At 70.0% G+C, this 56,963-nt stretch carries 50 protein-coding genes, 2 pseudogenes and 1 riboswitch (1 of these 53 running past the window's edge); of the genes and pseudogenes, 35 read left to right on the plus strand and 17 right to left on the minus strand.

Annotated features, from left to right (window positions below):
• Positions 1 to 74: 74 nt before the first annotated feature.
• Positions 75 to 1,271, minus strand: coding sequence for a bifunctional adenosylcobinamide kinase/adenosylcobinamide-phosphate guanylyltransferase (locus tag ABZX85_RS29255; RefSeq protein WP_355874753.1), 1,197 nt, complete (start codon positions 1,269 to 1,271; stop codon positions 75 to 77).
• A 204-nt stretch (positions 1,272 to 1,475) separates the two neighbouring features.
• Here ABZX85_RS29255 and ABZX85_RS29260 point away from each other — a divergent pair, with 204 nt between their 5' ends.
• Entirely contained in the window at positions 1,476 to 1,688 is a 213-nt protein-coding gene (locus ABZX85_RS29260; protein WP_355874756.1) for a hypothetical protein, read from the plus strand.
• Between the two features lie 59 nt (positions 1,689 to 1,747).
• Here the strand turns inward: ABZX85_RS29260 and ABZX85_RS29265 are convergent, their stop codons facing one another.
• Positions 1,748 to 2,485, minus strand: a complete 738-nt coding sequence (locus ABZX85_RS29265) for a methyltransferase domain-containing protein (RefSeq protein ID WP_355875317.1) — start codon at positions 2,483 to 2,485, stop codon at positions 1,748 to 1,750.
• A gap of 50 nt (positions 2,486 to 2,535) precedes the next feature.
• Positions 2,536 to 3,165 (minus strand): DUF3043 domain-containing protein, encoded by a 630-nt coding sequence (locus tag ABZX85_RS29270; protein WP_355875320.1) that lies wholly within the window; start codon positions 3,163 to 3,165, stop codon positions 2,536 to 2,538.
• A 217-nt stretch (positions 3,166 to 3,382) separates the two neighbouring features.
• On the opposite strand from ABZX85_RS29270, the gene ABZX85_RS29275 reads away from it, so the two are divergent.
• Together ABZX85_RS29275 and ABZX85_RS29280 are read left to right on the plus strand one after the other, a co-directional pair.
• Positions 3,383 to 4,180, plus strand: coding sequence for a PspA/IM30 family protein (locus tag ABZX85_RS29275; protein ID WP_355874759.1), 798 nt, complete (start codon positions 3,383 to 3,385; stop codon positions 4,178 to 4,180).
• Positions 4,181 to 4,202: 22 nt separating this feature from the next.
• The gene (locus ABZX85_RS29280; protein ID WP_355874762.1) at positions 4,203 to 4,481 is read left to right on the plus strand and encodes a hypothetical protein; all 279 of its coding nucleotides are present in this window, start codon (positions 4,203 to 4,205) and stop codon (positions 4,479 to 4,481) included.
• A gap of 1 nt (position 4,482) precedes the next feature.
• Here ABZX85_RS29280 and ABZX85_RS29285 read toward each other — a convergent pair whose 3' ends face one another.
• A complete protein-coding gene (locus tag ABZX85_RS29285; protein WP_355874765.1) occupies positions 4,483 to 4,920 on the minus strand; it encodes a VOC family protein in 438 nt (145 codons plus the stop codon).
• Between the two features lie 201 nt (positions 4,921 to 5,121).
• Between ABZX85_RS29285 and ABZX85_RS29290 the strand changes: the two genes are divergently transcribed.
• From ABZX85_RS29290 to ABZX85_RS29300, 3 genes are all read left to right on the plus strand, one after another.
• Positions 5,122 to 6,345 carry a sensor histidine kinase gene (locus tag ABZX85_RS29290; RefSeq protein ID WP_355874768.1) on the plus strand — a complete coding sequence of 408 codons (1,224 nt, stop codon included), beginning with the start codon at positions 5,122 to 5,124 and terminating at the stop codon, positions 6,343 to 6,345.
• Positions 6,342 to 7,022: a response regulator transcription factor gene (locus ABZX85_RS29295; protein ID WP_355874771.1), complete on the plus strand. Its 681-nt coding sequence runs from the start codon at positions 6,342 to 6,344 to the stop codon at positions 7,020 to 7,022. Before ABZX85_RS29290 ends, ABZX85_RS29295 begins: the two co-directional genes overlap by 4 nt.
• A gap of 136 nt (positions 7,023 to 7,158) precedes the next feature.
• Positions 7,159 to 10,245, plus strand: coding sequence for an efflux RND transporter permease subunit (locus tag ABZX85_RS29300; protein ID WP_355874773.1), 3,087 nt, complete (start codon positions 7,159 to 7,161; stop codon positions 10,243 to 10,245).
• A 57-nt stretch (positions 10,246 to 10,302) separates the two neighbouring features.
• Here ABZX85_RS29300 and ABZX85_RS29305 read toward each other — a convergent pair.
• Positions 10,303 to 10,588: pseudogene (locus tag ABZX85_RS29305) on the minus strand (hypothetical protein).
• A 101-nt stretch (positions 10,589 to 10,689) separates the two neighbouring features.
• On the opposite strand from ABZX85_RS29305, the gene ABZX85_RS29310 reads away from it, so the two are divergent.
• The 4 genes from ABZX85_RS29310 to ABZX85_RS29325 all read left to right on the plus strand — a co-directional run bounded on the left by ABZX85_RS29310 (position 10,690) and on the right by ABZX85_RS29325 (position 20,047).
• The gene (locus ABZX85_RS29310) at positions 10,690 to 12,951 is read left to right on the plus strand and encodes a protein kinase (RefSeq protein WP_355874776.1); all 2,262 of its coding nucleotides are present in this window, start codon (positions 10,690 to 10,692) and stop codon (positions 12,949 to 12,951) included.
• 244 nt (positions 12,952 to 13,195) lie between these two features.
• Positions 13,196 to 14,152 (plus strand): tectonin domain-containing protein, encoded by a 957-nt coding sequence (locus ABZX85_RS29315; RefSeq protein ID WP_355874779.1) that lies wholly within the window; start codon positions 13,196 to 13,198, stop codon positions 14,150 to 14,152.
• 385 nt (positions 14,153 to 14,537) lie between these two features.
• Positions 14,538 to 19,340 carry an RICIN domain-containing protein gene (locus ABZX85_RS29320; protein WP_355874782.1) on the plus strand — a complete coding sequence of 1,601 codons (4,803 nt, stop codon included), beginning with the start codon at positions 14,538 to 14,540 and terminating at the stop codon, positions 19,338 to 19,340.
• A complete protein-coding gene (locus tag ABZX85_RS29325) occupies positions 19,337 to 20,047 on the plus strand; it encodes a hypothetical protein (protein ID WP_355874785.1) in 711 nt (236 codons plus the stop codon). Before ABZX85_RS29320 ends, ABZX85_RS29325 begins: the two co-directional genes overlap by 4 nt.
• A 74-nt stretch (positions 20,048 to 20,121) precedes the next feature.
• On the opposite strand, the gene ABZX85_RS29330 is transcribed toward ABZX85_RS29325, so the two are convergent.
• From ABZX85_RS29330 to ABZX85_RS29340, 3 genes are read right to left on the minus strand one after another with little or no spacing between them, the layout of a single operon-like run.
• Positions 20,122 to 20,304 carry a DUF397 domain-containing protein gene (locus tag ABZX85_RS29330; protein WP_355874788.1) on the minus strand — a complete coding sequence of 61 codons (183 nt, stop codon included), beginning with the start codon at positions 20,302 to 20,304 and terminating at the stop codon, positions 20,122 to 20,124.
• 8 nt (positions 20,305 to 20,312) lie between these two features.
• Positions 20,313 to 20,510 carry a DUF397 domain-containing protein gene (locus ABZX85_RS29335; protein ID WP_355874790.1) on the minus strand — a complete coding sequence of 66 codons (198 nt, stop codon included), beginning with the start codon at positions 20,508 to 20,510 and terminating at the stop codon, positions 20,313 to 20,315.
• The gene (locus ABZX85_RS29340; RefSeq protein ID WP_355874793.1) at positions 20,489 to 21,334 is read right to left on the minus strand and encodes a DUF5753 domain-containing protein; all 846 of its coding nucleotides are present in this window, start codon (positions 21,332 to 21,334) and stop codon (positions 20,489 to 20,491) included. The genes ABZX85_RS29335 and ABZX85_RS29340 overlap by 22 nt, the downstream gene beginning before the upstream one ends.
• 154 nt (positions 21,335 to 21,488) lie before the next feature.
• Between ABZX85_RS29340 and ABZX85_RS29345 the strand changes: the two genes are divergently transcribed.
• Entirely contained in the window at positions 21,489 to 21,761 is a 273-nt protein-coding gene (locus ABZX85_RS29345) for a hypothetical protein (RefSeq protein ID WP_355874796.1), read from the plus strand.
• Positions 21,762 to 21,839: 78 nt separating this feature from the next.
• On the opposite strand, the gene nadA is transcribed toward ABZX85_RS29345, so the two are convergent.
• Positions 21,840 to 23,030 (minus strand): quinolinate synthase NadA, encoded by a 1,191-nt coding sequence (gene nadA, locus ABZX85_RS29350; RefSeq protein ID WP_355874799.1) that lies wholly within the window; start codon positions 23,028 to 23,030, stop codon positions 21,840 to 21,842.
• Between the two features lie 242 nt (positions 23,031 to 23,272).
• Between nadA and ABZX85_RS29355 the strand changes: the two genes are divergently transcribed.
• Entirely contained in the window at positions 23,273 to 23,629 is a 357-nt protein-coding gene (locus ABZX85_RS29355; protein WP_355874801.1) for an iron-sulfur cluster assembly accessory protein, read from the plus strand.
• A gap of 76 nt (positions 23,630 to 23,705) precedes the next feature.
• Here ABZX85_RS29355 and ABZX85_RS29360 read toward each other — a convergent pair whose 3' ends face one another.
• Together ABZX85_RS29360 and ABZX85_RS29365 are read right to left on the minus strand one after the other, a co-directional pair.
• Positions 23,706 to 25,664 carry a hypothetical protein gene (locus ABZX85_RS29360; protein ID WP_355874804.1) on the minus strand — a complete coding sequence of 653 codons (1,959 nt, stop codon included), beginning with the start codon at positions 25,662 to 25,664 and terminating at the stop codon, positions 23,706 to 23,708.
• A 131-nt stretch (positions 25,665 to 25,795) separates the two neighbouring features.
• The gene (locus ABZX85_RS29365; protein WP_355874807.1) at positions 25,796 to 26,008 is read right to left on the minus strand and encodes a hypothetical protein; all 213 of its coding nucleotides are present in this window, start codon (positions 26,006 to 26,008) and stop codon (positions 25,796 to 25,798) included.
• A gap of 131 nt (positions 26,009 to 26,139) precedes the next feature.
• Here ABZX85_RS29365 and ABZX85_RS29370 point away from each other — a divergent pair, with 131 nt between their 5' ends.
• Positions 26,140 to 27,114 carry a carbohydrate kinase family protein gene (locus ABZX85_RS29370; RefSeq protein WP_355874810.1) on the plus strand — a complete coding sequence of 325 codons (975 nt, stop codon included), beginning with the start codon at positions 26,140 to 26,142 and terminating at the stop codon, positions 27,112 to 27,114.
• A 228-nt stretch (positions 27,115 to 27,342) separates the two neighbouring features.
• Here the strand turns inward: ABZX85_RS29370 and ABZX85_RS29375 are convergent, their stop codons facing one another.
• Positions 27,343 to 28,665 carry an aminotransferase class V-fold PLP-dependent enzyme gene (locus tag ABZX85_RS29375; protein ID WP_355874811.1) on the minus strand — a complete coding sequence of 441 codons (1,323 nt, stop codon included), beginning with the start codon at positions 28,663 to 28,665 and terminating at the stop codon, positions 27,343 to 27,345.
• Between the two features lie 252 nt (positions 28,666 to 28,917).
• Between ABZX85_RS29375 and coxB the strand changes: the two genes are divergently transcribed.
• From coxB to ABZX85_RS29395, 4 genes are all read left to right on the plus strand, one after another.
• The gene (coxB, locus tag ABZX85_RS29380; protein ID WP_355874814.1) at positions 28,918 to 29,877 is read left to right on the plus strand and encodes a cytochrome c oxidase subunit II; all 960 of its coding nucleotides are present in this window, start codon (positions 28,918 to 28,920) and stop codon (positions 29,875 to 29,877) included.
• Entirely contained in the window at positions 29,874 to 31,604 is a 1,731-nt protein-coding gene (ctaD, locus tag ABZX85_RS29385) for a cytochrome c oxidase subunit I (RefSeq protein WP_355874817.1), read from the plus strand. The genes coxB and ctaD overlap by 4 nt, the downstream gene beginning before the upstream one ends.
• Entirely contained in the window at positions 31,601 to 31,999 is a 399-nt protein-coding gene (locus tag ABZX85_RS29390; protein ID WP_355874820.1) for a cytochrome c oxidase subunit 4, read from the plus strand. Before ctaD ends, ABZX85_RS29390 begins: the two co-directional genes overlap by 4 nt.
• 152 nt (positions 32,000 to 32,151) lie before the next feature.
• Positions 32,152 to 33,414 carry an Ig-like domain-containing protein gene (locus ABZX85_RS29395; protein ID WP_355874823.1) on the plus strand — a complete coding sequence of 421 codons (1,263 nt, stop codon included), beginning with the start codon at positions 32,152 to 32,154 and terminating at the stop codon, positions 33,412 to 33,414.
• 84 nt (positions 33,415 to 33,498) lie between these two features.
• Here ABZX85_RS29395 and ABZX85_RS29400 read toward each other — a convergent pair whose 3' ends face one another.
• Positions 33,499 to 33,900, minus strand: a complete 402-nt coding sequence (locus ABZX85_RS29400; protein WP_355874826.1) for a hypothetical protein — start codon at positions 33,898 to 33,900, stop codon at positions 33,499 to 33,501.
• A 165-nt stretch (positions 33,901 to 34,065) separates the two neighbouring features.
• Here ABZX85_RS29400 and ABZX85_RS29405 point away from each other — a divergent pair, with 165 nt between their 5' ends.
• The 6 genes from ABZX85_RS29405 to ABZX85_RS29430 all read left to right on the plus strand — a co-directional run bounded on the left by ABZX85_RS29405 (position 34,066) and on the right by ABZX85_RS29430 (position 41,163).
• Positions 34,066 to 34,686: a heme-copper oxidase subunit III gene (locus ABZX85_RS29405; RefSeq protein ID WP_355874829.1), complete on the plus strand. Its 621-nt coding sequence runs from the start codon at positions 34,066 to 34,068 to the stop codon at positions 34,684 to 34,686.
• An 80-nt stretch (positions 34,687 to 34,766) separates the two neighbouring features.
• Positions 34,767 to 35,579 (plus strand): c-type cytochrome, encoded by an 813-nt coding sequence (locus tag ABZX85_RS29410; protein ID WP_355874832.1) that lies wholly within the window; start codon positions 34,767 to 34,769, stop codon positions 35,577 to 35,579.
• On the plus strand, positions 35,576 to 36,634 hold the full coding sequence (locus ABZX85_RS29415) for a Rieske 2Fe-2S domain-containing protein (RefSeq protein WP_355874835.1): 1,059 nt from the start codon (positions 35,576 to 35,578) through the stop codon (positions 36,632 to 36,634). The genes ABZX85_RS29410 and ABZX85_RS29415 overlap by 4 nt, the downstream gene beginning before the upstream one ends.
• A complete protein-coding gene (locus ABZX85_RS29420; protein ID WP_355874837.1) occupies positions 36,631 to 38,271 on the plus strand; it encodes a cytochrome bc complex cytochrome b subunit in 1,641 nt (546 codons plus the stop codon). Before ABZX85_RS29415 ends, ABZX85_RS29420 begins: the two co-directional genes overlap by 4 nt.
• Positions 38,272 to 38,404: 133 nt before the next feature.
• Positions 38,405 to 39,469 (plus strand): anthranilate phosphoribosyltransferase, encoded by a 1,065-nt coding sequence (trpD, locus tag ABZX85_RS29425; RefSeq protein ID WP_355874840.1) that lies wholly within the window; start codon positions 38,405 to 38,407, stop codon positions 39,467 to 39,469.
• Positions 39,470 to 39,576: 107 nt separating this feature from the next.
• A riboswitch (SAM riboswitch) is annotated at positions 39,577 to 39,693 on the plus strand.
• A gap of 123 nt (positions 39,694 to 39,816) precedes the next feature.
• The gene (locus tag ABZX85_RS29430) at positions 39,817 to 41,163 is read left to right on the plus strand and encodes an aminotransferase class V-fold PLP-dependent enzyme (protein WP_355874843.1); all 1,347 of its coding nucleotides are present in this window, start codon (positions 39,817 to 39,819) and stop codon (positions 41,161 to 41,163) included.
• A gap of 7 nt (positions 41,164 to 41,170) precedes the next feature.
• Here the strand turns inward: ABZX85_RS29430 and ABZX85_RS29435 are convergent, their stop codons facing one another.
• Positions 41,171 to 41,452: an Lrp/AsnC ligand binding domain-containing protein gene (locus tag ABZX85_RS29435; protein ID WP_055722347.1), complete on the minus strand. Its 282-nt coding sequence runs from the start codon at positions 41,450 to 41,452 to the stop codon at positions 41,171 to 41,173.
• Entirely contained in the window at positions 41,449 to 42,129 is a 681-nt protein-coding gene (locus ABZX85_RS29440; RefSeq protein WP_355874846.1) for a rhomboid family intramembrane serine protease, read from the minus strand. Before ABZX85_RS29440 ends, ABZX85_RS29435 begins: the two co-directional genes overlap by 4 nt.
• A 156-nt stretch (positions 42,130 to 42,285) precedes the next feature.
• Here ABZX85_RS29440 and ABZX85_RS29445 point away from each other — a divergent pair, with 156 nt between their 5' ends.
• The 5 genes from ABZX85_RS29445 to ABZX85_RS29465 all read left to right on the plus strand — a co-directional run bounded on the left by ABZX85_RS29445 (position 42,286) and on the right by ABZX85_RS29465 (position 47,481).
• Positions 42,286 to 42,525: a hypothetical protein gene (locus ABZX85_RS29445; RefSeq protein WP_187750106.1), complete on the plus strand. Its 240-nt coding sequence runs from the start codon at positions 42,286 to 42,288 to the stop codon at positions 42,523 to 42,525.
• A gap of 37 nt (positions 42,526 to 42,562) precedes the next feature.
• A complete protein-coding gene (locus tag ABZX85_RS29450) occupies positions 42,563 to 43,903 on the plus strand; it encodes an NYN domain-containing protein (protein ID WP_355874849.1) in 1,341 nt (446 codons plus the stop codon).
• A 175-nt stretch (positions 43,904 to 44,078) separates the two neighbouring features.
• On the plus strand, positions 44,079 to 45,119 hold the full coding sequence (locus tag ABZX85_RS29455) for an NlpC/P60 family protein (RefSeq protein WP_355874852.1): 1,041 nt from the start codon (positions 44,079 to 44,081) through the stop codon (positions 45,117 to 45,119).
• A 195-nt stretch (positions 45,120 to 45,314) separates the two neighbouring features.
• Entirely contained in the window at positions 45,315 to 46,331 is a 1,017-nt protein-coding gene (locus tag ABZX85_RS29460) for an NlpC/P60 family protein (RefSeq protein ID WP_355874854.1), read from the plus strand.
• A gap of 13 nt (positions 46,332 to 46,344) precedes the next feature.
• Positions 46,345 to 47,481, plus strand: a complete 1,137-nt coding sequence (locus tag ABZX85_RS29465; protein WP_355874857.1) for a hypothetical protein — start codon at positions 46,345 to 46,347, stop codon at positions 47,479 to 47,481.
• A gap of 6 nt (positions 47,482 to 47,487) precedes the next feature.
• On the opposite strand, the pseudogene ABZX85_RS29470 reads toward ABZX85_RS29465, so the two are convergent.
• Positions 47,488 to 48,715, minus strand: a pseudogene (locus ABZX85_RS29470) (glycosyltransferase 87 family protein).
• 129 nt (positions 48,716 to 48,844) lie between these two features.
• Here ABZX85_RS29470 and ABZX85_RS29475 point away from each other — a divergent pair.
• Entirely contained in the window at positions 48,845 to 49,987 is a 1,143-nt protein-coding gene (locus ABZX85_RS29475) for a glycosyltransferase family 4 protein (protein ID WP_355874859.1), read from the plus strand.
• 83 nt (positions 49,988 to 50,070) lie between these two features.
• On the plus strand, positions 50,071 to 51,651 hold the full coding sequence (locus ABZX85_RS29480) for a GMC oxidoreductase (RefSeq protein ID WP_355875323.1): 1,581 nt from the start codon (positions 50,071 to 50,073) through the stop codon (positions 51,649 to 51,651).
• Positions 51,652 to 51,670: 19 nt separating this feature from the next.
• On the opposite strand, the gene ABZX85_RS29485 is transcribed toward ABZX85_RS29480, so the two are convergent.
• Positions 51,671 to 53,467, minus strand: a complete 1,797-nt coding sequence (locus ABZX85_RS29485; protein ID WP_355874861.1) for an AMP-dependent synthetase/ligase — start codon at positions 53,465 to 53,467, stop codon at positions 51,671 to 51,673.
• Positions 53,468 to 53,679: 212 nt separating this feature from the next.
• On the opposite strand from ABZX85_RS29485, the gene ABZX85_RS29490 reads away from it, so the two are divergent.
• The 5 genes from ABZX85_RS29490 to ABZX85_RS29510 all read left to right on the plus strand — a co-directional run.
• Complete coding sequence (locus ABZX85_RS29490; RefSeq protein ID WP_355874864.1) at positions 53,680 to 54,456, plus strand: metallophosphoesterase; 777 nt, start codon at positions 53,680 to 53,682, stop codon at positions 54,454 to 54,456.
• A gap of 83 nt (positions 54,457 to 54,539) precedes the next feature.
• Positions 54,540 to 54,980, plus strand: a complete 441-nt coding sequence (locus tag ABZX85_RS29495) for an SRPBCC family protein (protein ID WP_355874867.1) — start codon at positions 54,540 to 54,542, stop codon at positions 54,978 to 54,980.
• 61 nt (positions 54,981 to 55,041) lie between these two features.
• Positions 55,042 to 56,184: an ArsA-related P-loop ATPase gene (locus ABZX85_RS29500; protein ID WP_355874870.1), complete on the plus strand. Its 1,143-nt coding sequence runs from the start codon at positions 55,042 to 55,044 to the stop codon at positions 56,182 to 56,184.
• 52 nt (positions 56,185 to 56,236) lie between these two features.
• Complete coding sequence (locus tag ABZX85_RS29505) at positions 56,237 to 56,725, plus strand: DUF5304 domain-containing protein (protein WP_355874873.1); 489 nt, start codon at positions 56,237 to 56,239, stop codon at positions 56,723 to 56,725.
• Positions 56,726 to 56,779: 54 nt separating this feature from the next.
• Positions 56,780 to 56,963, plus strand: the 5' end (the start) of a protein-coding gene (locus ABZX85_RS29510) for an ROK family glucokinase (RefSeq protein WP_355874875.1). 770 nt of this gene lie beyond the right edge of the window; the window shows 184 of its 954 coding nt (coding positions 1–184); it begins with the start codon at positions 56,780 to 56,782; its stop codon lies beyond the right edge, outside the window.

Here is a 56,963-nt window from a genome sequence, read left to right on the forward strand (position 1 = left end):
GGGCCTGGCGGAAGGTGGCCGACGAGTTCGAGGGCGACCGGTGCTTCGTCGCCGAGCACACCTCCAGCACCCCCTCACCCCCGCAACACCACCCCCTGCCCCGCCACCACCAGCACCACCTGTTCGCACTTTCCGGCCACCGCTGCGTTCAGGCGGCCCAGTTCGTCGCGGTAGCGGCGGCCTGACGGGGTTGCGGGGACGATGCCTGAGCCGACCTCGTTGGAGACGAGGACGACGGTTCGGGAGGTCGTGCGGACGGCGGCCGTGAGGTCGGCGACGCGTTCGCGGAGGGTCTTCTCGCCGCCGTCGGCCCATACCGCGTCGTCCCAGGCACCGACGGAGTCCATCGCGTCGGTGAGCCACAGGGAGAGGCAGTCGACGAGGAGCGGGGGGCCGTCGGCCGACAGGAGCGGGACCAGGTCGCAGGTCTCGGCCGTACGCCACGACCCCGGCCGCCGCTCCCGGTGCAGCGACACCCGCGACGCCCACTCCGTGTCCCCGCCGCGCGTCCCGCCCGTCGCGACGTACAGGACGTCCGGGAACGCCTCAAGACGCCGCTCCGCCTCGACGGACTTCCCCGAACGCGCGCCGCCGAGGACGAGGGTGCGGCGGGGGACGTCCGGTACGTCCTCGTAGACGCCGACCGTCAGCGTCGTCCCGTCCGCCACGGCCCGCGCCCCCGCCGCCGCGAGCCGGCGCCGCAGCTCCGCGCCCGGGGGCACGTCGTGGTCCAGATGGACGGCGAGCACGTCGGTCGTCGCGCCGACCGCACCCACCGCCCGCAGCCTCGCGAGCGCGTCCGGCCGCCCCACGACGTCCAGCAGGACCATGTCGTAGCGCTCGGACTCCTCCAGCCCCGCCGGCGCCCCGCCCGGCGGCAGGTACAGCAGCCGCTGCCCGTCCGGGCCCGTCACCGCGTACCCCGTCCCGCCCGCGTCCATCGCCACGGCCCGCACCCGATGCCCCGTCAGCAGCGCCAGCTCCCGCCCGTCCGGCACGCGTCCCGGCCGGGGAAGCCCCAACGGCACCTCCACGGCCGGCCCGTCGTGCGGATGCGACAGCAACACCTGCCGCACCCCCGCGAGCGAGTGCCCCGCCCGAGCGGCGGCCAACGCGGCCCCGGGCGTCAGATCGAGCAGCAGGGCCCCGTCCACGAGCACGGCGGTCGCCGCCCGCGCCTCGCCCCCGAGGGACAGCGCGCAGACGGCACAGGGACAGCCGGGCCGGGGCAGGCCGGCGGGGGCGCCGGTGCCGAGCAGAGTCAATTCCACGGAACGATTTTCACCTGAAGGAGATCCGCACGCGCGCCATGAAATGCGACTGCCCGCAGGGCAGCGCATTTCAGGGGCGCGGGGAACTGCGCGATCAACCCCCACCGGCGGTCAGCCGAACAACACTCCTGAAGCCCCCTACGCCCCACCCCCCGAACCGCATACTCTGGGCAACCGGACCAAGATCAGACCCAGGAGGCGTACATGGCGGCATGGACGTGGCGGTTCGAGAAGGCCGACGGGACGGAGGTCCAGCCCGCGGTGGAACCGGAGGAGTTCACCACGCAGGGGGATGCCGAGTCCTGGATCGGAGAACAGTGGCAGCCGCTCGCGGAAGGCGGCGCCGACCAGGTACGACTGTTCGAGGACACCACGGAGATCTACGGCCCGATGAGCCTGCACCCGGCCGACTCCTGACCTCTCGGCCGACCCCTTCGCCGCCCGCCGGGACCCCCGCCGGGCGGCGAACCCGTTCCTCAGCCCCGTACTCCACACAGGTGCAGCAGCGCGGCGACCCGGCGATAGGGGTCCGTCCGCCCCGCCCGCTCCTCCGCCGCCAGCAGCGGAGCCAGATCCTCGGGCACCACCGCGTCGTCCGGAGCCGCGTCAGTGAACACCCGCACCCCGTACCACGCCTGGAGCGGCGCCCCGATCCCCCCGAGCGCGTCGGTGAGGGCCGCCAGCCGGTCCGCCCGGACGTCCAGCCCGAGCCGGTTCGTGTAGTCGACCGTGTCGAACGCGGCCTGCGCGGTCGCCCAGTCCCCGGACAGCCCCGGCCGCATCGCGAGGGCGTCGCCGTTGCGCACGAGGAGGGAGACCATCCCGCCGGGCGCCAGCATCCGCCCGAGCCCGGCGAGGAGCGCGTCCGGCTCGGGGACGTACATCAGCACGCCGTGACAGAGCACGACGTCGAAACTCCCCGGCAGGAAGTGCACACCGGTCTCCCGGCCGTCGCCCTCTATGATCCGCACCCGCTCCCGGATGCCCTCCGGCTCACCCGCGAGCGCCTCGCGCGCGGTCGCCAGCATCAGCGGGTTCTGTTCGAGACCGGTCACCTGATGGCCGAGCCGGGCCAGCCGCAGCGCCTGCGTGCCCTGCCCCATCCCGACGTCCAGCACCCGCAGCCGCCGCCCGACGGAGTACCGCCCGGCTATCTGCTCGTCGAGCTGGCGTGCGACCAGTTCCTGTCGTACGACATCCCGCAGCCCGCCCAGCCGGTCCAGCCAGGCCCCGGCCGCGTCCCCGGAGAACGACGGCGTAGCGCTCAGAGCTTCGCCCCCCGCTTGACCTGCGGCTTCGGCAGACGGAGGCGGCGCACCTGGAGCGAGCGCATGAGAGCGTACGGAACGGCGCCCTTGTGGCGCTCCTCCGGGAAGCGGGCCACGAGCTGCTTGCGCAGCCGGAAGCTGATGAGGATCGAGTCCAGCACGATCAGGACGATCAGGACCAGCCACAGCAGCAGCGACAGCGTCTGGAGCTCGGCGACGCGCACGATGCTCAGGACGAGGATCACGACGGCCATCGGCAGGAACGTCTCCGCGACGTTCAGCCGGGAGTCGACGAAGTCGCGGGTGAACTTGCGGACCTTGCCCTGGTCGCGCGCGGGCAGGTAGCGCTCGTCGCCGCCGGCCAGCGCCTCGCGCTGCTTGTCCAGCTGGCGCCTGCGCTCCTCGCGCTGTCGCTTGGCCGCCTCCTTCCGCGTCATCGGCGTGTTGGAGACACTGCGGCGCGTGGAGCGGGCCTCACTGCGCTTAGGCGTGGGCCGGCCCTTGGGGGCCTGCGGGTCTCGGGGCTGAGTGGAGTCGGCCGACGGCGCCTCGGCGGCGGCGGCTTTCTCGTCCTTGGTGGCACGGCTACGGAACACAAAACCCAAGGGTAAGCGTTCCGGGCGCATGGACCCCAGTCGGGCGGGGAACGATCCGGCAACGCCGGTCGTCCTGTTGAGCAAGGGGTCCACCTACTCCTTACGCCGGATCGGGGGCGGGCGCAGTCGTCCTTGGGGAGGAGCGCATCCGTCCCGGAACAGTGCGTCAATGGAGACAGGGCCCGTACTGTGGGTTCTGTCGCAGATCGTGAGCCGGAGTTCTGTCAGAAGGGGGCGCGCGAAGCCCATGAGCGGTGTCATGAAGCGTATGGGGATGATCTTCCGCGCGAAGGCGAACAAAGCCCTTGACCGGGCCGAGGACCCGCGCGAAACCCTCGATTACTCGTATCAGAAGCAGCTGGAACTGCTCCAGAAGGTCCGCCGGGGCGTGGCCGACGTCGCCACCTCACGCAAGCGCCTGGAGCTCCAGCTCAACCAGTTGCAGTCGCAGTCGTCCAAGCTGGAGGACCAGGGCCGCAAGGCGCTCGCCCTCGGCCGTGAGGACCTCGCCCGCGAGGCGCTCTCCCGGCGCGCGGCGCTCCAGCAGCAGGTGACCGACCTGGAGACGCAGCACTCCACGCTCCAGGGCGAGGAGGAGAAGCTCACCCTCGCGGCCCAGCGCCTCCAGGCCAAGGTCGACGCGTTCCGTACGAAGAAAGAGACCATCAAGGCGACCTACACGGCGGCCCAGGCACAGACCCGGATCGGCGAGGCGTTCTCCGGCATCTCCGAGGAGATGGGCGATGTCGGGCTGGCCATCCAGCGCGCCGAGGACAAGACCGCGCAGCTCCAGGCCCGCGCGGGCGCGCTCGACGAACTGCTGGCCTCGGGTGCGCTCGACGACCCGACGGGGCTCGCGAAGGACGACATCCAGACCGAGCTGGACCGGCTCTCCGGTGGTACGGATGTAGAGCTGGAGCTCCAGCGCATGAAGGCCGAGCTGGCCGGTGGTCCCGCCGCCTCCCAGCAGGCCATCGAAGGCGGCGCCGGTCAGTCCCAGCCCCAGCAGCAGCCGCAGGACACCCCCCGCTTCGACAAGCAGTAGGGGCCACGCCAAGGAGGGCGACATGATCGTACGGATCATGGGGGAGGGCCAGGTGAGGCTGGCGGAGAGCCACCTCACCGAGCTCAACAGACTGGACGACGAACTCCTCGCCGAACTCGAATCCGGCGACGAGCCAGCCTTCCGCCGAACCCTCACCGCCCTCCTGGACGCGGTCCGCGACCTCGGCGCACCGCTCCCGGACGACGCTCTGGAACCCTCCGACCTCATCCTCCCCAGCCCGGACGCGACCCTCGAAGAGGTCCGCGCCATGCTGAACGACGACGGCCTGATCCCGGGCTGACTCACACCCCCGGCGGTCTCTCCTCCCCGAACACCCACGGCGCCAGCACCACCAGCCAGCCGTCCGGGTCCTCGAAGAGCACCGCGCCGTGCTGCTCCCAGTAGGGGTTCACGGACGGCACCGGGCGGTGCCCGAACCCGGTCAGCCGCTCCACGGCCGCCGCGAGCGCCCCGGGCCCCCGCAGATACAGCACGAGCTGGTTCTCCGGGTTCGGCTCGGGAATCTCCGGCGGGTTCCCGTGCTGCAACAACTCCATCTGCACGGGCGCCCCCGGCAGCCCGAACACCACCCCGTCGTACCCACTGTGATCCCGCCACGCGGCCAGCACCGGCAGCCCGAGCACGTCCCGGTAGAACACGAGCACATCGTCGTACCGAGCAGTGGGCCGAGCGAACCGCACGGCACCGACGTCGAGGTGGGAGGGCCAGGAAGAAGTCATGCCGGAATGATCGCAAGCACGACAGCGGGCCGGGATCGGGCTGGGGGAGTAGCGCAGGAGGAGGCCGGTCCTAGGCCGTACGACGCAGGGTGCGCCGTGAGTCTTTCAGGGGCGCGGGGAACTGCGCGATCAGCCACGACGAACTCGCACCCGGCGACCAACAGGTACCCACCCCCACACTCCCCGCCGTATTTTGACAACGTGAGCACACTCGACAGGGCCCGCGGCGGCCTCAAGGCGCACCCCCTGGCCCTGGACGCCACCCTCGCCGCAGGCGTTCTCGTGTGCATGCTCGCCGGGAGCTTCGTGGACCCGCACGGGGAGCGGGGGGTCAGCTGGGGGGTGCGGACGCCGGACCCGCTGAGCCTGCTGCTGATGACCCTCGGCGCGATAGCCCTGATCTTCAGGCGCCGGGCCCCCGTGCGGGTCCTCGCGGCCACCTCCGGCGTCGCCCTGGCGGAGTGCCTCACCGCCGGAGATCCTCGCGCCCCCGTCGTCATGTCAGCGGTGATCGCCCTGTTCACCGTGGCCGCCACCACCGACCGCTCCACCACCCTGCGCCTCGGCCTCCTCACGGTCACGGTCCTCACGGGGGCCGCGATGCTGGCGGGCCCCCTGCCCTGGTACGCGCAGGAGAACCTCGCGGTGTTCGCGTGGACCGGGATCGGCGCGACGGCGGGGGACGCCGTACGCAGCCGCAGGGCCGTGGTGCAGGCGATCCGGGACCGGGCCGAGCGGGCCGAGCGGACCCGGGAGGAGGAGGCGCGGCGGCGCGTCGCCGAGGAGCGCCTCAGGATCGCCCGGGATCTCCACGACGTCGTCGCCCACCACATCGCCCTCGTCAACGTCCAGGCGGGCGTCGCCGCGCACGTCATGGACAAGCGCCCCGACCAGGCCAAAGAAGCCCTCGCGCACGTCCGCGAGGCCAGCCGCTCGGCGCTCAACGAACTGCGGGCGACCGTCGGCCTCCTCAGGCAGTCCGGCGACCCGGAGGCCCCCACCGAGCCCGCCCCCGGCCTCGGCCGCCTCGACGAACTCGCGGACACCTTCCGCAACGCGGGCCTCAAGGTCGAGGTCGCGCGCGCCGACCAGGACACCACCCTCCCCGCCGCCGTCGACCTCGCCGCGTACCGCGTCATCCAGGAGGCGCTGACGAACGTCCGCAAACACGCGGGCCCCGAGGCGAAGGCCGAAGTCAGCGTCGTCCGCGTGGGGCCGAACGTCGAGATCACCGTGCTCGACGACGGGACGCCCACCGAGGAGCCGGCCGGGGAGGCGGGCGGCGGGCACGGGCTGCTGGGGATGCGGGAGCGGGTCACCGCGCTGCGCGGCACCCTCACCACCGGGCCCCGCTACGGCGGCGGGTTCCGGGTGCATGCGATCCTGCCCGTCAAGACGACCAGCAAGGCGGAGACCCCCCTATGACACCGATCCGAGTCCTCCTCGCCGACGACCAGGCGCTGCTGCGCAGCGCGTTCAGGGTGCTCGTGGACTCCGAACCGGACATGGAGGTCGTGGGGGAGGCGTCGGACGGCGCGGAGGCGGTGCGCCTCGCCAAGGAGGAGCGCGCCGACGTCGTCCTGATGGACATCCGGATGCCCGGCACGGACGGCCTCGCCGCGACCAGGATGATCAGCGCGGACCCCTCGCTCGCGCAGGTGCGGGTCGTCATCCTGACGACGTTCGAGGTCGACGACTACGTCGTGCAGTCGCTGCGCGCGGGCGCCTCCGGCTTCCTCGGCAAGGGCAGCGAGCCGGAGGAGCTGCTGAGCGCGATCCGGGTCGCGGCGGGCGGCGAGGCGCTGCTCTCCCCGGCGGCGACGAAGGGCCTCATCGCGAGGTTCCTCGCCCAGGGCGACGACGACCCCCAGGACCCCGTCCGCGCGGCCCGCCTGGAGGCGCTGACCGTCCGCGAGCGCGAGGTCCTCGTCCAGGTCGCCGGGGGCCACTCCAACGACGAGATCGCCGAGCGCCTCGAAGTCTCCCCGCTGACCGTGAAGACGCACGTCAACCGGGCCATGGCCAAGCTCGGCGCCCGCGACCGGGCCCAACTCGTCGTCATCGCCTACGAGTCGGGGCTGGTACGCCCACGGGTGGAGTGACGTTCGGCCGGTCGTACTGCGGGCGGAGTAGGCGGCGGATAAGGAACGGGACCTCGGAGCTACGAAACCGGCCCCGGCGATGAACCAGGGTTACGAGGGACCACTTCTGCCGCTCCAGAAGAGAGAACTCCCGCCCATGTCCCGGCTGTCCAGGTTCAGCCTCGCCCAACGCGCCCTGATCGGGCTGATGTCGCTGGTCGCGCTCGTCTTCGGGCTGATCGCGATACCCCAGCTCAAGCAGCAGCTCCTGCCCACCATCGAACTGCCCGTCGTGTCGGTGATCGCGCCGTACCAGGGCGCCTCTCCCGACGTCGTCGAGAAGCAGGTCGTCGAGCCCATCGAGAACAACCTCGAAGGCGTCGACGGCCTGACCGGCGTCACCTCCACCGCCAGTGAGGGCAACGCCGTCATCATGGCGTCCTTCGACTACGGCAACGACACGAAGCGCATCGTCGCCGACGTCCAGCAGGCCGTGAACCGGGCCCGCGCGGGCCTCCCCGACGCCGTCGACCCGCAGGTCGTCGCGGGCTCCACGGACGACATCCCGACCGTCGTCCTCGCCGTCACCTCCGGCAAGGACCAGCAGGCCCTCGCCGACCAGCTCGACTCGACGGTCGTCCCCGCGCTGCGGGACATCGACGGCGTCGGCCAGGTCACCGTCACCGGCGCCCGCGACCTGCGCGTCACGGTCACCCCGGACGACGCGAAGCTCGCCGCCGCCGGTCTGAACGTCCAGTCCCTCGCGCAGGCCCTCCAGGCGGGCGGCGTCACGCTGCCCGGCGGCTCCTTCGACGAGGGCGGCGCGAACCGCACGGTCCAGATCGGCGGCGGCTACACGTCCGTCCAGCAGATCGCGGACCTCCGCGTCCCCGGCAAGTCCGTCAAGGTCAGCGACGTCGCGGCCGTCCGTGAAGGGGAGGCCCCGGCCGACTCCATCACCCGCACCGACGGCAAGCCCAGCCTCGCCGTCGCCGTCACGATGGCCCACGACGGCAGCGCGGTCACCATCTCGAACGCGGTCGAGGACAAGCTCCCCGGGCTGCGCAAGGACCTCGGCTCCGGCGCCGAGATCACGGTCGTCAGCGACCAGGGACCGGCCGTCTCCAAGTCCATCAAGGGCCTCACCACCGAGGGCGGGCTCGGCCTGCTCTTCGCGGTCCTGGTGATCCTCGTCTTCCTCGCGTCGGTCCGCTCCACGCTGGTGACGGCGGTGTCGATCCCGCTGTCCGTGGTGCTGGCCCTGCTCGTCCTGTGGGCGCGCGACCTGTCGCTGAACATGCTGACGCTGGGCGCGCTGACGATCGCGATCGGCCGGGTCGTCGACGACTCCATCGTCGTCCTGGAGAACATCAAACGGCACCTCGGCTACGGCGAGGAGCGGGAGACGGCGATCATCACGGCCGTCCGCGAGGTCGCGGGCGCGGTGACGTCGTCGACCCTGACGACCGTCGCCGTGTTCCTGCCGATCGGGCTGGTCGGCGGCATGGTCGGCGCACTCTTCGGCTCCTTCAGCCTGACGGTGACGGCGGCCCTGCTGGCGTCGCTGCTCGTGTCGCTGACGGTCGTCCCCGTCCTGTCGTACTGGTTCCTGCGCGCTCCCAAGGGCACCCCCGAGGACGCGGCCGAGGCCCGCAGGATCGCGGAGGAGAAGGAGGAGCGGAGCAGGCTCCAGAAGGCGTACGTCCCGGTCCTGCGGTTCGCGACGGGCCGCCGTCTGCTGAGCGTGGGCATCGCGGTCGTCATCCTCCTCGGCACCTTCGGCATGGCCCCCCTCCTGAAGACGAACTTCTTCGACCAGGGCGAGCAGCAGGTCCTGACGGTCAAGCAGGAGCTGGCGCCGGGTACGAGCCTGGCGGCCACCGACGCCGAGGCGAAGAAGGTCGAGGCGCTGCTCGCCGACACCGAGGGCGTCAAGGACTACCAGGTCACCATCGGCTCCTCCGGCTTCCTCGCGGCCTTCGGCGGCGCCACCGACAGCAACCAGGCGTCGTACCAGGTCATGCTGGAGGACTCCGCCCACTACGACGACGTCCAGAAGCGCGTCGAGGACGGCCTGAAGAAGCTCGACGGCGCCGGGACGGTCACGGTCTCCGCCGGGGACGGGTTCGGCGCGCAGGACCTCAGCGTCGTCGTGAAGGCGGCCGACGGGGACACCCTGCGCACGGCGTCGGAGGAGGTCCGCAAGGCGGTCGCCTCCCTGAAGGACGTCACGGACGTCACCAGCGACCTCTCCCAGAGCGTCCCGCGTATCTCGGTGAAGGCCAACTCCGCGGCGGCTGCGGCCGGTTTCGACGACCAGTCGCTCGGGATGGCCGTCGCGCAGGCGGTCCGGGGGACGACGGCGGCCAAGGCGGTCCTCGACGACACCGAGCGCGACGTCGTGATCACCTCCGCCAAACCGGCGAAGACGCTGGCGGAGCTGCGGGCCCTGTCGCTGGGCGCGGTGAAGCTCGGCGACGTGGCGACCGTCCAGGTCGTCGACGGACCCGTCTCGATGACCCGCATCGACGGCCGACGCGCCGCGACCGTCACCGCGAAGCCGACCGGCGACAACACCGGGGCCGTCAGCACCGCCCTCCAGTCGAAGATCGACGGTCTGAAACTGCCCGAAGGCGCACGGGCCGAGATCGGGGGCGTCACCTCCGACCAGGACAGCGCGTTCAAGAACCTCGGCCTCGCCATGCTGGCGGCGATCGCGATCGTCTTCATGCTGCTGGTCGCGACGTTCCGCTCACTGGCCCAGCCACTGATCCTCTTGGTCTCCATCCCCTTCGCGGCAACGGGCGCGATCGGGTTGTTGTTGATCACCGGCACCCCGATGGGCGTCCCGGCGATGATCGGCATGCTGATGCTCATCGGCATCGTGGTCACCAACGCGATCGTCCTGATCGACCTCATCAACCAGTACCGGGCCCAGGGCTACGGCGTGGTCGAAGCGGTCGTGGAAGGCGGCCGACACCGCCTCCGCCCCATCCTCATGACCGCGCTGGCCACGATCTTCGCGCTGCTGCCGATGGCCCTCGGGGTCACGGGCGAGGGCGGCTTCATCTCGCAGCCGCTGGCGGTGGTGGTGATCGGCGGACTGATCACATCCACGCTGCTGACACTGCTCCTTGTCCCGACGCTGTACGCGATGCTGGAACTCCGTAAGGAACGGCGAGCGGCGAAGAAGTCGGGCACGGCACCTGCGGAGACACCGGTGGAGGAGCCGGTGGCCGTGTAGACGGGGTCGAGCCAGGAGAGGGCCGGGTTCCTTACGGGACCTGGCCCTTTCTCGCGCTCAGAGGAAATCCGAGCTGTCCAAGTCGAAACCGAAGGGGTCGGGGAGGGGGAGGGCCATGCCGTCGGGTGGCATCCAGGTGTCGGCGCCACGGTAGAGGCGGAGCGCTTCGGGAGCGAAGGTGCCGTCCGGAATCACGAGGTTTCTCGTAGTGCTGCCCCTCAGGCTCAGCCCCTTGTTGCCGGAGAACTGCATGTCGACCCGCGATCTCCTCCTCGATCAGCTCCGCCCGGAAACCCTCCGGGGTGCCCAGGGCGAGGAACCCCTCCAGCAGAACGTCTGCCATGTGATGGACACCGGCAACCGTTCCCCCGAACGTGGAACTCCGTCTGCTTTGCATATCCTGTGACCTCGGACGTGCTCTGCGGGTGAGGGGTGAACGGGGCGGTGGCACTGCACGAAGGTGACCCCGAGGAGCTCGGTGGGTACCGGATCGTCGATCGGCTCGGGGCCGGTGGCATGGGTGTCGTGTACCGGGGGAGGGCCCGCTCCGGCCGTGAGGTCGCGGTGAAGGTGGTGCACGGCCAGTACGCCACGGACGCGGTGTTCCGGGCCCGGTTCCGGCAGGAGATCGCCGCCGCCCGCAAGGTGAGCGGCGCGTTCACGGCGGCCGTCGTCGACGCGGACCCGGACGCGGACCGCCCCTGGATGGCGACCCAGTACGTCCCCGGCCGCTCCCTGTCCGCGCGGGTGCGCGACGACGGCCCCCTGACCGGCTCCGAACTCCGCAGACTGGCGCTCGGCCTGATCGAGGCGCTGAGGGACATCCACCGCGCCGGCGTCGTCCACCGCGACCTCAAACCGGCGAACGTCCTGATGGCCGACGACGGCCCCCGCGTCATCGACTTCGGCATCTCCCGCGCCGCCGAGAACCAGCAACTCACCGAGACCGGCCACATGATGGGCACGCCCCCCTTCATGTCCCCGGAACAGCTCACGGACGCCCGCACGGTCGGCCCGGCGTCGGACGTCTTCTCCCTCGCCGCGCTCCTCACCTTCGCGGCGACGGGAAGGGGCCCGTTCGACGCGGACAGCCCCTACATAGCGGCGTACCAGGTCCTGACGGACGACCCCGTCCTGGACGGCGTCCCCAAGGCCCTCCTCGACCCCCTCTCCCGCTGCCTCGCCAAGGAACCCGCCGCCCGCCCCACCCTCCACGCCCTCGCCCCCGAACTCGCGGCGGCCCTCCCGGACGACGGCCCGGACGACGCGCTCACGGTCCCGCACCGCCCGCTGGACCCCGTACAGACGATGCTGCGGGACCCCGCACCGGACCCAGAGCCCTTGCCCGCGACGGCCTGGACAAAACCGGCACCGGACGCCGCAGCCCCGGACGCCGCCCCGGACATCGCGCAGACCCCCGACCCGGACCCCCACACCCCCCGCCCCCGCTCCCGCCGCCTCCCCCTGCTGGCCGGCGTCGCCGGTGCCCTCGCGATCACGCTGACGGTCTTCCTGACCCCGCTCTTCCAGAAGGACGACACGACGAAGCCGAAGCCGTCACCGTCCCCGACCCGCTGGGAGGCCCCGCCCGCGGGCTGGCGCCCCTGGCAGACGACCGTGTTCGCGACGGCCGCCGCGGGGGTGAGACAGACGTCGAAGCCGAACACCCACGGCGTCATGATCCAGTCCTGCGTCCTGGACAGCGGCTCCGTCTACTGCGCGGGCGACGGCATACTTCCCGTCCGTATCGACGCCGCGACCGGCCGCACACTCTGGCGCATCGCCCCCCTGCCCTCCGGCCTCCCGGCCGACCGCTACGGCGCCCAGGTCGTCGGCGTGCACGACGGCGTCCTGCTCCTGAGCGAGACCATCAGCGGCACGGCGGACGCGCTCGACGTGGACAGAGTCACCGCGTACGCCACCGCCGACGGCGAACGCCTGTGGAGCCGCACCGTCCAGGAGCGGTACGCGCACCCGACCCTCTTCGGAGACCTGGTCCTCCTGCCGGACGGCGGGACCGTCACGGCCCGCACCCCGAAGGACGGCAAGGCCCGCTGGAGCACGACGCTCCCCGCCGACTACGGCTGCGATTTCCACGACGGCTTCGCGGAGTGCAGGAACTACCGCACCGCGTCCGGCCCCGACCGCCTGCTCCTCACGGTCGACCCGACCGACGGCACGACCCGCCGCCTGCGCTCGGCCCCGCCGTACGACTCCGCGTACGCCGGTCTCCTCGACGGCTCTCCCGTGTACGTCGTCCTGCGCCAGGACTCCGTCTACACGAAGACCCTCGTCATCGACCTGAAGACCGACACCGTCCGTACGACGGCGTTGGCGCAGACGCAGGACGGAATCGTGGCCCTGGCACACGGCGTACTGACGTTCGTGACGTCGAGCGGCCAGGTGACGGGGGTGGCGCCCCTGACCGGGAAACGCCTCTGGCAGACGGCGACAACCCTGGAACGCCCCGGGGAAGCCGTCCCCGACAGGCGAGGCTCCCTCTTCCTCACGACCGCCAGCGGCAGGGTGGCGGCGCTGGACTCCCGTACAGGCACGCTCCTGTGGGAGACCCACCCTCGGGTGACGGTCGCCAGCATGGCCACCGGCATGCCCACACGCTCGATGCTCTACCAGGGCGCGTTCCTGGTCCTCGCCCCCGAGGGCACGCTCTTCAGCATCGACCCGGGGGACCAGGGCAAGAGCTGAGGCGCGGACGGGCCCACCGGCCCGCCCTGTTCCTCTGGCCGGAACAAGCCTCAACACCCACGCCCCCGCATGCCACGCTCTTTGCCGACAGTCCGGCGCCACGCGGACCGGGGGAACGGCTCTGCGGCAGGCGCGCTTCCGGCTGCGCCGGGCGACTCCCCGAACCCTGTGGTGCGGGTCCTCTTTCCCGACCAGAAAGCAGGGCAGTCGCATGCGAAATCTCCGACGCCGAATCCCCCGACTGATGGCCTCCGCCGCCCTCGCGGCGGTCCTCGTCGCCGCCCCGGGCATCGCCGTGTCCGCCCCGGCCACGGCGGCCACCGCCACCACCGCCGACTCCACACTCGCCGTCTCCCCCTACGGCTCCTCCATCGGCTCCGCCAGAAACGCCGACGGCAGACTCTCCCTCTTCGGCACCAACAGCGCCGACAACATCTGGTACCGCAGCCAGGTCACCATCGGCGGCACCTGGAACGCCTGGACCCAGTTCGACGGCGCCCTCCGCTCCATCGCCGCGGAAACCAACGCCGACGGCCGCATCGAGGTCTTCGGCGTCAACGGCGCGGGCCAGATCTGGCACCGCTCCCAGACCACGCCCGGCGGCGCCTGGTCCGCCTGGGTCCAGTTCGACGGCGCCCTGTCGTCGATCGCGGCAGCCCGCAACGCGGACGGCCGCCTCCAGATCTTCGGCTCCAACAGCGCCGGCCAGATCTGGACGCGTTCGCAGACGTCGATCGGCGGCGCCTGGTCGTCCTGGGTCCAGTTGGACGGTGGCCTGTCCCAGGTCGCCGCCGAGACGAACGCGGACGGCCGTATCGAGCTGTTCGGCGTCAACAGCGCCGGCCAGGTCTGGCACCGCTCCCAGACCACCCCCGGCGGCGCCTGGTCCGCCTGGGTCCAGTTCGACGGCGCCCTCGACTCCATCGCAGCAGCCCGCAACGCCGACGGCCGCCTCCAGATCTTCGGCTCCAACAGCGCGGGCCAGGTCTGGACGCGTTCGCAGACGTCGATCGGCGGCGCCTGGTCGTCCTGGGTCCAGTTGGACGGTGGCCTGTCCCAGGTCGCCGCGGAGACGAACGCGGACGGCCGTATCGAGCTGTTCGGCGTCAACAGCGCGGGCCAGATCTGGCACCGGTCGCAGTCGACTCCGGGTGGCGCGTGGTCGAGTTGGGTGCAGTTCGATGGTGCGCTGAGGCCGTAACTCACACGGGGCAGTGCCACTACGGCACTGCCCCGTCACGGGCGGTATCGAAAATCCCTTGTTCGGTAGAACACCTGTGCGTACGCTGAGTCAGCGCTGAGCAGATCTTGACCATTTCTGTTCGCGTTTTTGGTAATTGGCGACCGGGGGGCCGGTGCTGCCGGGGATCGCTCTCGGCGTGATGCCGGTATGTCGCTCGTGCGTGCCCCCGTTCGCTTTGTCGTCTTGACGCGATGTGACCGGGGGTTTTGTGCGTTCCAGACCTGTTGCCTCTCTGCCTCGTAGACGTGGGTTGCCCACGCGTCTGACTCTTCTGTTGGGGGCTGCGGCGACGTTGGTGTCGCTTGTCGTACGGCCGGAGTCGGCCGTGGCTGATAGTGCGACGGTGAGTTCGAGTGACCGGCCGGACGACTGGTTCGAGACCACGGCCGCTGAGCAACTGCGGTTCGACCAGTGCCTGATGAACGATGCCGTGCGGCTGGGCGGGCGTCAGATGCACGCCTTCGCCCAGGGTGCCCTCGATCAGACGCCGGAGAGGCTGCGGGAACTCGCGGCTCTGGACGGTGCGCACAACGGTCCGCTGAGACAGGTGTACGACAAGGACCAGACCGCTGCGATGCGCGACTCGACGCGGCGGGAAACGGTCCTGAACGGGTGGGAGGTGCCGCTGAAGGGGCTGGAGCCCCCGCGCGGGTTCGACTCCGTCGCCGACTTCCACGAAGTACCCAGGACGAAGGAGGAGGGCGGCGACTTCTACGACCGGACGGGGGTGGGCAACTGGTCCGGTATCCCCAACTGGCAGAAGACGTTCGACTTCTACGACCCGACCGCCGAGTTCGACGCAGCGACGCGCAAGGCCGTCGTGGACCTCGGTGGTCCGCTGTACGGCGGGGCGCTCGACCCGTCCTCGCCCGAGTGGAACCGTGCCTACTACGAGAAGCGGGCGTACGAGTACCTGACCGACGGGTTCGACGGCCGCGGTGCCGACGACGCCCGGATCTTCCTTTCCTCCGGCGGCTGGCCCGCGACCGCTCCGGAGCCGGGCACGGCGGAGTACCGGATCGCCGTGGAGGACCTGAAGACCCGGTTCGCCGCGTGCACCTGGCGTGATCCCATCGACCCGAACAAGGCGCTGCGCGCGGTGGAGGACACCGCGGCGGCGGAGTGGCAGCAGGAGATCGGCTCCCAGGCCGTTCAGCGCAACCAGATCCTGACGGCCGGCCAGGACGCCACCCGCGCGCTGGTCACGGGCGGCGAGACGGTGGCGGATCTGCTGGGCCAGTCCTGGATCGCCGACCACCTGACCCGCTGGCAGGACTACTGGAGCCCCGGCGGTCTCGGGCCGATCGGGGACGAAGGACGCGTCGTCGTCCAGGTGGAGGCCGCCAAGGGCAAGTGCCTGGACGTCGCGAACGCGGGTACGGCGAATGGCACTCCCGTACAGCTCACCACGTGCAACAAGAGCGCCGCGCAGAGCTGGCAGCTCGTCCCGTACGCGAGCGGGTATTCCCTCCTGAACCCGAACGCGGGTAAATGCCTGGACGTGTCGGGCGGCAACCCGGCCAACGGCACGAAGATCCAGATCTACACCTGCAACAGCAGCACCGCCCAGCAGTGGACGTTCGACATCCGTGCCGGGGGCGAGCTGCGCAACGTCGTCACGGACAAGTGCCTGGACCTCGCGAACTTCACCAACGGGACCGACGCGCGGCTGTGGGCCTGCACGGGCGGCAACTCACAGAAGTTCCGGGTCGTCCCCACGGAACAGAAGGGCAAGGTTCCGCCGACCGCCCAGTTCGACCAGGCCAAGCGGGGAATCACTGCGGCCCAGGCGCAGGCGAAGAAGCAACTCGCGGTGCTGAAGACTCAGTTGGAGGCGGCGCGGAAGGCTGCGACAGCTTCTGATGCCGCGGTTCAGGCGGCGTACGGGATCGCGGACGCCGCTGGTGCGCCGCGTGGGCGTGGGCTGTTGGCCGGCCAGCAGAAGGCCCAGGTCATCAAGGGTTCCGTGGCCGCTCTGGAAGCGCTGGTGAAGGCGGGGGAGACGGCCGAGGCGGCTACGCGGGCCGCTGCCGCCGACAGTGCGACGATCGCGCAGCGGGCGTTGGCTCAGGCGGCGCAGTCGAAGGCGGAGTTCCGTCGGGAGGCGGCGCGTACGGCGGAGTTGCAGGCGAAGGCGGCGTCCGACGCGGCGAAGCTGCACCGAGACAACGCGAAGAAGGACAAGGAGACCGCCGAGGCGAAACTCGCCGTCGCGCTGAAGGCGGAGGGGGACGCGAAGGCCGCTGCGGCTGACGCGCGGGCGAAGCGGCTCGGCGCCGAGGCGGAGGAGAAGACGGCGCTCGCGGAGCAGAAGAACGCCGTCGCGAAGCAGGCCGAGGCGAACCGGTTCAAGGAGACGGCCCAGACCGAGGCGGCTGCTGCGCAGGCAGCGCGGGGTAAGGCAGAGGCCGCCGAGACGACGGCTTCCGCGCACCGGGACGACGCGGTGAAGGCCCGCGACAACGCCAAGGCCAAGCGCGACGACGCGTGGGAGGCGGAGCAGAAGGCCGACGCGTTGCGGGCGAAGGCGGATGCGAAGGAGGCGTACGCGCAGTCCCTGGACGCCGGGGACGCCGCCGATGCGGCGCGGGGTGCGGCCGATGAGGCGGACCGGCGCGCCGGGGACGCGGAAGCGGCGGCGGGACGGGCCCGTACGGCTGCTGACGGCGCCACGCAGGCGGCGGCCGATGCGGACGCTGCCGCGACCCGTGCGGAGGCTGCCGCGAAGCGGGCCCGTGCGGACGCGGACGGTGCTCAGGCGGCGAAGCTGCGGGCCGACGCGGCGGTGAGGACCGCGACCGCCGCCGTCGCGGACGCGCTCGCCGCCGCCAAGCACGCCGCCGCCGAGGCCACGGCCGCCGTCGCCGCCGCCGGCCGCGCGGAGGCACAGGCCCGTACCGCCCGGACAGAGGCCGTCGGGGCACGGCAGGAGGCCGCGAACGCGGTCGCCGCCTCCGCCAAGGCCGCCGGATTCGCCTACGTCACGGCCCAGGCCGCCGCCGACGCCGGCGCGGCTGCCGCACAGGTCGCCGACCCCGCCAACGACGCCATCCAGATCGGCTCCGCCTACCAGGAGAAGGACTCCGTCGCCTCCCTGATCGCCCTGACCGGGCAGGCCGCAAAGACGATCGCCGAGCAGCAGAAGGCCGTCGCCGACGCGCACGCGCGCAATGCCGCTGCCGAAGCCGCCGCCGCGAAGAACCTCGCCGACCAGGCCAAGGGCGACGCGAAACAGGCATACGTCCACGCCGCGAACGCCGCAGGGTACGCCTCGACGGCCCGGGGCTACGCCAACGAGGCCCTTGGCTACTCGGCGGACGCGGCCAAGGCCGCCGTCGCAGCGTCCGCGTCCCTGACCCGGACGGTCGAGTACGACCGTCAGGCGGGCGTCGACGCGGCTGCGGCCGATGCCGCGGCCGGCCGTGCGGAGGGGTACGCCACCTCGGCCCGCGCCTCCGCCGACCAGGCGGCGCTGGACGCTTCGGCCGCGAGGGCCGCCGCAGCTCAGGCCGAACAGGCTGCGAAGGACGCCCGCGCTGCCGCCGACCGGGCGGATGTGGCCGCGACCGAGGCCGAACAGGCTGCGAAGGACGCCGACAAGTACGCCAAGGAAGCACAGGCCGCCGCTGACTCAGCCGAGCGGAAAGGGGCGAACGAGCAGGTCAAGAACGGTGCCGGGACCGGCCTCGGCGGCATCTTCTTCGTCGTCGACGAGAACGACGTCGAGGTCGTCGACGCCAAGCAGGACCACCCCTGTCAGCTTCCGCCGGGCATCGGCACGAGCTGCACCGTCACCTTCACGTTCACGTTCAACGCGAAGGTCGACTTCTACCTCTGCACCAACCCCGACGTCCCCGCCACCCAGTCCGGCTGCCCCGCCGCCGACACGGTCTTCCTGTCCACCCAGCCCTACAAGGGCCTGACCAAGAAGGTGACCCGCACCTTCAGCCAGCTCGACATCCTCAAGGGCCTCATCGAGACCTACCTCAAACTCGGCAAGGAACTCCTGGTCCAGGACTTCCTGGACTGCTGGCACGGCAGCGCGGGAGGCTGCGCCTGGGCGGCGTCCAACTTCATCCCGGGCAAGGCGTTCGCGAAGGTCGCCGAAGGTATCCGGGCGTTGGACGCGGCGATGCACACGGGTGTCGGTGTCGCGGACGCGTTCAAGGCGCTCAAGGCGTTGGACGGTATCGACCCGGCGACCATCGCGAAGATCGAAGGCGCGGTCAACGTCTACGAGGATGTGGTCACTGCCTGCCGCCGCAACAGTTTCCCGGGTAGCACCGAGGTACGTATGGCAGACGGCTCCCACAAGCCGATTCGCGATGTCCGGGTCGGTGATCTGGTCCTCGCCACGGACCCGGAGACCGGCTTGACGCTCGCGCGTCCGGTGATCGACACCTTCCGGCATGACACCGAGCGCTTGGTGGACATCACCGTGGTCGGTGGGACATTGACCACCACTGTAGGACACCGCTTCTACGTCGATGGGCGTGACTGGACCGTCGCCTCCGACCTGCGTATCGGTGACCGTCTGCGATCACCCGACGGTTCACTCAGGACCGTGATCGAACTGCGGGAACGGTCCGGATTGACACCGCGTGAGGTGTACGACCTGACAGTCGACGAGTTGCACTCCTTCTATGTGGGAACTACAGGTGACCTCCCGCAGGACGTCCTCGTCCATAACTGCACCGACATCGTCGCCGATGAGGGCATTGAAGAGGCGCACACTCTGAAGGACCATGTCAGGGCGAGCGACAATGACATGGCCAACAAGGCGAGGACTGCAAGGGGAGGTGTGGCCACTCGCTGGGCCAGTGAGGAGATCGCCGCAGAAGCCGTCGACAAGGCAATGAAGCAGTGGATTGCTCAGCGGGGCAACGCCGATGTGCTTCAAAACTGGATTAACAAACAGAGTCAACGGATCGGAAAGAATATTTCGTTCATTTCAACTCGCGATCTCAAGACCATCCGTTGGGAAGTCAGGGACATGCCGGGGCCGCTCGGGAAGAAGTGGGTGGTCAGGGGTGATGACGTAGAGGTCCGAGATGTTGAGACCAACATTGTCGTCATTCAGTTGAAGTACGTGGGTAAATCCCATAAAGGCAAGTACGTCGTCTATACCTCATACCTGGAAGGGTGACCGTGGTGCCGGAGGACCCGTACTTCGAAGACGACCAGATCGAGGACATCGGCCTCACCTGGGTGGTCTCGAAGCGGAGGATGTTCGATGACCTCTCGGCGGAGGATGCCGAGCGTTTTCTGCCGGACGGTCGTCTAGACGCGATGTGGCTGAGCCTGGCCGAGAGCGCGGTGGATACGTTCGATCGGACGAAGGCGCGGCAACTGGGTCAGGACATCGACCGGCTGACGGGTTCTCCGCTTCCGGAGAGCACCCTGCACACGGTGTGGCTCGGCGCTGCGCATGGCTGCTTCGACCCGGCTGAGCACGGTCCGGACACGCGGGCCTGGCTGAACCGGATGAGGGCGGTATGGCTGACGCGTGTCCGCCTGGACGACCCGGACTTCGATCCCGCTCCGCCGCAGCCTGTACGCGATGAGGCACTACGACAAGCGGTTCTCCGAGCGGTCGCCTTGGTCGCGGACGACCTCGACCGGTCGTTGACGGATGGCCGTCTGTATGGCGTTCCAGTACCCGGGTTTGTTCCTGCCCTGGAAGCGGTCGTCAGTCAGGCGTGTGTCGACCTTGGGTACCGATTGTTCCTGAGGGCGATGAAGGAGTACTTCGTGAGGGTCGAGACGCCGGCCTACGACGCCTTTGTCGCGCTGGGAAAGCGTTTCGACTATCCGCCCCTCCTCGTGGGAGACAACCTCAACTACCAAGTATGAGTTGAGCGGAGAGACAGGCCGCCTTCCACGGCAAGCGGCCGGGGTCCGCGTGTGCGGACCCTGGCCGTTGCGAGTCATGCCTTGAGGGAGTTGACGAAGGTGTCCCAGGCGGGGGCTGGGACAGTGAGGATGGGGCCGTTGGGGTTTTTGCTGTCGCGGACCGGGATGAGGCCGGGGAGGTGGTCGGCGATTTCGACGCAGGCGCCGCCGTTGGCGTTGCTGTGACTGCTGCGGCGCCAGTGGGGGTCGGGCGGCATGGAGTCCCCTATGACTTGAGGGAGTCGATGAACGTGTCCCAGGCGGAGGTTGGGACAGTGAGGGCGGGGCCGTGAGGGTTCTTGCTGTCGCGGATGGGGACGATTCCGGGGAAGTCCTCGGTGATCTCGACGCACGAACCCCCATTGGCGTTGCTGTAGCTACTCCGGCGCCAGTGGGCGGAGTTCAGCTCGGGGGTGTAGCGCATTTCTCGTAGTCCTCCATCGCCTGTTGGATCAACTCCGCCGAGTCTTCCGGAGGGAGAGCCTTGGAGCGGAGCACTTCGTACCGCCGTCGCCACTTCTTCACCGAGTCCCGGTCCTCGTAGAGGCGGCCGACCTCGATGCCCTCTTCGTAAGCCACGGTGGAGCCGTTGGGAAGAGCCAGCAGGTCCAGGGCGCCCCCCATCAGGTAGTACGCACCCGCGCCGAAGGGCATGACCTGAACCTTGCTGTCCGCAGTATCCACCTGTTCGAGTAGCCGAGCCAGTTGGTTGCGCATGCACTCCGCACCTCCCAACGGCCGCCGGAGGACTGCCTCGTCGATGATCGCCCAGCGCAGCGGAGGGTTTGCCGAGCGGAGACGATCCTGCCGGGACATTCGGGCGTTGACGAGGTCCTCCACCCTCTCTGGCGAAAGCTCTTCCTGGAGGCGGAACTGCGCGGTGGAGTACTCCCGGGTCTGCAACAGTCCAGGGAAGACCTGCGGACCGTACGCCTCGATCACGTCTGCCCGAGCCTCGAAGTCCATGTACCTCTTGTACTGGTCCGGGTGAGCCTCCCGTTTCGCCAGCTCGTACAGGTTGCTGTACTTCTCCCCCGTCCCGAACGCCACATCCAGATGCGGCGGCAGATCCGGCGGCGGCATCAACTCCGCCGTCTCCACCCGCGCCAGCGTGCTCTTGCTGGACGCGACGATGCCCGCGAGCTGGACGAGGGACAGTGAGGCGGCCTCGCGGTCGCGTCTCATCTCCGCCCCGAAGTAGTGCCGAGCCGACAGAAAAGGGGTCAGCTCGTTCGGTGTGAACGTCATTGTTCGAGCCCTCTCTTTCGCCGGTGTCCCATTCCCAACGGCGGGACCGGAAACACTGGTTGGGAATTGTTCCGGACAGCAATGATGGTGGCACAGACGGTGACCCCGTGAGGGAAAGAGAGAAAAGAACGTGCGAGATTCGAGTGGACGTCCGATGCGGCTCCTGCCGTGGACCTCGGACACGGGCCAGCCCTGCTACCTCAGCACGGACGACCCCGACAGCAGGATGAGCCGCCTCGCGGACAGGGTGGAGGCGGAACTCCTGGACTCCGCAGGGGATGTGCTGGACCACGCCAAGGAACTGCTGCGCGGCCAGACCCCCCTCCGCAGGGAGCTGACGTTCGCCGGAAAGCAGCTCGCGGCGGCGCTGGAGGACACCCTGCGGATCGCGAAGAGCCGAGGGGTGAGGCTGACTCCGGAGGAGTAGCGAAAATCACCGGCCGCAGAAACGCCACAGGGCGCCCCCTCGATAACGAGAGAGCGCCCCGCGTATTCAAAGAACCTTTTACGGCAGCGCCAGCATCCGCTCCAACGCCAGCTTCGCGAACTTCTCCGTTTCCTTGTCCACCGAGATCTGATTGATCAGCTTCCCGTCGGCCAAAGACTCCAGCGTCCACACCAGATGCGGAAGATCGATCCGGTTCATGGTCGAGCAGAAGCACACCGTCTTGTCGAGGAAGACGATCTCCTTCCCCTCGGGAGCGAAGCGGTTCGCCAGACGGCGGACAAGGTTCAGCTCCGTCCCGATGGCCCACTTCGAGCCCGCCGGGGCGGCCTCCAGCGCCTTGATGATGTACTCCGTCGACCCGACGTAGTCGGCGGCGGCGACGACCTCGTGCCGGCACTCGGGGTGGACCAGGACGTTCACGCCGGGTATCCGTGAACGGACGTCCTCGACGGACTCCAGGCTGAAGCGGCCGTGGACGGAGCAGTGGCCCCGCCAGAGGATCATCTTCGCGTTGCGGAGCTGCTCGGCGGTCAGCCCGCCGTTCGGCTTGTGCGGGTTGTAGAGGACGCAGTCGTCGAGGGACATCCCGAGGTCACGGACGGCGGTGTTGCGCCCGAGGTGCTGGTCGGGAAGGAAGAGCACCTTCGCCGAGGAGCGCTGCTCGAAGGCCCACTCCAGCGCCCGCTGCGCGTTGGACGACGTACAGATCGTCCCCCCGTGCCGCCCGGTGAACGCCTTGATGTCGGCGGAGGAGTTCATGTAGGAGACGGGCACGACCTGATCGGCGACCCCCGCCTCGGTCAGCACGTCCCAGCACTCGGCGACCTGCTCGGCCGTCGCCATGTCGGCCATGGAGCACCCGGCGGCGAGGTCGGGCAGGACGACCTTCTGGTCGTCGGAGGTCAGGATGTCGGCCGACTCCGCCATGAAGTGGACACCGCAGAAGACGATGTACTCCGCCTCGGGGCGGGCCGCGGCGTCCCGCGCCAGCTTGAAGGAGTCGCCCGTGACGTCGGCGAACTGGATGACCTCGTCGCGCTGGTAGTGGTGGCCGAGCACGAAGACCTTCTCGCCGAGCCGCTCCTTGGCCGCGCGGGCGCGCTCGATCAGGTCCGGGTCGGACGGCGAGGGCAGGTCGCCGGGGCACTCGACACCCCGCTCACTGCGGGGGTCGGCCTCCCGGCCGAGCAGCAACAGGGCGAGCGGGGACGGCTGGACGTCGAGCTGCGTGGTCTGGGCGGTGGTCACGGCACGCACCCTTTCTACTTTTCGTCGATCTGACGCTATCTATCATAACTCGGTTAGTGTCACCTTGACGATGGTCATAGCGTCGATGTGACATGAATCCCTGCGAGGCGTTTTCGACCCCCGGGGCCATGTGCGAGCATGAGAAGAGAAGCGAACGGAAACGCCAGACCCGGAATGAATCCGGGGCCCCGTCGGTTGCAACCGTCGGCAAGCAGTCTCCGTACAACCCGGGAGAGATGTAGATGTCCGTATCGGACGAGACCAGCACCGCCACCGACGGCATCCTCTTGAGTGACGCCGCCGCGGCCAAGGTCAAGGCCCTGCTCGACCAGGAAGGCCGGGACGACCTCGCCCTGCGCGTCGCCGTCCAGCCCGGTGGCTGCTCCGGCCTGCGTTACCAGCTCTTCTTCGACGAGCGCTCGCTCGACGGCGACGTCGTCAAGGACTTCGGCGGCGTCAAGGTCGTCACCGACCGCATGAGCGCCCCCTACCTCGGCGGCGCCTCCATCGACTTCGTCGACACGATCGAGAAGCAGGGCTTCACGATCGACAACCCCAACGCGACGGGTTCCTGCGCCTGCGGCGACTCGTTCAACTAAGCGGTACGAAAAAGGCGGCGCCCCCTGCGAAAAGGGGCGCCGCCTTTTTGTGCAAGCGATTACTGCGGGTACGCGATTACTGCACCGTCTCCGGCAACCGCGCCCCCGCCTTCGCCAGCGGAATCGCCGCCCCGTCCGCCCCGACGACCTTCCGGTCACCCAGCGGCTTCTCCAGCGTGACCGTCTTGCTGAACTCCTTGGCGATCATGATGCAGACCTTGTCCTTCCACGGGACCTCCGTCACGGTCACCGTCACCTGCGCGTCGGTCTCCTTCGCGCTGACGCTGTAGTCCCCGCACACCCCGCCGGTGTAGCTCACCGTCAACTCGTTCCCGGACGCGCTGTATCCGTCGATCTTCACGTTCCGGGGAAGCGACTTGCTCGGCGTCGAGGGCGCCGGACTCGCCTCACCCGCCAGGTACTTGGGGTCGACCGCCGGGTACGACACCACGTACGGCGTCTCCGCCTGCACCGTGAACAGCCAGGACGGCACCAGCAGTTGACGCCCCTGCGAGGTGTGCGCGGCCAGCCCGAACACCGCGCCCGAGACCTTCGCCACCGACTGCTTCGCCCCCTGCTTCGCCCCCTCGGTGACCTGCCCGCACGGCTGCTCCAGCCGGTCCTTCAGCGGCATCGGCGTCGCACACCCCCCGATCCCCATCCGATGCGTCGCGTTCTGCGCCGAGTTGAGCATCTCCAGCGTCTTCTCCGCGCTCAGCACGGGGTACGACGCGCCCTTCTCCGGCGCCGCCAACTGCCCCGTGCCGCTGACGACCTCACCCTGGCCGTTGACGGTGATCCCGGTCGTCCAGCCGTTCGTCGGCAGCTTCCCGAGCACCGGGTCCGCGTTGACGACCCGCTGCGCGCCGGCGGTCTGACTGGCGTCCACCTTCGCGTCGTCCTGCCCGACCGCCTTCAGCACCGGCTCCGCCGCGGCCTCGGCCTTCGCCTCGCTGACCGGCGGGGTCGTCGTGTCCAGCGGCTGCTTCGCGCAGACCGTGTCGCCCGTGCAGTTGTCCGTGCCGGGGGCGTAGCGGGTGAACGTCCACATGCCGGGGGCCGTGCGGTTGACGCGCAGGACCGGGCCGGTGCCGTCCTGCCCACCGCCCACCCGCCACGCGGGCCCCTCCACGACGGGCGTCCCGTCGACCCCGAGGGCCTTGGCCAGCCGGAGGACCTCCGCCTGGTCGACGTCGCCCTTCGCCCAGTAGACCGGCGCGGACGTCGGACCGCCGGGGAGGGTCCCGGTCGCCTGGTACGTCGTCCCGTACGGGTTCGGCTCCCCGGGCGCGATGCCGTTCCCGCCACCGCTGCCGCTGCCGCTGCCCCCGGCCTGCGGGTTGATGCCGTCCAGCGTGAGGTTCGGCGGCGGTGCGTCGTCCGCGTCGCTCTGTGCCGGGACCCCGCCCGCCTTCTCCTCCGACCCGGCCGAGGCGTTCGACGCGATCAGCGCCCCGCCGGCCCCGATCAGCAGCACGGCGGCAGCGGCGACGGCCACGATCAACGCGGACGGCCGCCGGCGCCGTGCGGCCAGCTCGTCGCCGGGCACCCCTTCATCGGGCGCCTCCTCCACGGGGCCGAGACGCCGGATACGGCCGGTGTCCTCGACGACGACATCGTCGTCCGGAGTGCTCGCGACAGCCTCTTCGACGGGCCCGAGCCGACGGATGCCGTCACGGTCGTCACCGGGAGCGTCTTCGTCGTCCTCGGCGACGGGGGAGGGGGCCTCGGCCTTGGTGAGCGAGGGAGCCGGGGCCTCTTCGCCGGACGGCGTCTCGGCCTCCGGTGCCTCGGTATCGGCCACCTCGCTCACCGGCGCCTCGACGTCGTCCACCTCGGACTTCGGTGCCTCGGCACCGTCCGCCTCGGCCGCGTCAGCCGTCCTGGCCTCCGCCGAAGTCCCGGCCTCCGCCGAAGCCTCTGCCTTCGCCGAAGCCTCGGTCTCCGCCGGAACCTCTGCCTTCGGCTTCTCCTCCGCCGATTCCTCCGGCGTCGGGGACGCGGTGCCGTCGTGGTCGGGTCGCTCGGTGTTCACCGCATCGCTCCTTTTACTGCGCAACTGTTCCGTGGGGGGCGGCAGGCGGGACGTATCCCGCCTCCCCTTTACGGGGGACAGCGATGGGACGCAGCGGGGGAGCGTGTGGTTCCCCTGGGACGCGCCCCGGGTCAGTCGCCGTACTCCGGCATGGCGTCCAGGAGGCGGGCGGAGGCGGCCGGGACGGTCACCCCGAGGATGCGGGACGGCGGAACGGGCCGGTCGGAGGGCTTCTCCGGAGCCGCCCAGTGGGGGACCATACGAGCGCAGTCGCCGCGCAAGGCCGCGAGGCCGCCCTCGAAGTCCGCCGGAGCCGCGGTCAAGGACCGTTCGAAAGTTGTCATAGCGGCACCGTAAGCATGATCCGACCGGTGGAGAAAGATCTACTATCGGGTAGTTTCGACTGCTTCTACGGCCTCACCCGAACGGGTAGCGTGAACTGTCATTCCGCCTCCCCCTCTGGAGAGACCCCGCCGTGCGCATCGCAGTCACCGGCTCCATCGCCACCGACCACCTCATGACGTTCCCCGGCCGCTTCGCGGACCAGCTCGTCGCGGACCAGTTGCACACGGTCTCGCTCTCCTTCCTCGTGGACCAGCTGGAGGTCCGCAGGGGAGGCGTCGGCGCGAACATCGCCTTCGGTATGGGCCAGCTCGGCACGTCCCCCGTCCTCGTCGGCGCGGTCGGCTCCGACTTCGCGGAGTACCGCGCCTGGCTGGACCGGCACGGGGTCGACACGCAGTCCGTGCACATCTCCGAGACCCGGCACACCGCGCGGTTCGTGTGCACGACCGACGCGGACCACAACCAGATCGGCTCCTTCTACGCCGGCGCGATGAGCGAGGCGCGGTTCATCGAGCTGAACACCGTCGCGGAGCGGGTGGGGGCGATCGACCTCGTCTCCATCGGGGCGGACGACCCCGAGGCGATGCTGCGGCACACCGAGGAGTGCCGGACGCGGGGGATTCCGTTCGCCGCGGACTTCTCCCAGCAGATCGCCCGGATGGACGGCGACGAGATCCGCATCCTTCTCGAAGGCGCGACGTACCTCTTCTCCAACGAGTACGAGAAGGGGCTCATCGAGTCCAAGACGGGGCTCTCCGACGCCGAGATCCTCGCGAAGGTCGGGCACCGGGTGACCACCCTCGGCTCCCGTGGTGTCCGCGTCGAGCGTCTTGGCGAGCCGGTCATCGAGGTCGGGTGCCCGGAGGAGGAGGCCAAGGTCGAGCCGACGGGTGTCGGCGACGCCTTCCGCGCCGGGTTCCTGTCGGGGCTCGTCTGGGGGGTCTCGCTGGAGCGGGCCGCTCAGGTCGGGTGCATGCTCGCGACTCTCGTCATCGAGACCGTGGGGACTCAGGAGTACACGTTGCAGCGCGGGCACTTCCTGGAGCGGTTCGCCAAGGCGTACGGGGACGAGGCGGCTGCTGAGGTGCGGGTTCACTTGGGGTAAGAGGGTGCGTTGTCGGGTGCGGGTGATCTGTGGCTTGTCGCGCAGTTCCCCGCGCCCCTAAGGGTCGGGACGGCTCCCGTGCCTCGATAAGCTCCCGTCGGCCTATGTGGCCCTCAACGTCGGTGCGGCCTGCGGATTCGTTGCGGCTGGTCGCGCCCACGCGGCGGTAGCCGCAGATCAGACACAGCCCCGCGCCCCTAAAAGACAAAAAGACAAAAGACAAAGGCGTTAGCGCACCCGGCGGATCAGGTACGCCGTTCCTCTGCCGCGTGCTTCCTCACCCACGTACTCCTGTTCCGTCATCTCACACCAGGCCGGGATATCGAGGCGAGCCGCCTCATCGTCCGCCAGTACCGTCACCACCGCCCCCACCGGCACGTTCCTGATCGCCTTCGACAGCTCGATCACCGGAATCGGACACCGCTTCCCCAACGAGTCGACGACCGTCCCCTGGACGGGGGACACCGAGGCGCCCAGCTTCTCGCGGGCCCGTTCCACGACCCCCGGCAGCACCTCCAGGAAGCGTTCGACGTCCGTCTCCGGCACGCCGGCCGGCAGGGACACGCGGACGTTGCCCTCGCTCAGTACGCCCATCGCCTTGAGGACATGGCTGGGCGTCAGGGTGTCGCTGGTGCAGGACGACCCGGAGGAGACGGCGAAACCCTCGCGGTCCAGTTCATGGAGGAGCGTCTCGCCGTCGACGTACAGACAGGAGAACGTCACGATCCCCGGCACCCGCCGCTCGGGATCACCCACGACCTCCACGTCCGGTACGACGCCGGCGACCCGTTCCCGAATCCGCCCCGTCAACTCCCGTACCCGCGCGCCCTCGACGCCCGCCTCGGCGCGGACGGCCCGCAGGGAGGCGACCGCCGCGACGATGGCCGGCAGATTCCCGAACTCCTCGTCCTCCCGCGGCGCGAACCGCACCCCCTTCCGCACGGCCAGCACCCCCACCCCACTCGGCCCACCCCACTTCCGCGCACTGGCGGTCAACACGGACCACCCCTCCTCGACGGGCCCCCACCCGACCGACTGAGCCGCGTCCACCAGCAACGGCACCTCCCCACACACCTCAGCCACCTCCCCCACCGGCTGCACGGTCCCCACCTCATGATTGGCCGACTGCAAACAGGCCAACGCGGTATCCCCCCGCAACGCCTCCCGATACCCCTCCACCTCAACAGCCCCCCACCGCCCCACCGGCACCTTACTGACCTCCCCCTCCCACCGTTCGGCCATATGGAGCACGGAAGAATGCTCGACGGATGACACGATCAGGTGAGACCCCACGCGCCGCCGCCCCACCAACACCCCACCCATACCGACCTGAACGGCCCGGGTACCGGAAGACGTGAACCGCACCTCGTCAGCCCGACACCCGATCACCTCAGCAGCGGCTTCCCGGGCGGTATCAAGCAGAACCCGAGCTTTCCGCCCTTCCCGATACAACTTCCCAGGGTCGGCCCACCCGTCTTCCAGCGAGGCCAACAGGGCTTGCCGGGCAACGGGATGGAGTGGAGAACCGGCAGCGGCGTCGAGATAAGACATCCGTCAACGCTAACGCCTTAAGGGGCGCGGGGAACTGCGCGACCAGCCACGAAGCACCCGCAGCCGCCAAACAAGCGAACCCCCCGCTCTAGTAGGCACCCTCCCCGCGAACCCCCGGAGGGCGTCGGCTAGGGTTTGGTCCGCATAAACATCCAAACCCCTGCCCGACGCAGGGCGGCGACTGGCCACCGACCACCGACGGAGTCAGACCGCAGCCAACCCGCGCGGGCGAGACTCTCGGGAAGGCGCTACGTGAGTCCCAACGGCTCCGACCGCTCGCCGCGGCGCCCGATGCGGCGGAAGCTGCTCCAGGCAATGACCGCGGGCCTGGTCCTGGCGACCGCCACCGGTTGCACATACAAGGACTTCCCCCGCCTTGGTATGCCCACCCCCACAACGGAAGAGGCGCCTCGCATCCTCTCCCTGTGGCAGGGGTCATGGGCAGCCGCGCTCGCCACCGGCGTGCTGGTGTGGGGCCTGATCCTGTGGAGCGCCTTCTACCACCGGCGCAGCCGCACCAAGATCGAAGTACCCGCACAGACCCGTTACAACATGCCTCTCGAGGCCCTGTACACGGTCGTGCCGATCGTCATCGTCTCGGTCCTGTTCTACTTCACGGCCCGCGACGAGACGAAGCTCCTCAGCCTGGAGAAGAAGCCGGACGTCACGGTCAACGTCGTCGGTTTCCAGTGGAGCTGGTGCTTCAACTACATCGAGAACGTCGACGGCTCGACCGGCGACGCGAAGACCGACGCGAACCTGGACGCGATCCCGGACCGGTTCAAGAAGGACTTCCCGGCGGACGCGGGCGGCGTCTACACCTGCGGTGTCCCCGGTGAGCGGAACCCGCAGACCAACAACCCGGGCCCGACCCTCTGGCTCCCCGAGGGCAAGACGGTCCGCTTCGTCCTGACCTCGCGTGACGTCATCCACTCCTTCTGGGTGGTGCCGTTCCTCATGAAGATGGACGTCGTCCCGGGACACACCAACGCCTTCCAGGTGACCCCCAACAAGGAGGGCACCTTCCTGGGCAAGTGCGCCGAGCTCTGCGGCGTCGACCACTCCCGGATGCTGTTCAACGTGAAGGTCGTCTCTCCTGAGCGCTACGAGCAGCACCTCAAGGAACTCGTAGAGAAGGGGCAGACCGGTTACGTTCCCGCGGGCATCGAGCAGACCGCCCACGAGAAGAACCGGGAGACGAACAACCTGTGAGCATCCTCAACGAACCCCAGGGTGCCGAGGCGGACTCGTACGAGAACGAGCTGCCGGTCCGGCGCAAGCAGCCCGGCAACGTCGTGGTCAAGTGGCTCACCACCACCGACCACAAGACGATCGGGACGATGTACCTCGTCACGTCGTTCGCCTTCTTCTGCATCGGTGGCGTCATGGCGCTGCTGATGCGCGCCGAACTGGCCCGTCCGGGCCTCCAGCTCATGTCCAATGAGCAGTTCAACCAGGCGTTCACGATGCACGGCACGATCATGCTGCTGATGTTTGCGACCCCGCTCTTCGCGGGCTTCGCGAACTGGATCATGCCCCTCCAGATCGGCGCTCCCGACGTCGCCTTCCCGCGACTGAACATGTTCGCCTACTGGCTCTACCTGTTCGGCTCGCTCATCGCGGTCGGTGGCTTCCTCACCCCGCAGGGCGCCGCCGACTTCGGCTGGTTCGCCTACAGCCCGCTCTCGGACGCCGTCCGCTCCCCGGGCATCGGCGCCGACATGTGGATCATGGGTCTGGCCTTCTCCGGCTTCGGCACGATCCTCGGCTCGGTCAACTTCATCACCACGATCATCTGCATGCGCGCGCCCGGCATGACGATGTTCCGGATGCCGATCTTCGTGTGGAACGTGCTGCTGACGGCCGTTCTGGTCCTGCTGGCCTTCCCGGTCCTGGCGGCGGCGCTGTTCGCGCTGGAGGCGGATCGGAAATTCGGAGCGCATGTCTTCGACGCCGCGAACGGCGGTGCGTTGCTATGGCAACACCTCTTCTGGTTCTTCGGCCATCCAGAGGTGTACATCATCGCCCTACCGTTCTTCGGCATCATCTCCGAGGTCATCCCGGTCTTCTCCCGCAAGCCGATGTTCGGCTACATGGGCCTGGTCGGCGCGACCATCGCCATCGCCGGCCTCTCCGTGACGGTGTGGGCGCACCACATGTACGTCACCGGCGGGGTGCTGCTGCCGTTCTTCTCGTTCATGACGTTCCTCATCGCCGTCCCGACAGGCGTGAAGTTCTTCAACTGGATCGGCACGATGTGGAAGGGCTCACTGTCCTTCGAGACACCGATGCTGTGGGCCACCGGCTTCCTGATCACCTTCACCTTCGGTGGTCTGACCGGTGTCATCCTCGCCTCGCCCCCGATGGACTTCCACGTCTCCGACTCGTACTTCGTCGTGGCCCACTTCCACTACGTGGTGTTCGGTACGGTCGTCTTCGCGATGTTCTCCGGCTTCCACTTCTGGTGGCCGAAGATGACGGGCAAGATGCTCGACGAGCGGCTCGGCAAGATCACCTTCTGGACGCTGTTCATCGGCTTCCACGGCACGTTCCTCGTCCAGCACTGGCTGGGCGCCGAGGGCATGCCGCGCCGCTACGCCGACTACCTCGCCGCCGACGGCTTCACCGCGCTGAACACGATCTCGACGATCAGCTCGTTCGTCCTCGGCCTGTCGGTCCTGCCGTTCTTCTACAACGTGTGGAAGACCGCCAAGTACGGCAAGAAGGTCGAGGTCGACGACCCGTGGGGCTACGGCCGTTCGCTGGAGTGGGCGACCTCCTGCCCGCCGCCGCGGCACAACTTCCTCACCCTGCCCCGGATTCGCAGCGAATCCCCGGCGTTCGACCTGCACCACCCGGAGATCGTCGCGCTCGAACAGCAGCAGCTTGAGCACGCGCACGCCGGGGCCATCGCGGGCGGCAAGGAGGCCGGCAAGTGAAGGTCCAAGGCAAGATGTTCATCTGGCTGAGCGTCTTCGTCCTCGCCATCGCGATCGTCTATGGCGTCTGGTCGAAGGAGCCGGCCGGTACGACGGCCCTCTTCCTCACGTTCGGCCTCTGCATCATGATCGGCTTCTACCTCGGCTTCACGGCCAAGCGGGTCGACACGGGCGCACAGGACAACAAGGAAGCGGACGTCGCGGACGACGCCGGCGAGATCGGGTTCTTCAGCCCGCACAGCTGGCAGCCGCTCGCCCTGGCCGTCGGCGGCGCCCTCGCCTTCCTGGGGGTCGCGGTCGGCTGGTGGCTGCTGTACTTCTCGGCGCCGATGCTCCTGATCGGTCTGTGGGGCTGGGTGTTCGAGTACTACCGCGGTGAGAACCGCACCCAGTAACACCGGCACAGCGCCGTCGAGGCCGGACACTCCGTCAGGAGCGTCCGGCCTCACGCGTTCGCCCTAACGAACGTCCCCGTTCGCCGGACGCCGTGTCCCTCGTCCGGGTGATCCACCGCGCAGCGTCGGCGAGGCGTTCCTAGCGTGAAGTCATGAACCACCCGAACCGCACGCCCCGACCCCGCACAGTCGTCCGCTGCACCCTGCTGGTGAGCGCTCTGGTCGCGGGCGCCGCCGCCTGCGGCTCGGGCGGACACCCCCTCGCCTCACGGCCGTTCGACGCGACCGACCAGGTCGTGTTCGCCGGGCTGCCGGACGGCGGGCGCAAGGCGGACCCCGACAAGCCGCTGGAGATCACCGTCAAGGACTCCGAGGGGCCGCTCACCGACGTGACCGCCGTGGACGCCACAGGACGCTTCGTGGCGGGCGAACTCGCCGCCGACGGGCGCCGGTGGCACTCCACCGAGCCGCTCGCCGCGAACGCCCACTACACGGTCCGCGTGAGCACCGAGGACGACGACGGCGCCCCCGGCCGCCGGGTCCTCACCTTCGACACGGGCGCGCCGGTCTCCAAGAAGCGGCTCGACGTCACCTTCGGTCCCGACGCGGGGACGTACGGGGTCGGCCAGCCCGTCACCGCGAAGCTCAGCCAGCCGGTGAAGGACCCCGCGCAGCGCGCCGTCGTCGAGCGGGCCCTCAAGGTCGACTCCACGCCCTCCGTGCCCGGCGCCTGGCACTGGGTCGACAGCAAGGAACTCCACTACCGGCCCAAGGAGTACTGGCCCGCCCAGGCGAAGATCCGCGCCCACAGCTACCTCGACGGCATCAAGATCGGCGACCGGCTGTGGGGCACGAAGACCAAGGACCTGAACCTCAAGATCGGCGACAAGGTCGTCGCCGTCACGGACGCCTCGTCCCACTGGATGACCGTCTACAAGAACGGCGAGGAGATCAACTCCATCCCCGTCACCACCGGCAAACCGGGCTTCGAGACCCGAAACGGCGTCAAGGTCGTGCTGGGCAAGGAGTACTACGTCCGCATGCGCGGCACGACGGTAGGCATCTCCGCCGGCTCCTCAGAGGGCTACGACCTCCCCGTCTACTACGCCACCCGCGTCACCTGGTCCGGCGAGTACGTCCACGCCGCCCCCTGGTCCGTCGACTCCCAGGGCTCCGCCAACGTCTCCCACGGCTGCACCGGCATGAGCACCGGCAACGCCGCCTGGTTCTTCGAAAACATCCGCGAGGGCGACGTCGTCAAGGTCGTCAACAGCTACGGCGACGACATGGAACCCTTCGGCAACGGCTTCGGCGACTGGAACGTCACCTGGAAGAAGTGGCAGGAGGGCAGCGCGTTGACGACGAAGAGTGAGTCGCCGGAGGACACGTCAAGGTTGCAGCCGACGGCGGTGTAGGGCTTTTGTCCTTTAGGGGCGCGGGGAACTGCGCGACAAGCCACGATGGCGAATCAGTCGCGCACCCCCGTAACCCCCACCCCCCTAGGCGCTCTGAAGCCTCTCCAGACGCAGCAGAGCGGCAAGCGCCCCCGCGAACTCCACCGGCTCCACCGGAAGCGTCACAGCGGCATCCGCACGGCTCCACGTGGCCAGCCAGGCGTCCTGGGGCCGCCCCATCAGAATCAGCACGGGCGGGCAGTTGAAGATCTCGTCCTTCAACTGACGGCAGAGCCCCATCCCCCCCATGGGCACGGCCTCACCATCAAGGATCACGACATCGATCCCGCCCTTGTCCAACTCCCGCACAACCGCCGCATGCGTTGCGCATTCCACGAAGCTCACCAACGGAGTGTCAGGCGCGGGCCTGCGCCCGGTCGCCAGCCTCACCTGCTCCCGGGTGTTCGCGTCGTCGCTGTAGACCAGCACCGTGGCGGTCGGCTGCATCGTTCCTCCGTGACTTCGGCGACACTGGCGTCGTACGGAAAGGCCCATCGGGCCGGATGCTACTCCCGGACACACCCCGATGAACACCACGTCAACACCGGTTCGGCGGCAGTGACACTCCGAACGGCACCCCCCGGAGTGAGGGCGGGATAAGCGACCGACATAATGTCGGTCGTGGCGACAGCAACGACAGCAGAAACCGGGCACGCGCACCCGTCGGTCAACCGGCCGAACCTCACCAGCGTCGGAACCATCATCTGGTTGGCATCCGAGCTGATGTTCTTCGCGGCCCTCTTCGCGATGTACTTCACCCTCCGATCGGTGACCGGACCGGATCACTGGAAGGAGATGGCGTCGTCCCTGAACTTCCCGTTCTCGGCGACCAACACCACGATCCTGGTGCTCTCCTCCCTCACGTGCCAGCTCGGCGTCTTCGCCGCCGAGCGCGGTGACGTGAAGAAGCTCCGGGGCTGGTTCATCATCACGTTCGTGATGGGCGCGATCTTCATCGGCGGCCAGATCTACGAGTACACCGAGCTGGTCAAGCACGAGGGCCTCTCGCTCTCGTCCGACCCGTACGGCTCGGTGTTCTACCTGACCACCGGCTTCCACGGAATGCACGTGACGGGCGGTCTGATCGCCTTCCTCTTCGTACTCGGCCGTACCTACGCGGCCAAGAGGTTCACGCACGAGCAGGCGACCGCCGCGATCGTCGTGTCCTACTACTGGCACTTCGTCGATGTCGTCTGGATCGGCCTGTTCGCGACGATCTACATGATCAAGTAACCGGGGCCGGTCCCGCCCGCGTTATAGCAACGCACATCCCAGAAGCATCGACGCCGAAGATCCTGACACCGGGGAAATCCGTGAAAAAGCTCTCCGCACGACGACGCCATCCCATGGCGGCGCTCGTCGTCCTACTCCTCGCGCTGGCGTGCACGGGGGGGCTGTACGCCATGTTCGCGCCCGCGAGCACGGCGAAGGCTGACGAAACCGCCCAGTCCCTCACCATCGAGGAGGGGAAGAAGCTCTACGCCGTCGGCTGCGCCAGCTGCCACGGCACCGGCGGTCAGGGCTCCTCCGACGGTCCGAGCCTGGTCGGCGTCGGCGCCGCCGCGGTCGACTTCCAGGTCGGCACCGGCCGGATGCCGGCCGCGACCTCCCAGGGCGCCCAGGTGCCCCGGAAGAAGGTCATCTACACGCAGGCCCAGATCGACCAGCTGGCCGCGTACATCTCCTCCCTGGGCGCCGGCCCGTCGATCCCGACGAAGGCCGAGTACGGCCCCGACGGCGCCGACATCGCCAAGGGCGGCGAACTGTTCCGCACCAACTGCGCGCAGTGCCACAACTTCACCGGCAAGGGCGGTGCCCTGACGAAGGGCAAGTTCGCGCCGACGCTGGACGGCGTGGACCCGAAGCACATCTACGAGGCCATGCAGACCGGCCCGCAGAACATGCCGTCCTTCGGTGACGGAACGATGTCGGTGCAGAACAAGAAGGACATCATCGCGTACCTGAACGCGGTCAACGGTGACGAGACCGTGAACCCCGGCGGGCTGGAGCTGGGCGGCCTCGGCCCGGTCAGCGAGGGCCTGTTCGCCTGGATCTTCGGCCTCGGCGCGCTCGTCGCGGTCGCCGTCTGGGTCGCCGCTCGGACCGCAAAGGCCAAGAAGTCATGAGTACCCAAGACATTCCAGAAGAGAGCCTGCCCGCAGAGCAGGACCACGCGCACGGCACGGTCGACCGCGCGGACGAGCAGCACCCGTTCGCCGACCCGGGCCTCCCGCCCCACGAGCACCGCATCCAGGACATCGACGAGCGGGCCGCCAAGCGGTCCGAGCGCACCGTCGCCTTCCTGTTCACGGTCTCGATGCTGGCGACCGTCGGCTTCATCGCGTCCTACGTGACGATCCCGCACGACAAGTCGATCTTCGTGTTCCCGATCGGCCACCTCAACGCGCTGAACTTCGCGCTGGGCGTGACCCTCGGCATCGCGCTGTTCTCCATCGGCGCGGGCGCGGTCCACTGGGCCCGCACCCTGATGTCCGACGAGGAGATCGCCGACGAGCGTCACCCGATCGAGGCGTCCCCGGAGGTCAAGGCCAAGGTCCTGGCCGACTTCAAGCAGGGCGCCAAGGAGTCGGCGCTCGGCCGCCGCAAGCTGATCCGCAACACGATGTTCGGCGCGCTGGCCATGTTCCCGCTCTCCGGCGTCGTCCTGCTGCGCGACCTCGGCCCGCTGCCCGGCACCAAGCTCCGCACCACGCTGTGGGCCAAGGGCAAGCTGCTCGTCAACATGAACACGAACGAGCCGCTGCGTCCCGAGGACGTCGCCGTCGGTTCGCTGACCTTCGCCAAGCCCGAGGGGCTGGAGGAGCACGACCACGACTTCCAGGTCGAGATCGCCAAGGCGGCCCTGATGATCATCCGGATTCAGCCGGAGAACATCAAGGACAAGCGCGAGCTCGAATGGTCGCACGACGGCATCGTGGCCTACTCGAAGATCTGCACCCACGTCGGTTGCCCGATCTCGCTGTACGAGCAGCAGACGCACCACGCGCTCTGCCCCTGCCACCAGTCCACCTTCGACCTCTCCGACGGCGCCCGGGTGATCTTCGGCCCCGCCGGCCACGCCCTGCCGCAGCTGCGCATCGGCGTCAACGACGAGGGCTACCTTGAAGCGCTCGGCGACTTCGACGAGCCCGTCGGTCCTTCGTTCTGGGAGCGCGGATGAGCACCACGACCAGCAAAGAGGAGTCCCGCGAACGCGGGAAGGCACCGGCCGGCGAGCGTGTCGCCGACTGGGCCGACGGCCGGCTCGGGATCTACTCCCTCGCCAAGGCCAACATGCGCAAGATCTTCCCCGACCACTGGTCGTTCATGCTGGGCGAGATCTGCATGTACAGCTTCATCATCATCATCCTCACGGGTGTGTATCTGACGCTGTTCTTCCACCCGTCGATGAACGAGGTGGAGTACCACGGCAGTTACGTCCCGCTCCAGGGACAGCTGATGAGTGAGGCGTTCGCCTCGACCATGCACATCTCGTTCGAGGTGCGCGGCGGTCTGCTGATCCGGCAGATCCACCACTGGGCGGCGCTGATCTTCGTCGCCGCGATGATGATCCACATGATGCGCGTCTTCTTCACGGGCGCGTTCCGCAAGCCGCGCGAGGTCAACTGGCTGTTCGGCTGGCTGCTGCTGGTGCTGTCGCTGTTCACCGGCTTCACCGGCTACTCGCTCCCCGACGACCTGCTGTCGGGTACCGGTGTGCGGTTCATCGAGGGTGTGCTGCTGTCGATCCCCGTGGTCGGCACGTACCTGTCGTTCTTCATCTTCGGCGGGGAGTTCCCCGGCGGCGACTTCGTGGCCCGCTTCTACTCGGTCCACATCCTGCTGCTGCCGGGCATCATGCTCGGCCTGATGGTCGCCCACCTGATCCTGGTCTTCTACCACAAGCACACGCAGTTCGCGGGTCCCGGCAAGACGAACAACAACGTCGTCGGCATGCCCCTGCTGCCCGTGTACATGGCGAAGGCCGGCGGCTTCTTCTTCCTGGTGTTCGGCGTCATCGCGGTCATCGCGGCCGTGGCGCAGATCAACCCGATCTGGGCGCTCGGCCCCTACCGTCCCGACCAGGTGTCCACGGGCGCCCAGCCGGACTGGTACATGGGCTTCGCCGAGGGTCTGGTCCGGGTGATGCCGGGCTGGGAGATCAACTTCGCGGGCCACACGCTCGTCCTGGGCGTGTTCATCCCGATCGTGGTCTTCCCGCTGGTGCTCGTCGCCATCGCCGTCTACCCCTTCATCGAAGCCTGGGTCACCGGCGACAAGCGCGAACACCACATCCTGGACCGGCCGCGCAACACCCCGACCCGGACCGGGTTCGGTGTGGCCTGGCTGACCGCGTACTTCGTGATGCTGGTCGGCGGTGGGAACGACCTCTGGGCCACCCACTTCCACCTCTCCATCAACGCGATCACCTGGTTCGTCCGGATCGGCTTCTTCGTCCTGCCGGTCCTCGCGTTCATCGTGACCAAGCGGATCTGCATCGGCCTCCAGCGCCGTGACAAGGACAAGGTGCTGCACGGCCGCGAGACCGGCACGATCAAGCGGCTGCCGCACGGTGAGTTCATCGAGATCCACGAGCCGCTCAGCCAGGAGCAGCTGCACACGCTCACCGCGCACGAGCAGTACGAGCCCGTCGCGATCGGCGCCACCACCGACGAGAACGGTGTCCAGCGCAAGGTCAAGAGCACGGAGAAGCTCCGCGCCAAGCTCAGCGAGTCGTACTACGGCGAGGACAGCCAGATCGCCAAGCCGACCGCCGAGGAGTACAAGGAGATCACGAGCGGCCACGGCCACCACTGATCCCGCCCCCGGGTAGACCCCGGGACGTCGCCACAGAAGGACCCCGCCCGATTCCTGGACGGGGTCCTTCGGCATGTGCCGCCGCTGGATAGGGTGGGCCCACACTTTCCGTACGACATCCTGGAGCGGCCGTATGAGCGCTGTGACCCCCGCTGGAGGCGACACCGCGGCGGGCCGTTCCTGGCCCTCCGTGCTGAACGCCCTGCTGTCCGGGCACGACCAGAGCGCCGACGCGACCGCCTGGGCGATGGACCGCATCATGCGCGGCGAGGCGACGGACGCGCAGATCGCCGGGTTCGTGGTGGCGTTGCGGGCCAAGGGCGAGACGGTCGAGGAGATCACCGGGGTCGTCCGGGCGATGTACGAGCACGCCAACACGATCGAGGTGTCCGGCCGTACGGTCGACATCGTCGGGACGGGCGGGGACGGCGCCAAGACCGTCAACATCTCCACGATGTCCGCGCTTGTCGTCGCCGGGACCGGCGCGAAGGTCGTCAAGCACGGCAACCGCGCGGCCTCCTCGTCGTCCGGCGCCTCCGACGTCCTGGAGAAGCTGGGCGTCAACCTCGAACTGACCCCCAGGCGGGTCGCCGAGGTCGCCGAGGAGGCGGGCATCACGTTCTGCTTCGCCGTCAAGTTCCACCCGGCGCTGCGTCATGTCGCCGCCGCCCGCGGCCAGTTGGGCATCCGCACGGTCTTCAACGCGCTGGGTCCGCTGACGAACCCGGCCCGGGTGAAGTCCCAGGCGGTGGGTGTCGCCGACCCCCGCATGGCCCCGATGATCGCCGGCGTCCTCGCCGACCGCGGCAACTCCTCCCTGGTCTTCCGGGGGGACGACGGCCTGGACGAGCTGACGACGACCTCGACGTCCCGGGTCTGGATCGTCGGCGACGGCAAGGTCACGGAGGAACGGTTCGACCCCAGGGACGTCGGTCTCGACCTCGTCCCCGTCGAGGCCCTCCGCGGCGCCGACCCCTCCTACAACGCCGAGGTCGCCCGCAAGCTCCTCACCGGCGAGAAGGGCCCGGTACGGGACGCGGTCCTGCTGAACTCGGCGGCGGCCCTGGTGGCACTGAACCCGGGCACGGGGACGCTGGCCGAACAGCTCCGCGAGGGCATGGCGAGGGCGGCGGAGTCGATCGACTCGGGCGAGGCGAAGAGGACGCTGGAGCGCTGGGTGGAGGCGACGAACAAGTAGGGATCGGGAGGGAGGAGCGGTGCGAGCCGCTTCTCCCTCCGTGCGGGTGTCCCGCGATCCGGACATGACTTGCGTCCCCGCGATCACCTCATCTACTTTCTGTACCAGGTCATGAGTGACAGTCATGAGGCCCCGGCCGACTGTCCGGCAACCCTCCGTCCGTGGCGGGGTGCCCCGGGTGAAGACCAGGCCGTGGGCAGCGAGGTCCACGGCAAGCGCGGACCCTCCTGACACCGGGGGTCCTGGTCGTCGAGGAGCCTTCCGTGAGCAAGCGAATGCGATAGGGCCGAAGAGCCCCCTTCCGCGCGCCCCTTTTCTCTTTCCTTCCTGCCTCACGGGAGTTCCCCATGTCTGTCACCACCCTTGCCTCCACCCAGCCGGTTTGTGCCCCCCTGAGCGTTCTGGGCCGAGATGTCACCGTCCCCCTGGTCACCGGCGGCGAGGTCACCTACGCGGCCCTCGACTACGCGGCCAGCGCCCCCGCGCTCCAGCGCGTCTGGGACGACGTCGCCGCGTACGCCCCGTACTACGGCAGCGTCCACCGCGGCGCCGGCTACCTCTCCCAGCTCTCCACCGACCTCTTCGAGGCCGCCCGCAAGACCGTCGCGGAGTTCCTGGACTGCCGCGAGGACGACGAGCTGGTCTTCACCCGCTCGACGACGGACTCCCTGAACCTCCTGGCCCGCACGGTCCCCGCCAACTGCCAGGTGTACGTCTTCGAGACGGAGCACCACGCCTCCCTGCTCCCCTGGCAGCACACGGACGTCACCTACCTGGACGCCCCCCGCACCCCCGAGGAGGCGGTGGCGACCCTCGGCCGGGCCCTGTCGGAGCGCGACACGACCGCCCCCGCCCTCTTCTGCGTGACCGGCGCCTCGAACGTCACCGGCGAACTCTGGCCGATCCGCGAGCTCGCGGCGACCGCCCACGCGCACGGCGCCCGCATCGTCCTGGACGCCGCCCAGCTCGCCCCCCACCACCCCGTGTCGGTGCGGGACCTGGACGTCGACTGGGTCGCCTTCTCCGGCCACAAGCTGTACGCCCCGTTCGGCGCGGGCGTCCTCGCGGGCCGCACGGACTGGCTGCACGCCGCCGAGCCGTACCTCGCGGGCGGCGGCGCCAGCCGTAAGGTGAGCCGCGCGGCGGACGGCTCGGTCGAGGTCGAGTGGCACGAGAACGCCGCCCGGCACGAGGCCGGCTCCCCGAACGTGATCGGCGCCTACGCGATCGCCTCGGCCTGCAAGGCGCTCACGGAGGAGGGCTTCGGCAACCTCGTCGCCCGCGAGCGCCACCTGATCGCCAAGGTCCGCGAGGGTCTGGCGGACGTCCCCCAGGTCCGCGTCCTGTCCCTGTTCGGCGACGACGCCCCCCGCGTCGGCGTCCTCTCCTTCGTCGTGGACGGCTGGAACAGCTCCCACTTCGCCGCCGCGCTCTCCGCCGAGTACGGCATCGGCGTCCGCGACGGCCTCTTCTGCGCCCACCCCCTCGTCAACCACCTCCTGGGCGCGACGGCGACCGAGGCGGGGGAGTGCGGCGAGGCGGCCTCCCTCAACGCGATCCGCGTGAGCTTCGGCGCCGGCACGCCCGACGAGCACGTCGACCGGTTCGTCACGGCCGTGCGTGAACTGGTGACGCAGGGGGCGAAGCTGACGTACCGCACGGAGAACGGCCGCTGCGTGCCGGCCGCCGCCTAGGAGACGCTCAGGAGTCGAGGCCGATCGCGAACGCGGCCTCCAGGTCGTGCTGCGAGTACGTCCGGAACGCGACGTGCGTGTCCGTCGCCTCCACCCCGGGGATCTTGCTGATCCGGCCCGGGATCACGTCCGCCAGGTCCTCGTGCTCCCGTACCCGGACCATGGCGACGAGGTCGTACGTCCCGGTCACCGAGAACACCTCGCTCACGCTCTCCAGGGAGGCGATCTCCTCGGCGATCTCCGGAATCCGGTCCACGCTGGTCTTGATCAGGACGATCGCGGTGATCACGGCTGCTTCTCTCCCTCGACGACGGGTACAGGGGCGGCCCCAACTGTAGTCGTACGGGTGAATCGCGCCCACGCGTACAAGAACCCGAGCGTGAACCCGATGACGTGGGCGAGGTAGGCGACTCCGGGGCCGGCGGTGGCCTGGCCCGCGGCGATCCACTGGAGGGCGGCCCAGAAGGGGAGGACCAGCCAGGCGGGGAAGCGCAGGGGGAGGAAGAAGAGGAAGGGCAGGAGACTGGTGACGCGCGCCCGGGGGAAGAGGTAGAGGAAGGCGCCGAGGACGGCCGAGATCGCTCCGGACGCCCCGACGAGGGACTGTGCGGAGGACGCGTTCGCGGCGGCGTACCCCAGCAGGGCGAGGCAGCCGCAGCCCAGGTAGAAGAGGGTGAACTCGACGCGGCCCATGCGTTCCTCGGTCATCGCCCCGAAGACGTAGAGGAAGAGCATGTTGCCGAGCAGATGGACCCACCCGCCGTGCACGAACAGCGCGGTCAGCGGGGTGAGCGCGGCCCGCGGCGACCCCTCGAAGAGCTCCGCGGGCACGACGCCCCAGCGGTGGTAGTAGGCCCCCAGAGCCACGGGATCGAGCCCCGACGCCGGGCCGAGGACGAAGACGGCACAGCACAGCGCGATCAGTCCGTACGTCACCGGAGCGGGCGGGCGCCACCTCTTGATCATGGCTACAGAGCATGACGCAACCGAACACAACGGCCCATAACGCCTCGCCGTCATGGACGGACGGGCGGCGGGTCCCCGCCAGGCCGTAGGGTTACGGCCAACACGCACCGGGGCACGCCCCCGGCGCACGGCCCAGAAAAGGAGCGGACGGTTCCGATGACGGTTACCCTGCCGACCGCCACCACCCGGTGGCGCTGCACCCTCTGCGGAAACCTCACCCGGTTCGACGTGACCCGCTCCTCGAAGGTCGTCGAGTACGTCCACCTCGACCTCGCCGGAGAGCCGAAGGTCGAGGAGCGCGAGGTGGTCAGTGAGACCATCGAGTCGGTGCGCTGCCGCTGGTGCAACGCAGTCGATCAGGTGGAACTCGTGGACAGGCCGGGCGCCGACTCCTGAGAGGGAGCGGCCCCGCACGGCAAGTGGGGTGTGACGGATGGCGGAGACCGCAGGCGAGCCGGGGGACGGCGCCGCCGAGGTGCTCGACCGCCCCCTGCCCGACGGGGTGCGCCGCAGGGTCGTCCAGATCGTGTCGGACGGCTTCGGCGGGCTGACCGTCGGCGAGCTGCCCGCGCAGCTGCGGCAGTACGCCCGGTTCGCACCGAACCGCCGGGCCAAGTTCGCCGGGAACGCGATGGCGTCGGCCCTGGAGAGCGACGCCCTGTTCCGGCAGCGCATCGGCGAGAAGCTCCGCGAGGCCCAGCCGGAGCTGGCCGGCGCCCTCGACGCCGGCTCCCCGCCCCCCGCCGCCGACCCGCTGGACGTGGCGGCGGCGGCCTACGTGCTGCGCCCCACCGGCTGGGTCAAGCTCGTCACCGCCGCCGGCGAGGAGGCCCAGCGCGCCGACGCCGAACGCGCCGACGAGGAGAGCCGCGCCGAACTGGAGCGGCTGCGCGAGGAGTTGGCGCACGCCCAGGACCAGGTCCGGACCGAGACCGAGGGCCTGCGGCAGGAACTCGACGCCGCCCGGCGGGAGTCGGAGTCCCTGCACCGCAAGCTGCGCTCCGCCCTCAGTGACGTCAAGCGCGGCGAGGCGGCCCTGCGCAAGATCCAGGGCGAGATCGAGGCCGTCCGCGCCGAGGGGCAGGCCCAGGTCTCCGCCGCCGAGAGCGAGTCACGGCGGGTGAAGGCCCGGCTCAGCGAGGTCGAGACCGCCCTGGAGGCCAGCCGCCGCGCCGCCCGCGAGGGCCGCAGCGTCGAGGACATGCGCGTACGTCTGCTGCTCGACACCGTCCTCGAAGCCGCCCAGGGGCTGCGCAGGGAGCTCGCGCTGCCGCCGGTGTCGGTGCGGCCCGCCGAGACCGTCGACGCCGTCGAACCGGGCCGGATGACCCCGAAGGACATCGCCGCGCGCGCCCTGTCGGAGCACGATCCGGCCATTCTCGATCAGTTGCTCGCGCTCCCGCAGGCCCATCTCGTGGTGGACGGCTACAACGTCACCAAGACCGGTTACCCCCAGATGCCCCTGGAGAAGCAGCGGTTGCGCCTCCTCGGCCAGCTCTCCGCGCTCGCCGCGCAGACCGGCGCCGAGGTGACCTGTGTCTTCGACGGCGCCGAACTCGTCGCCCCCGTCCTGCTCGCACCCCCGCGCGGCGTCCGTGTCCTGTTCTCGAAACCCGGGATCACGGCCGACGAGCTGATCCGCCAACTGGTGCGCGCCGAACCGCCGGGCAGACCCGTCATCGTCGCCTCCACCGACCGGGAGGTGGCCGACGGCGTCGCCAAGGCCGGGGCGCGGCCGGTGGCTTCGGCGATGCTGCTGAAGCGGCTCTCCTGAGCGCCGGATCTCCCCGCGATCTCTACGCAGGGTCAACTGGGCGTCACCGCCGGTTGGTTGAATGCAAATTATGCGTTGCGCGACCGCTTTTTTTCGCCACGGGATTTGAACTGATCACACTTGGGTCACTAGGGTCACGGTTCGAACCTCCGCGCGAGAGAAGGAGCCCGTCTCCGTGGCGTCCCACCGTCGACCCAAGCCGCCGTCCCGCACCCGCGTGACGCTGCTGACCACCGCGGCAGCCGCGGCCGTCGCTCTCAGCGCCAACTCCGCGAACGCGGCACCGAGCGAGAAGCCGACCAAGGACGAGGTCAAGTCGAAGGTCGACAAGCTCTACGAAGAGGCGGAGCAGGCCACCGAGGCCATGAACGGCGCCGAGGAGAAGGCGGGGAAGCTCCAGAAGGAGATCTCCACCATCCAGGACAACGTCGCCCGCGGCCAGGACGAGCTGAACAAGCTGCGCGACTCCATAGGCATGGCGGCCGCCGCCCAGTACCGCACGGGAAACATCGACTCCTCCGTCCAGCTCTTCCTCTCCTCGGACCCGGACAGCTTCCTGGACCGCGCCTCCACCCAGGACCAGTTGAGCGCCCAGCAGGTCGAGGCGCTGAAGAAGATCCAGGAGAAGCAGCGCCAGCTCGCCCAGCAGCGCGCCGAAGCCTCCAGCAAGCTGGCCGACCTCTCCAGCACCCGCACCGAACTCGCCAAGAAGAAGCGCGAGGTGCAGGGCAAGCTCTCCGACGCGCAGAAGCTCCTCAACTCCCTGACCGCCGCCGAGAAGGCCGCGATCTCCGCGCAGGAGAGCCGCGCGAGCCGTGACTCCGCGAGCCGCGTCGACCTCGGGGACGTCGGCTCCGCGTCCAACCGCGCCGCCGCCGCGTTCGCCGCCGCCCAGTCTCAGCTCGGCAAGCCGTACAGCTTCGGCGCCACCGGCACCGCCTCCTACGACTGCTCGGGCCTCACCTCCTGGGCCTACGGGCAGGCCGGCGTCACCATCCCGCGCACCTCCGAGTCCCAGGCCAACGCGGGCACCCGCATCTACGACGCGAGCCAGCTGCGCGTCGGCGACCTGGTGATCTTCTTCAACGACCTGCACCACGTCGGCCTCTACGCGGGCAACGGCCAGATCATCCACGCGCCGCGCACCGGCACGGTCGTGCGCTACGAGTCGATGAGCACCATCGGCGGCCCGTTCATGTTCGGCGTCCGCATCTGACGACACGGCGTCCGGCGGGTCCCCCCGAACGAGTGGATTCCCGCCGCCCGCGCTGACCGTCCGCCCCGCCCCCGACCTGCGTCAGGGCCGGGGCGTCACCGTCCGTGTCCGGCAAGGGTCTTTGGCCCGCCCCCGCCCACAGGGCTACTGTCTGCCGCGTTTCCTCGTCCGTCAGCGGAAGGAGTGCGGCTTCCCGTGGGGTCCCATCGCAGCCTTGTACCGGCGTCCGGGTTCAACAGAGGGGCGGGAGCGGCGCTGTGCGCGCTGTCCGCCGCCGCGGCGGCCCTCGGCGCCGTCCCCGCGCACGCCGCGCCCTCCGGGGAGACCCGGGCCGAGGTCGACCGCCTCTACACCCAGGCCGAGCAGGCCACCGAGGCGTACAACAAGGCCGACGAGCGGGCCTCGAAGCTGCGCCGCGAGGTCAGCGGCGCGCAGGACGCCATCGCCCGGCAGCAGGAGCGGATCAACGCCATGCGGGAGCGGCTGGGGGCGCTCGCGGGGGCGCAGTACCGGGCCGGGGGGCTCGATCCGGCGGTCGCGCTGCTGTTCTCCGACGACCCCGACGAATACCTCGACAAGGCGGCGACCCTCGACCGGCTGACCGCCCATCAGGCGGGCCAGCTGCGGGAACTCCAGTTCGCGATGCGGGACCTGGCGCAGGAGCGGGCCGAGGCGGCGGGGAAGCTCGGGGAGCTGGAGAAGAGCCGCAAGGCCGTCGCGACGCACAAGCGGACGGTCGAGCGGAAGCTCGCGCGGGCCCGGGAACTCCTCAACTCCCTCTCGCCGTCCGAGCGCGCCGACTACGACCGGGCGTCCCGGTCGGGGCGGGACGACATGCCGTTCCTCGGCGGCGGCCAGGCGTCCTCCGCCCGCGCCGCGGCTGCCGTGGCCGCCGCGCGGTCGGCTCTCGGGCGGCCGTACGTGTGGGGGGCCAGCGGGCCGTCCGGGTTCGACTGCTCCGGGCTCATGCAGTGGTCGTACGGGCAGGCCGGGGTCTCGCTGCCGCGCACCTCGCAGGCGCAGGCCCACGCCGGGCGGCGGGTTCCGCTGTCGCAGGCCCAGCCGGGGGACATCGTCACCTACCGGTCCGACGCGAGCCATGTCGGGATGTACGTCGGGAACGGGCAGGTGATCCACGCGCCGTACCCGGGGGCGCCCGTGCGGTACGACCCGGTCGGGATGATGCCGGTCTCCTCGGTGACGAGGCCGTAATACGATCGGCGGGATGGCTGACGCTAGGCGGGTGATCGGGTCCGGGGTCATAGCCCTGTGTCTGCTGGTCGGCGGATGCGGCGCCGGCGGTGAGCGGAGTTCGGTCCGCGCCGACGTGCAGGCCGCCCTCGACCGGCGGGCCGCCGTGGTGCTGGGGCGGGAGGGCGACACGTACGACGTGCCGCTCGCGCAGTGGTCGTACCACCTGGACTCCGTCGACGCCGAGGGCGACCGGGCCACCGCCGACGCGCGGCTCAGCTACCGGGTGCGGGGGTACGACGCCGTGCCGGTCACCTCCGCGCGGGTGGTGCGGCTCGCGCGGGACGCGGGCGGGGTGTGGTCGGTGGTGTCGGAGGGGCCGGGGCAGGGGGCGGGGCAGCAGCTCTGGGACCAGGGGCGGGTCGGCGTCGTGCGGGGGGCGCACAGCCTCGTGCTGGGGGTCGGGCAGTCCACCGACCGGCTGACGGACTTCGCCGCCCTCGCCGACAAGGCCGTACCGGCCGTCTCCGACGCGTGGGGGACGGCGTGGGCGCGGAAGGTGGTCGTCGTCGTGCCGGCCTCCCTGGCGGGGATGGCCGAGCTGCTGGGCTCCTCCGCCGACTCGTACCGGGGGATCGCCGCGGTCACCACGGGCGAGACCGGCGGCCGGGCCCCCGCCGACCGGATCGTCGTCAACCCCGAGGCGTACGGGACCCTCGGCGACGTCGGCCGGCAGGTGGTCCTCACCCACGAGACGACCCACGTCGCGACCCGCGCCCACACGAACGCGGCGACCCCCCTGTGGCTCTCCGAGGGCTACGCCGACTGGGTCGGCTACCGGGGCACGTCCCGCACCCCCGACGAGGCCGCCCCCGAACTCCGGACCGCCGTCTCCGAGGGCCGCCTCCCCGCCGCCCTCCCCACGGACGCCGACTTCGGCTTCGGCGGCGACGCCACCCGTCTGGCCCAGGCGTACGAAGGCGGCTGGCTCGCCTGCCGCCTCATCGCCGAACGCTGGGGCGAGGACAGGCTCAACGCCTTCTACAAGGCGGTCGGCACCCACGGCAAACGCTCCGGCGCGGTCGAGTCCGCCCTCACCACCGTCCTCGGCGTGACCCTGCCGCAGTTCACGGAGGACTGGCGGACGTACGTGAAGGAACAACTGGCCTAGGCCGGCTCAGGACGGGATCTTCGCCCGGGTCGGCTGGGGCGGGACCGGGAGGGGCTTGGGGCGGGGGGCCGTGGAGCGCCAGAGGTGGGTGCAGGCGGTGAGGGCGGCGGTGAGGAGGAGGGCGTTGCGCAGGAGGATCAGGGTGACGCCGAGGGGGGTGCTCGCCACGACGTCGTCGAAGTGGACCGGGAACTCCAGGGTCGTCAGCGCCGACGCGGCCACCACCAGGACCGCCGGGAGGGTCATGCGGGTGGCCCGGAAGCAGAGGCAGACGGCCGCCGTGCCGAGGAGCCACAGGAGGTACTGGGGGCTGATGACCCGGCTGGAGAGGGTGAAGAGGAGGACGGCGGTGAAGGCCGCGTCCGCCGGGGTGTGCAGGGAGAAGCGGCGGGCCGTCAGACGCCACAGCAGGAGCCAGCCGAAGGCGGCCGACGTCAGGAACAGCGCGGCCGTGCTCACCGCCGTCACCCCGGGCCCCACGAACTCCAGCGACCCGTAGTGGAACAGCACCTCCCCGCTCCACCCGAACCGCCGCGCCACATGGAACACCAGCGCCCCCAGCGACTCGACCTCCGTCCCCCGGTCCCGCTGGAACGTCACGAACGAGAACGCCCCCGGCATCGCCACCGCGAACCCGCCCGCCACCACGAGCACGGTCACCGCCGCCGCCCCCCACACCCGGCGCCGCACGACCCCCGCGAGCAGCAGCGCCGGCCACACCTTCAGCAGCGCCCCGAACCCGATCAGCGCCCCCGCCACCCGGGGCCGCCGCACCCCCGCGAGGAGCGCCGCGACCGCGACGGCGGTCACCATCACGTCGTACCGGGAGTACGCCGTCGGCCCGAGCAGCGCCACCCCCGCGACCCACACCCACACCCCGCGCCGGGACCGGCCGGGGCGGTGGGCGGCGGTCAGGAGGAGCGTCAGGACGGCGAGGTCGGCGGCGAAGGCCAGCAGGAAGAACGCGGACGCGTAGCCGAGGCCCGGGACCAGCGCCGGCGCGAGGATCGGCAGGGCGGCGGCGGGCGGGTACTGCCAGGTGACGTCGTGCAGCGGGAACGTGCCGGTGCGCAGGACGCCGTACCAGCCCTGGTAGATCACCGACACGTCCGTCGTCACGTCCGGGCCCGGGAAGAGCAGGACGCGGAAGACGAACAGCAGCAGGAGCAGCCGGGTGACCCCCCCAGGTGACCAGCAGTCCGGTCGGCGGTCGCCGTACGCCCGTGATCTCCACCTTCGCCCCTGTCCGTCCATGATCGGAGTGTGGGCCACATCCTGCCCCGGGGGACTGTGGGAGAGCCGTGAGGCAGGGCCGGGGACGGGCGGGCGGGTGGGTGCCGTGCGTCCGTTACAGTCGGCCGCGATGCACAAGACCCTCGTCGTCACCAACGACTTCCCGCCCCGCCCCGGCGGTATCCAGGCGTTCCTCCACAACATGGCCCTGCGCCTCGACCCCGCCGACCTCGTCGTCTACGCGTCGACCTGGAAGCGGACCCGCGAGGGCGTCGAGGCGACTGCCGCCTTCGACGCCGAGCAGCCGTTCACGGTCGTCCGGGACCGTACGACGATGCTGCTCCCCACCCCGGCGGCGACCCGGCGCGCGGTGTCCCTCCTGCGCGAACACGGCTGTACGTCCGTGTGGTTCGGCGCGGCGGCCCCGCTGGGCCTGATGGCTCCGGCGCTGCGCAGGGCGGGCGCGCGGACGCTGGTCGCGACGACGCACGGGCACGAGGCGGGGTGGGCGCAACTCCCGGCGGCCCGGAGCCTGTTGCGCAGGATCGGGGAGTCGACGGACACGATCACCTACCTCGGCGAGTACACGCGGTCGAGGATCGCCGGGGCGCTGTCGGCCGAGGCGGCTGCGCGGATGGTCCAACTCCCGCCCGGGGTCGACGAGAAGACGTTCCATCCGGGGTCGGGCGGCGCGGAGGTCCGGGCACGGCTGGGGCTCACCGACCGGCCGGTGGTCGTGTGCGTGTCGCGGCTCGTGCCGCGCAAGGGCCAGGACACGCTGATCCGCGCGATGCCGCTGATCCTGAAGGCCGAGCCGGACGCCGTCCTGCTGATCGTCGGGGGCGGGCCCTACGAGCGTGACTTGCACAAGTTGGCCGCGGAGACCGGGGTTTCGGACTCCGTGCGGTTCACCGGGACCGTGCCGTGGGGGGAGCTGCCCGCCCACTACGGCGCCGGGGACGTCTTCGCGATGCCCTGCCGGACCAGGCGGGGCGGCCTCGACGTCGAGGGGCTCGGCATCGTCTACCTGGAGGCGTCGGCGACCGGACTGCCCGTCGTCGCCGGGGACTCGGGGGGCGCCCCGGACGCGGTGCTGGACGGCGAGACCGGGTGGGTCGTACGGGGGGAGTCGGCCGAGGAGACGGCCGAGCGGATCGCCGTGCTGCTGGGGGACGGGGAGCTGCGGAGGCGGATGGGGGAGCGGGGGCGCCGCTGGGTGGAAGAGAAATGGCGCTGGGACCTCTTGGCGGAAAAGTTGCGGACACTTCTCTAGCCGGAACCCGGGACTCCGCCCATGCTCCGCATATGACAGGAAAACTGACACAACGTCAGCTCAGTAGACGCCAGATCCTCGGCATGGCCGCCCTCCAGACGGCTGCCACCCTCGGCATCACCCGTATCTCCCTCCAGGCGGCCCACGCGGAGGAGGCCGAGGCCGTCGACAACTCCCCGGCGATCGTGGTCGGTTCGGGCTACGGCGGGGCCGTCGCCGCCCTCCGGCTCGCCCAGGCCGGCATCCGCACCCTCGTCCTCGAAATGGGCCGCGCCTGGAACACCCCGGGAGCGGACGGCAAGGTCTTCTGCAACACCGCCAACCCCGACAAACGCTCGATGTGGTTCAAGTCCCGCACCGAGGCCCCTCTCGCGAGCTTCCTCTGGCTGGACGTCGTCAACAAGGACATCACCCCCTACCCCGGCGTCCTCGACCGCGTGAAGTTCGCGAACATGTCGGTCTACGTCGGCCGCGGGGTCGGCGGCGGCTCCCTCGTGAACGGCTCGATGGCCGTCACCCCCAACCGGGCGTACTTCACCGAGCAGTTCCCCACGGTCGACGCGACGGAGATGTACGGCACCTACTTCCCCCGCGCCAACGCGATGCTCGGCGTGAACACCGTCGACCCCGCCTGGTTCGAGTCGACGGAGTGGTACAAGTTCAGCCGCACGGCCCGCAAGGCCGCCGTCAACACCGGCCTGAAGACGACGTTCGTGCCCAGCGTCTACGACTTCGCCTACATGCAGCGGGAGGCGGCGGGCACGGCGACGAAGTCGGCCCTCGGCCAGGAGGTCATCTACGGCAACAACTACGGCAAGCGCAGCCTCGACAAGACGTACCTCGCCTCCGCCCTCGGCACGGGCAACGTCACCATCCACACCATGGAGAAGGTCACCGCCGTCAGCCGCGCGAGCGACGGGAGCTGGGTGCTCAGCGCGAGCCGGATCGACGACACGGGCGCGGTCGTCGAGACGAAACAGTACGGCTGCACCTACCTGTTCCTCGGCGGCGGCAGCCTCGGCACCACCGAACTCCTCGTCAAGGCCCGTCAGTCGGGCACCCTCCCCGCCCTGGACGCGAGCGTCGGCGCGGGCTGGGGCACCAACGGCAACGTCATGCTGGGCCGCGCCAACCACCTGTGGGACACGACCGGCGCCAACCAGTCGACGATGCCGGTCATGGGCATCGACGACTGGGCCAACACCGACAACCCGGTCTTCGCCGAGATGGCCCCGCTGCCGACGGGGCTGGAGAACTGGGTGAGCCTGTATCTGGCGATCACGAAGAACCCGGAGCGCGCGACCCTGTCGTACACCAATGGTGCGCTGAGCCTGAGCTGGGGTGCCGCCCAGAGCGCTGTGTCCGTCGCGATGGCGAAGAAGCTGTTCGACCGGATCAACGCGGCCAACTCGACGATCTACCGGTACGACCTGTTCGGCACGCCCAGCAAGGTCTTCGCGGACGACTTCTGCTACCACCCGCTGGGCGGCTGCGTGCTGGGCAAAGCGACCGACAACTACGGGAGAGTGAAAGGGTATTCACGGCTGTACGTCACCGACGGCTCGCTCGTGCCCGGCAACATCGGCGTGAACCCGTTCGTCACGATCACCGCGCTCGCCGAACGCACGATGGCGCGGGTCCTCGTGGAGGACACCGCGCCATGAACGGCTGTGCGACAGCACACTACTTGGCGTAGATCGCCTCGATCTCGCCCGCGTAGTCCTTCGCCACCACGTTCCGCTTGAGCTTCAGCGACGGGGTGAGGTGGCCCGAGTCCTCCGTGAACTGGGAGGAGAGAATGCGGAACTTCCGCACCGATTCCGCTTTCGACACCGCGGCGTTGCCGTCGTCGACCGCCGTCTGGATCGCCGCGAGGAGATCCGGGTCGTCACGCAGCGACGCCGCGGTGGAGTCCGCCGGCTTGCCGTGGTCGGCGGCCCAGCGGCCCAGGAACTCGTCGTCGATGGTGACCAGCGCGGCCACGAACGGCCGGCCGTCCCCGACGACCATGCACTCCGCGACCAGCGCGTGCGCCCGGATACGGTCCTCGATCACCGCCGGGGCGACGTTCTTGCCGCCCGCGGTGACGATGATCTCCTTCTTGCGGCCGGTGATCGAGAGGTAGCCGTCCTCGTCGAGGGTGCCGATGTCCCCGGTGTGGAACCAGTTGTCGGCCAGCGCCTCGGCGGTCGCCGCCGGGTTGTTCCAGTACTCCTTGAACAGGTGCTCGCCGTGCAGCAGCACCTCGCCGTCGTCCGCGATCCTGACGACCGACCCGGGCAGCGGCTGGCCGACCGTACCGATCTTCTGCCGGTCCCAGGGGTTGAACGCCGTCGCCGCACAGGACTCGGTCAGGCCGTAGCCCTCCAGGACCGTGAAGCCGATGCCCCGGAAGAAGTGCCCGAGCCGCTCGCCGAGCGGGGCGCCCCCGGAGATCGCGTACTCGCCCCGGCCGCCGAGGACCGCGCGCAGCTTGCTGTAGACGAGCTTGTCGAACACCTTGTGCTTGATCTTCAGCCCCAGCGGCGGACCCGACGGCAGGTCCAGCGCCTTGCTGTAGGCGATCGCCGTGTCCGCCGCCTTGTCGAAGATCGCGCCCTTGCCGTCGGCCTGCGCCTTCGCGCGCGCCGAGTTGTAGACCTTCTCGAAGACCCGCGGCACGCCCAGGATCAGCGTCGGCCGGAAGGAGGCCAGCTCGTCCGTCAGGTTCTTGATGTCCGGCAGGTTGCCCAGCTTGATCGGCGCCATCATCGGCGCGATCTGCACGAGCCGCCCGAAGACGTGCGCCAGCGGCAGGAACAGCAGCACACTGCACTCGCCGGTGCGGAACAGCGGGCGCAGCCGCTCCACGACGTTCCCGCACTCCGCGAAGAAACTCCGGTGCGTCAGGACACAGCCCTTGGGGCGGCCCGTCGTCCCCGAGGTGTAGACGATCGTCGCCGGGTCGTCCGCCTTCGCCCGCGCGCTGCGCTCGTCGACCGTCGTGTCCGGCACGTCCGCGCCGAGCCGGCCCAGCTCCTCGACGCCGCCGGCCTCGATCTGCCAGACGTGCTTGAGGGCGGGCAGCGACGCGCGCACCGACTCCACGGCCGCCGTGTGCGAGTCCAGCTCCACGACGCAGGCCGTCGCGCCCGAGTCGGAGAGAATCCAGCCGATCTGCTCCGGCGAGCTGGTCTCGTACACCGGGACCGTGACGGCGCCGGCGCTCCAGATCGCGAAGTCCAGGAGCGTCCACTCGTACCGGGTGCGCGACATCAGCCCGACCCGGTCGCCCGGCTCGACCCCGGCCGCGATCAGGCCCTTCGCCGCGGCGTGCACCTCGGCGAGGAACTCCGTCGCCGTCACGTCCTGCCAGACGGTGCCCACCTTGCGGGCGATCACGGCGACGTCCGGGTGCTGCGCGGCGTTTCTGCGGACGATGTCCGTCAGGTTGCCGTCCGCAGGGACCTCGTACAAAGCCGGAAGGCTGAACTCGCGCAAGACTGCTGCTCCTCATAGGGCGCCGGCGGACTGGCCGGACGTTACCCGCCGGTATGGCGACTTCGACAGGGGGTCCGGCCGAGATGTTCGCCGTGTCACACCTCTCGGGTACTGCTGTGCGTACGGTAGTCCACCGGCTTACTGACCGGCCAGTAACAGCGGGCGTGGACGTCGCTGTTCACCTGCCGCCATCCCGCCTACCCTTGATCGCCATGGCATCCACACGCATCCACGTGGTGAGTGACGTCCACGGCAACGCGCGGGACCTCGCGCGCGCCGGGGAGGGCGCCGACGCGCTCGTCTGTCTGGGCGATCTGATCCTCTTCCTCGACTACGCCGACCACTCCCGCGGCATCTTCCCCGACCTCTTCGGCGCGGAGAACGCGAGCCGGCTGGTCTCCCTGCGCACCGAGCGCCGCTTCGACGAGGCCCGTGAGCTCGGCCGGCGGCTCTGGTCCCAGGTCGACGGCGACCGCGCGACCGTCATCGAGACCGCCGTCCGGGGGCAGTACGCCGAACTCTTCGCCGCGTTCCCGACGCCCACGTACGCCACCTACGGGAACGTCGACATGCCCGCGCTCTGGAAGGAGTACGCCGCTCCCGGCACGACCGTCCTCGACGGCGAGGTCGTCGAGATCGGCGGGCGGACGTTCGGGTTCGTCGGCGGGGGGCTGCGCACGCCCATGAACACGCCCTTCGAGATCTCCGACGAGGAGTACGCCGCGAAGGTCGAGGCCCTCGGCTCCGTCGACGTCCTGTGCAGCCACATCCCGCCGGAGGTGCCGGAACTCGTCTACGACACCGTCGCGCGCCGCTTCGAGCGGGGCAGCCGGGCCCTCCTCGACGCGATCCGGCGGACCCGGCCCCGCTACTCCCTCTTCGGCCACGTCCACCAGCCGCTCGCGCGGCGCATGCGGGTCGGCGCCACCGAATGCGTCAACGTCGGCCACTTCGCGGGGTCCGGGAGGCCGTACGTCCTGGAGTGGTGAGGGGCGTGAAGGCGGCAGGTCATGCGCGCGGTAGCCTTCACGCGCACCCTTCTTTCCGGTCCGCATCTGGAGGAGTCCCGGCGATGGCGGAACACACCAGTTCGAGCATCACGATCGAGGCGGCACCGGCCGACGTCATGGCGGTCATCGCCGACTTCGCCCGTTACCCGGACTGGACCGGTGAGGTGAAGGAGGCGGAGGTCCTCAAGTCGGACACCTCCGGCCGCGCCGAGGAGGTCCGGCTCGTCATGGACGCCGGCGCGATCAAGGACGACCAGACCCTCGCGTACACCTGGACCGGCGAGAACGAGGTCTCCTGGACCCTCGTCAAGTCCCAGATGCTGCGCTCCCTCGACGGGTCGTACGCCCTCAAGCCGTCCGGCGCGAAGTCCACCGAGGTCACCTACCGCCTCACCGTCGACGTCAAGATCCCCATGCTGGGCATGATCAAGCGCAAGGCCGAGAAGGTCATCATCGACCGGGCGCTGGCGGGGTTGAAGAAGAGGGTGGAGAACGGCGAGTAGGCCGGGTGCGATCAGCCACCACTGACCGGTAGTCGCAAGTCAACCGTTAGCGTTGATCCTCATGCGCACTCTCTTGGTCACCGGGCCCGGCGGGGCCGGTCGTACGACTATCGCTGCCGCCACCGCCCTTGCCGCCTCCCTCGAAGGCACGCGGACCCTCGTCCTCAGTGCTGACCGGGGGGACGGTCTGGGAGCCGCGCTCGGGGTGGTCACCGGGGAGAAGCCCTTCGCGGTCAACGAGTGCCTCACCGCCTGGCGGCCCGACGCCTCCGCCGGTTTCCGGGACGACTTCCTCCGGTTCCAGGAGAAGGCGACCGGCGCCCTCGATCTGCTGGGGGCGTCGCGGCTCGAAGCCGAGGAGATGACCGTCCTGCCCGGCGCGGAGGAACTCAATCTCCTGCGGGCCCTGCGGGACGCCGCCCTGTCGGAGCGGTTCGAACTGGTCGTCGTGGATCTGCCGGCGACACCCCAGGCGCTCACCCTCCTCGCCCTGCCCGAGGAACTGCGCCGGTACATCCGGCGGCTCCTCCCCGCCGAACGGCAAGCCGCACGCGCCCTGCGGCCGGTTCTGGGACGGCTCGCCGGGGTTCCGATGCCGGCGGAGTGGCTGTACGAGACGGCGAGCAAATGGGACGTGGAACTCGCCGCCGTGGAAGCCGTGTTGGCCGATCCCGGCACCGGTGTGAGGCTCGTCGCCGAACCGGGACCCGCAGGGTACGACGCCGTACGGGACGCCCGCCTCGGCCTCGCCCTGCGACAGCTCCCCGTGGAGGCGCTGATCGCCAACCGGGTCGTACCGGACGAGGACGGCTGGCTCGCGGGCCTCGCCGCCCAGCAGCGCAAAGTCCTGGCGGAGTGGGACGCCGAACCGGTCGCCCACCTCGGCACGGACCCGCGCGGCCTCGACGACCTGCGCGCCCTCGCCGTCCCCCCTGCCGCACCCCCGACACCCCCCGTCGAGTGGCCCGTCACCGAACAGGACGGCACGTTCGGGTGGACGCTCCCGCTCCCCGGCGCCGTACGCGGCGAGCTGGACCTGATCCGCAGAGGGGACGAACTCGTCGTCACCGCCGGGCAGTTCCGGCGTATCGTCGCCCTCCCCTCGGCCCTGCGGCGCTGCACGGTCGAAGGCGCCTCGCTGCGGGACGGCGAGCTGAGGGTACGGTTCGCGCCCGATCCCGACTTGTGGCCCCGGGAGCGGTGAAGGACGTACCGCCGTTCGGGTACCGTCGTAGGACGAGCCGTAGGGAGACGTCATGAGCAGCGACGACAGCGAGCCCCGTGAGGCGGTCGAGGAGACGCCCCGCGCGACGGACGACGACGCCTGGGCCACCGCCTGCGAGGAGGACCTCGCCGCGGAGAAGGCCCGCCGCCGCGCCCAGTACGGCCCACCCCCCGGCTCGGCCGGCGAGGAACTGCGCAAACTCTTCGACGCCGTCTCCGACAAGCTCGGCGGTCTCCAGTCTCCCCTGCTCGGCGCGGTCGCGGGACCGGCCGCGCAGCAGGTCGTCCGCCAGGTCGTCCAGCAGGCCAAGGCCGTCGTCGAACCGGTCGTCGAACGCAACCCGGACGTCTTCGACCACCTCGCCGCCGCCGGCAGCGAACTCCTCGCCGCGTACCGCTCCGCCGTCCAGCAGCAGGAGACCCGCTGGACGAAGAGCGACGACAAGCGCGCCGCCGACGACGGAGGCAACGGAGACAAGGGCGACGGAACGGGTCCGGGCCAGCGCATCGACGTGGACTGACACCCCCCTCCGGTACGGTGGCCCATAGCGGGGCTCGACCGAACTGAGGGATTCATGGGACTCACCATCGGCGTCGACATCGGCGGCACGAAGATCGCGGCCGGCGTGGTCGACGAGGAAGGCACCATCCTTTCGACCCACAAAGTGCCGACCCCGGGCACGCCCGAGGGCATCGTGGACGCCATCGCCTCCGCCGTCGAGGGAGCGCGCGCAGGGCACGAGATCGTGGGGGTCGGCA

It is taken from the genome of Streptomyces sp. NPDC004539 (assembly GCF_040610055.1).
Taxonomy (GTDB): Bacteria; Actinomycetota; Actinomycetes; order Streptomycetales; family Streptomycetaceae; genus Streptomyces.

Bases quoted from the DNA above. Each gene is read 5' to 3' on its own strand.
- ABZX85_RS29375 (WP_355874811.1), bottom strand. From the start codon at position 28,665: ATGTCTTATCTCGACGCCGCTGCCGGTTCTCCACTCCATCCCGTTGCC.
- ABZX85_RS29490 (WP_355874864.1), top strand. From the start codon at position 53,680: ATGGCATCCACACGCATCCACGTGGTGAGTGACGTCCACGGCAACGCG.
- ABZX85_RS29440 (WP_355874846.1), bottom strand. From the start codon at position 42,129: ATGATCAAGAGGTGGCGCCCGCCCGCTCCGGTGACGTACGGACTGATC.
- ABZX85_RS29415 (WP_355874835.1), top strand. From the start codon at position 35,576: ATGAGTACCCAAGACATTCCAGAAGAGAGCCTGCCCGCAGAGCAGGAC.
- ABZX85_RS29465 (WP_355874857.1), top strand. From the start codon at position 46,345: ATGGCTGACGCTAGGCGGGTGATCGGGTCCGGGGTCATAGCCCTGTGT.
- ABZX85_RS29445 (WP_187750106.1), top strand. From the start codon at position 42,286: ATGACGGTTACCCTGCCGACCGCCACCACCCGGTGGCGCTGCACCCTC.
- ABZX85_RS29500 (WP_355874870.1), top strand. From the start codon at position 55,042: ATGCGCACTCTCTTGGTCACCGGGCCCGGCGGGGCCGGTCGTACGACT.
- ABZX85_RS29365 (WP_355874807.1), bottom strand. From the start codon at position 26,008: ATGACAACTTTCGAACGGTCCTTGACCGCGGCTCCGGCGGACTTCGAG.
- ABZX85_RS29430 (WP_355874843.1), top strand. From the start codon at position 39,817: ATGTCTGTCACCACCCTTGCCTCCACCCAGCCGGTTTGTGCCCCCCTG.
- ABZX85_RS29295 (WP_355874771.1), top strand. From the start codon at position 6,342: ATGACACCGATCCGAGTCCTCCTCGCCGACGACCAGGCGCTGCTGCGC.
- ABZX85_RS29345 (WP_355874796.1), top strand. From the start codon at position 21,489: ATGCGGCTCCTGCCGTGGACCTCGGACACGGGCCAGCCCTGCTACCTC.
- ABZX85_RS29280 (WP_355874762.1), top strand. From the start codon at position 4,203: ATGATCGTACGGATCATGGGGGAGGGCCAGGTGAGGCTGGCGGAGAGC.
- ABZX85_RS29270 (WP_355875320.1), bottom strand. From the start codon at position 3,165: ATGCGCCCGGAACGCTTACCCTTGGGTTTTGTGTTCCGTAGCCGTGCC.
- ABZX85_RS29495 (WP_355874867.1), top strand. From the start codon at position 54,540: ATGGCGGAACACACCAGTTCGAGCATCACGATCGAGGCGGCACCGGCC.
- trpD (WP_355874840.1), top strand. From the start codon at position 38,405: ATGAGCGCTGTGACCCCCGCTGGAGGCGACACCGCGGCGGGCCGTTCC.
- ABZX85_RS29340 (WP_355874793.1), bottom strand. From the start codon at position 21,334: ATGACGTTCACACCGAACGAGCTGACCCCTTTTCTGTCGGCTCGGCAC.
- ABZX85_RS29355 (WP_355874801.1), top strand. From the start codon at position 23,273: ATGTCCGTATCGGACGAGACCAGCACCGCCACCGACGGCATCCTCTTG.
- ABZX85_RS29395 (WP_355874823.1), top strand. From the start codon at position 32,152: ATGAACCACCCGAACCGCACGCCCCGACCCCGCACAGTCGTCCGCTGC.
- ABZX85_RS29475 (WP_355874859.1), top strand. From the start codon at position 48,845: ATGCACAAGACCCTCGTCGTCACCAACGACTTCCCGCCCCGCCCCGGC.
- ABZX85_RS29420 (WP_355874837.1), top strand. From the start codon at position 36,631: ATGAGCACCACGACCAGCAAAGAGGAGTCCCGCGAACGCGGGAAGGCA.
- ABZX85_RS29505 (WP_355874873.1), top strand. From the start codon at position 56,237: ATGAGCAGCGACGACAGCGAGCCCCGTGAGGCGGTCGAGGAGACGCCC.
- ABZX85_RS29405 (WP_355874829.1), top strand. From the start codon at position 34,066: ATGTCGGTCGTGGCGACAGCAACGACAGCAGAAACCGGGCACGCGCAC.
- ABZX85_RS29480 (WP_355875323.1), top strand. From the start codon at position 50,071: ATGGCCGCCCTCCAGACGGCTGCCACCCTCGGCATCACCCGTATCTCC.
- ABZX85_RS29315 (WP_355874779.1), top strand. From the start codon at position 13,196: ATGGCCTCCGCCGCCCTCGCGGCGGTCCTCGTCGCCGCCCCGGGCATC.
- ABZX85_RS29285 (WP_355874765.1), bottom strand. From the start codon at position 4,920: ATGACTTCTTCCTGGCCCTCCCACCTCGACGTCGGTGCCGTGCGGTTC.
- ABZX85_RS29275 (WP_355874759.1), top strand. From the start codon at position 3,383: ATGAGCGGTGTCATGAAGCGTATGGGGATGATCTTCCGCGCGAAGGCG.
- ABZX85_RS29330 (WP_355874788.1), bottom strand. From the start codon at position 20,304: ATGCCGCCCGACCCCCACTGGCGCCGCAGCAGTCACAGCAACGCCAAC.
- ABZX85_RS29335 (WP_355874790.1), bottom strand. From the start codon at position 20,510: ATGCGCTACACCCCCGAGCTGAACTCCGCCCACTGGCGCCGGAGTAGC.
- ABZX85_RS29260 (WP_355874756.1), top strand. From the start codon at position 1,476: ATGGCGGCATGGACGTGGCGGTTCGAGAAGGCCGACGGGACGGAGGTC.
- ABZX85_RS29450 (WP_355874849.1), top strand. From the start codon at position 42,563: ATGGCGGAGACCGCAGGCGAGCCGGGGGACGGCGCCGCCGAGGTGCTC.
- ABZX85_RS29400 (WP_355874826.1), bottom strand. From the start codon at position 33,900: ATGCAGCCGACCGCCACGGTGCTGGTCTACAGCGACGACGCGAACACC.
- ABZX85_RS29300 (WP_355874773.1), top strand. From the start codon at position 7,159: ATGTCCCGGCTGTCCAGGTTCAGCCTCGCCCAACGCGCCCTGATCGGG.